At 32.9% G+C, this 57,671-nt stretch carries 47 protein-coding genes and 1 pseudogene (1 of these 48 running past the window's edge); 42 read left to right on the top strand and 6 right to left on the bottom strand.

Going from position 1 to position 57,671, the window contains the following annotated elements:
- The 4 genes and pseudogenes from GKF99_RS00240 to fdhF all read left to right on the top strand — a co-directional run.
- Positions 1-1,798 carry the 3' portion of an NADH-quinone oxidoreductase subunit NuoF gene (locus tag GKF99_RS00240; protein WP_154272239.1) on the top strand. It extends 83 nt beyond the left edge of the window, so only the last 1,798 of its 1,881 coding nucleotides appear in the window; its start codon lies beyond the left edge, outside the window; it ends in the stop codon at positions 1,796-1,798.
- A gap of 5 nt (positions 1,799-1,803) precedes the next feature.
- A complete protein-coding gene (locus tag GKF99_RS00235; RefSeq protein WP_094207399.1) occupies positions 1,804-2,727 on the top strand; it encodes a 2Fe-2S iron-sulfur cluster-binding protein in 924 nt (307 codons plus the stop codon).
- A 32-nt stretch (positions 2,728-2,759) separates the two neighbouring features.
- On the top strand, positions 2,760-3,215 hold the full coding sequence (locus GKF99_RS00230) for a ferritin family protein (protein WP_094203933.1): 456 nt from the start codon (positions 2,760-2,762) through the stop codon (positions 3,213-3,215).
- 7 nt (positions 3,216-3,222) lie between these two features.
- Positions 3,223-5,913, top strand: a pseudogene (gene fdhF, locus GKF99_RS00225) (formate dehydrogenase subunit alpha); the annotation flags it as partial.
- A 147-nt stretch (positions 5,914-6,060) separates the two neighbouring features.
- Here the strand turns inward: fdhF and GKF99_RS00220 are convergent.
- Entirely contained in the window at positions 6,061-7,137 is a 1,077-nt protein-coding gene (locus GKF99_RS00220) for a histidinol-phosphate transaminase (RefSeq protein WP_154272237.1), read from the bottom strand.
- A gap of 10 nt (positions 7,138-7,147) precedes the next feature.
- A complete protein-coding gene (locus tag GKF99_RS00215; protein ID WP_094203930.1) occupies positions 7,148-8,254 on the bottom strand; it encodes a ribose-phosphate pyrophosphokinase in 1,107 nt (368 codons plus the stop codon).
- Between the two features lie 116 nt (positions 8,255-8,370).
- Between GKF99_RS00215 and tadA the strand changes: the two genes are divergently transcribed.
- From tadA to fni, 5 genes are all read left to right on the top strand, one after another.
- Positions 8,371-8,838 carry a tRNA adenosine(34) deaminase TadA gene (gene tadA, locus GKF99_RS00210; RefSeq protein ID WP_154272236.1) on the top strand — a complete coding sequence of 156 codons (468 nt, stop codon included), beginning with the start codon at positions 8,371-8,373 and terminating at the stop codon, positions 8,836-8,838.
- Entirely contained in the window at positions 8,816-9,697 is an 882-nt protein-coding gene (locus tag GKF99_RS00205) for a TIGR01212 family radical SAM protein (protein WP_172976404.1), read from the top strand. Before tadA ends, GKF99_RS00205 begins: the two co-directional genes overlap by 23 nt.
- 72 nt (positions 9,698-9,769) lie before the next feature.
- Positions 9,770-13,975, top strand: a complete 4,206-nt coding sequence (locus GKF99_RS00200; protein ID WP_154272235.1) for an acyl-CoA dehydratase activase-related protein — start codon at positions 9,770-9,772, stop codon at positions 13,973-13,975.
- A 123-nt stretch (positions 13,976-14,098) separates the two neighbouring features.
- Positions 14,099-15,055 carry an LCP family protein gene (locus GKF99_RS00195; protein WP_154272234.1) on the top strand — a complete coding sequence of 319 codons (957 nt, stop codon included), beginning with the start codon at positions 14,099-14,101 and terminating at the stop codon, positions 15,053-15,055.
- Positions 15,056-15,081: 26 nt separating this feature from the next.
- Positions 15,082-16,092 carry a type 2 isopentenyl-diphosphate Delta-isomerase gene (gene fni / locus GKF99_RS00190; RefSeq protein WP_156849731.1) on the top strand — a complete coding sequence of 337 codons (1,011 nt, stop codon included), beginning with the start codon at positions 15,082-15,084 and terminating at the stop codon, positions 16,090-16,092.
- A gap of 47 nt (positions 16,093-16,139) precedes the next feature.
- On the opposite strand, the gene GKF99_RS00185 is transcribed toward fni, so the two are convergent.
- Positions 16,140-16,673: a biotin transporter BioY gene (locus GKF99_RS00185; protein WP_154272232.1), complete on the bottom strand. Its 534-nt coding sequence runs from the start codon at positions 16,671-16,673 to the stop codon at positions 16,140-16,142.
- Positions 16,666-17,355: a hydrolase gene (locus GKF99_RS00180; protein WP_094207389.1), complete on the bottom strand. Its 690-nt coding sequence runs from the start codon at positions 17,353-17,355 to the stop codon at positions 16,666-16,668. The genes GKF99_RS00185 and GKF99_RS00180 overlap by 8 nt, the downstream gene beginning before the upstream one ends.
- Positions 17,356-17,534: 179 nt before the next feature.
- Here GKF99_RS00180 and rpsF point away from each other — a divergent pair, with 179 nt between their 5' ends.
- From rpsF to GKF99_RS00135, 9 genes are all read left to right on the top strand, one after another.
- Entirely contained in the window at positions 17,535-17,822 is a 288-nt protein-coding gene (gene rpsF / locus GKF99_RS00175; RefSeq protein ID WP_002835043.1) for a 30S ribosomal protein S6, read from the top strand.
- A 20-nt stretch (positions 17,823-17,842) separates the two neighbouring features.
- Positions 17,843-18,355: a single-stranded DNA-binding protein gene (locus GKF99_RS00170; protein ID WP_002835042.1), complete on the top strand. Its 513-nt coding sequence runs from the start codon at positions 17,843-17,845 to the stop codon at positions 18,353-18,355.
- Positions 18,356-18,375: 20 nt separating this feature from the next.
- Positions 18,376-18,600 (top strand): 30S ribosomal protein S18, encoded by a 225-nt coding sequence (gene rpsR / locus GKF99_RS00165; protein ID WP_002835041.1) that lies wholly within the window; start codon positions 18,376-18,378, stop codon positions 18,598-18,600.
- Positions 18,601-18,653: 53 nt separating this feature from the next.
- On the top strand, positions 18,654-19,715 hold the full coding sequence (locus tag GKF99_RS00160) for a branched-chain amino acid aminotransferase (RefSeq protein ID WP_154272231.1): 1,062 nt from the start codon (positions 18,654-18,656) through the stop codon (positions 19,713-19,715).
- 84 nt (positions 19,716-19,799) lie between these two features.
- Positions 19,800-21,635 (top strand): nucleoside-diphosphate sugar epimerase/dehydratase, encoded by a 1,836-nt coding sequence (locus GKF99_RS00155; RefSeq protein ID WP_154272230.1) that lies wholly within the window; start codon positions 19,800-19,802, stop codon positions 21,633-21,635.
- Between the two features lie 12 nt (positions 21,636-21,647).
- Complete coding sequence (locus GKF99_RS00150) at positions 21,648-23,018, top strand: D-alanyl-D-alanine carboxypeptidase family protein (RefSeq protein WP_154272229.1); 1,371 nt, start codon at positions 21,648-21,650, stop codon at positions 23,016-23,018.
- A gap of 9 nt (positions 23,019-23,027) precedes the next feature.
- Complete coding sequence (gene trxA / locus GKF99_RS00145) at positions 23,028-23,336, top strand: thioredoxin (protein WP_154272228.1); 309 nt, start codon at positions 23,028-23,030, stop codon at positions 23,334-23,336.
- Positions 23,337-23,532: 196 nt separating this feature from the next.
- The gene (locus GKF99_RS00140) at positions 23,533-23,859 is read left to right on the top strand and encodes a DUF6110 family protein (RefSeq protein WP_102163629.1); all 327 of its coding nucleotides are present in this window, start codon (positions 23,533-23,535) and stop codon (positions 23,857-23,859) included.
- A complete protein-coding gene (locus GKF99_RS00135; RefSeq protein WP_154271604.1) occupies positions 23,859-25,934 on the top strand; it encodes a heavy metal translocating P-type ATPase in 2,076 nt (691 codons plus the stop codon). Before GKF99_RS00140 ends, GKF99_RS00135 begins: the two co-directional genes overlap by 1 nt.
- 164 nt (positions 25,935-26,098) lie before the next feature.
- On the opposite strand, the gene tpx is transcribed toward GKF99_RS00135, so the two are convergent.
- Complete coding sequence (gene tpx, locus GKF99_RS00130; RefSeq protein ID WP_094224926.1) at positions 26,099-26,605, bottom strand: thiol peroxidase; 507 nt, start codon at positions 26,603-26,605, stop codon at positions 26,099-26,101.
- An 87-nt stretch (positions 26,606-26,692) separates the two neighbouring features.
- Here tpx and GKF99_RS00125 point away from each other — a divergent pair, with 87 nt between their 5' ends.
- The 21 genes from GKF99_RS00125 to GKF99_RS00025 all read left to right on the top strand — a co-directional run bounded on the left by GKF99_RS00125 (position 26,693) and on the right by GKF99_RS00025 (position 48,855).
- Positions 26,693-26,932 (top strand): pro-sigmaK processing inhibitor BofA family protein, encoded by a 240-nt coding sequence (locus GKF99_RS00125; RefSeq protein WP_154272227.1) that lies wholly within the window; start codon positions 26,693-26,695, stop codon positions 26,930-26,932.
- 95 nt (positions 26,933-27,027) lie between these two features.
- Complete coding sequence (locus GKF99_RS00120) at positions 27,028-27,666, top strand: 50S ribosomal protein L25 (protein WP_154272226.1); 639 nt, start codon at positions 27,028-27,030, stop codon at positions 27,664-27,666.
- A 50-nt stretch (positions 27,667-27,716) separates the two neighbouring features.
- Complete coding sequence (tmk, locus tag GKF99_RS00115; protein ID WP_102163621.1) at positions 27,717-28,328, top strand: dTMP kinase; 612 nt, start codon at positions 27,717-27,719, stop codon at positions 28,326-28,328.
- The gene (locus tag GKF99_RS00110; RefSeq protein ID WP_002837271.1) at positions 28,325-28,651 is read left to right on the top strand and encodes a cyclic-di-AMP receptor; all 327 of its coding nucleotides are present in this window, start codon (positions 28,325-28,327) and stop codon (positions 28,649-28,651) included. The genes tmk and GKF99_RS00110 overlap by 4 nt, the downstream gene beginning before the upstream one ends.
- Positions 28,652-28,659: 8 nt before the next feature.
- Positions 28,660-28,932, top strand: coding sequence for a cyclic-di-AMP receptor (locus GKF99_RS00105; protein WP_002835026.1), 273 nt, complete (start codon positions 28,660-28,662; stop codon positions 28,930-28,932).
- Entirely contained in the window at positions 28,932-29,750 is an 819-nt protein-coding gene (locus GKF99_RS00100) for a DNA polymerase III subunit delta (RefSeq protein ID WP_154272225.1), read from the top strand. Before GKF99_RS00105 ends, GKF99_RS00100 begins: the two co-directional genes overlap by 1 nt.
- Positions 29,743-30,585, top strand: a complete 843-nt coding sequence (locus tag GKF99_RS00095) for a stage 0 sporulation family protein (RefSeq protein WP_154272224.1) — start codon at positions 29,743-29,745, stop codon at positions 30,583-30,585. The genes GKF99_RS00100 and GKF99_RS00095 overlap by 8 nt, the downstream gene beginning before the upstream one ends.
- 88 nt (positions 30,586-30,673) lie before the next feature.
- Positions 30,674-30,844 (top strand): 4Fe-4S binding protein, encoded by a 171-nt coding sequence (locus GKF99_RS00090; protein ID WP_002835022.1) that lies wholly within the window; start codon positions 30,674-30,676, stop codon positions 30,842-30,844.
- Between the two features lie 50 nt (positions 30,845-30,894).
- Positions 30,895-31,608 carry a methyltransferase gene (locus GKF99_RS00085; RefSeq protein WP_094206016.1) on the top strand — a complete coding sequence of 238 codons (714 nt, stop codon included), beginning with the start codon at positions 30,895-30,897 and terminating at the stop codon, positions 31,606-31,608.
- Positions 31,589-32,416 (top strand): 16S rRNA (cytidine(1402)-2'-O)-methyltransferase, encoded by an 828-nt coding sequence (rsmI, locus tag GKF99_RS00080; RefSeq protein ID WP_094205994.1) that lies wholly within the window; start codon positions 31,589-31,591, stop codon positions 32,414-32,416. The genes GKF99_RS00085 and rsmI overlap by 20 nt, the downstream gene beginning before the upstream one ends.
- On the top strand, positions 32,413-33,366 hold the full coding sequence (locus GKF99_RS00075) for a DNA double-strand break repair nuclease NurA (RefSeq protein ID WP_154272223.1): 954 nt from the start codon (positions 32,413-32,415) through the stop codon (positions 33,364-33,366). Before rsmI ends, GKF99_RS00075 begins: the two co-directional genes overlap by 4 nt.
- On the top strand, positions 33,366-35,186 hold the full coding sequence (locus GKF99_RS00070; RefSeq protein ID WP_154272222.1) for an ATP-binding protein: 1,821 nt from the start codon (positions 33,366-33,368) through the stop codon (positions 35,184-35,186). The genes GKF99_RS00075 and GKF99_RS00070 overlap by 1 nt, the downstream gene beginning before the upstream one ends.
- A gap of 1 nt (position 35,187) precedes the next feature.
- Entirely contained in the window at positions 35,188-35,874 is a 687-nt protein-coding gene (locus GKF99_RS00065) for an acyl-ACP thioesterase domain-containing protein (RefSeq protein ID WP_094205991.1), read from the top strand.
- A 198-nt stretch (positions 35,875-36,072) separates the two neighbouring features.
- Positions 36,073-39,627: a DNA-directed RNA polymerase subunit beta gene (locus tag GKF99_RS00060; protein ID WP_154272221.1), complete on the top strand. Its 3,555-nt coding sequence runs from the start codon at positions 36,073-36,075 to the stop codon at positions 39,625-39,627.
- Positions 39,614-43,252 carry a DNA-directed RNA polymerase subunit beta' gene (gene rpoC / locus GKF99_RS00055; RefSeq protein ID WP_194164448.1) on the top strand — a complete coding sequence of 1,213 codons (3,639 nt, stop codon included), beginning with the start codon at positions 39,614-39,616 and terminating at the stop codon, positions 43,250-43,252. The genes GKF99_RS00060 and rpoC overlap by 14 nt, the downstream gene beginning before the upstream one ends.
- 60 nt (positions 43,253-43,312) lie before the next feature.
- The gene (locus GKF99_RS00050; RefSeq protein ID WP_154272220.1) at positions 43,313-44,146 is read left to right on the top strand and encodes an energy-coupling factor transporter ATPase; all 834 of its coding nucleotides are present in this window, start codon (positions 43,313-43,315) and stop codon (positions 44,144-44,146) included.
- Between the two features lie 9 nt (positions 44,147-44,155).
- The gene (locus GKF99_RS00045; protein ID WP_154272219.1) at positions 44,156-45,007 is read left to right on the top strand and encodes an energy-coupling factor transporter ATPase; all 852 of its coding nucleotides are present in this window, start codon (positions 44,156-44,158) and stop codon (positions 45,005-45,007) included.
- Positions 45,004-45,801 carry an energy-coupling factor transporter transmembrane component T gene (locus GKF99_RS00040; protein WP_154272218.1) on the top strand — a complete coding sequence of 266 codons (798 nt, stop codon included), beginning with the start codon at positions 45,004-45,006 and terminating at the stop codon, positions 45,799-45,801. Before GKF99_RS00045 ends, GKF99_RS00040 begins: the two co-directional genes overlap by 4 nt.
- Positions 45,798-46,532 carry a tRNA pseudouridine(38-40) synthase TruA gene (gene truA, locus GKF99_RS00035; RefSeq protein ID WP_094224914.1) on the top strand — a complete coding sequence of 245 codons (735 nt, stop codon included), beginning with the start codon at positions 45,798-45,800 and terminating at the stop codon, positions 46,530-46,532. Before GKF99_RS00040 ends, truA begins: the two co-directional genes overlap by 4 nt.
- Before the next feature lie 12 nt (positions 46,533-46,544).
- Positions 46,545-48,125, top strand: coding sequence for an ABC transporter permease subunit (locus GKF99_RS00030; RefSeq protein ID WP_154272217.1), 1,581 nt, complete (start codon positions 46,545-46,547; stop codon positions 48,123-48,125).
- Positions 48,115-48,855, top strand: coding sequence for an amino acid ABC transporter ATP-binding protein (locus GKF99_RS00025; RefSeq protein WP_154271615.1), 741 nt, complete (start codon positions 48,115-48,117; stop codon positions 48,853-48,855). Before GKF99_RS00030 ends, GKF99_RS00025 begins: the two co-directional genes overlap by 11 nt.
- Before the next feature lie 40 nt (positions 48,856-48,895).
- On the opposite strand, the gene GKF99_RS00020 is transcribed toward GKF99_RS00025, so the two are convergent.
- Positions 48,896-52,027, bottom strand: coding sequence for a lectin like domain-containing protein (locus tag GKF99_RS00020; protein ID WP_154272216.1), 3,132 nt, complete (start codon positions 52,025-52,027; stop codon positions 48,896-48,898).
- 381 nt (positions 52,028-52,408) lie between these two features.
- Here GKF99_RS00020 and GKF99_RS00015 point away from each other — a divergent pair, with 381 nt between their 5' ends.
- Genes GKF99_RS00015 through GKF99_RS00005 form a run of 3 tightly spaced genes read left to right on the top strand, consistent with a single transcriptional unit; the run spans position 52,409 to position 57,537 of the window.
- Positions 52,409-54,775, top strand: a complete 2,367-nt coding sequence (locus GKF99_RS00015; RefSeq protein ID WP_154272215.1) for a lectin like domain-containing protein — start codon at positions 52,409-52,411, stop codon at positions 54,773-54,775.
- A gap of 56 nt (positions 54,776-54,831) precedes the next feature.
- Positions 54,832-56,547, top strand: a complete 1,716-nt coding sequence (locus GKF99_RS00010; RefSeq protein WP_094207364.1) for a CAMP factor family pore-forming toxin — start codon at positions 54,832-54,834, stop codon at positions 56,545-56,547.
- A 12-nt stretch (positions 56,548-56,559) separates the two neighbouring features.
- The gene (locus GKF99_RS00005) at positions 56,560-57,537 is read left to right on the top strand and encodes a CAMP factor family pore-forming toxin (protein ID WP_094207363.1); all 978 of its coding nucleotides are present in this window, start codon (positions 56,560-56,562) and stop codon (positions 57,535-57,537) included.
- The last annotated feature ends 134 nt before the right edge of the window (positions 57,538-57,671 follow it).

Here is a 57,671-nt window from a genome sequence, read left to right as displayed (position 1 = left end):
TGTTGAACATACTAATCCAAAAGAAAAACAAATAGTTGTGTGTGGTGGAGCTGGTTGTGAAGCTACAGGCGCTAAATCTTTGATTGATGAGTTTAACAAATATATAGAAGAAGAAAAAATTGAAAACGTAGTGGTTGTTCCAGTAGGATGTATCGGGCTTTGCGAAACTGGTCCTAACGTTGTTGTATACCCTGAAGGAATTTTCTACACAAGAGTTAAATTATCAGATGTTAAGAGCATTGTCGACAAATCAATAGTAAATGATGAAGTTGATGAAGATGTCGTTTACGAAAATGCAAAACAAGACGATAAGATTTTGAAATACAATTCAGTTGATTTCTACGATAAACAATTTAAGATAGCTTTAAGAAATGTAGAAAAAATTCAATTAGAATCTTTGAACGAATATATTGGTGCAGATGGTTATCAAGCTTTACATAAAGCCATTTTTGATTTAGACCAAAAAGAAATAATTGAAGAAATGAAGAAATCAGGATTGAGAGGTCGTGGAGGAGCAGGTTTCCCTACAGGAAGAAAATGGGAATCAGCTTATAAAGTAGAAAATAATCAAAAATATGTTATCTGCAACGCGGATGAAGGAGACCCTGGTGCTTTCATGGACAGAGCGATTCTTGAAGGGGACCCTCATTCAGTATTAGAAGGTATGGCTATTTGCGGTAGAGCGATTGGTGCTAATCAAGGTTTTATCTATGTAAGAGCAGAATATCCAATTGCTGTTAAAAGATTGAGAATTGCGATACAACAAGCAAAAGAAATGAATCTTTTAGGAAACAACATTTTTGGATCTGATTTTTCATTTGATATCGAATTGAGATTGGGTTCAGGAGCCTTTGTATGTGGTGAAGGTACTGCGTTGATGGAATCTATTGAAGGTAGACGCGGTATGCCTCGTACTAAAATATTTAGAACAGCTGAAAGAGGATTATGGGACAAGCCAACTATTATCAATAACGTTGAAACATTTGCTAATGTTCCAGCAATTATGTATAAAGGTGCAGATTGGTTTACAAATTTTGGTACAGAAGGTTCTCCAGGAACTAAAGTATTCGCTTTAGGTGGTAAAGTTGTAAACACTGGTTTGGTAGAAGTTCCAATGGGATCTACTTTGAGAGAAATAATATTTGATATCGGCGGCGGAATTAAAGATGGAAAGAAGTTCAAAGCTGTTCAAACAGGTGGACCATCTGGTGGATGTATTCCAGAAGAATTCCTAGACACTCCAGTTGATTTCGAATCATTGGCTAAAATCGGTTCAATCATGGGATCAGGTGGAATGATTGTAATGGATGAAGACGACTGTATGGTAGATATTGCTAGATTCTTCCTTGAATTTACTGTAGATGAATCTTGCGGTAAGTGTGTTCCATGTCGTGAAGGTACTAAGAGAATGCTTGAAATTCTAGAAAAAATTACTTCCGGAAAAGGTGAAGATGGAGATATCGAAGCATTAGAAGAATTGTGTGATACTATCACATCTGCTTCACTTTGTGGTCTTGGACAAACAGCTCCAAATCCAGTTATCTCAACATTAAAATACTTCAGAAATGAGTATGAAGCTCACATTTACGATAAGAAATGTCCTGCTCATGCATGTAAGGCACTTTTATCATATGAAATCACAGACAAATGTATAGGTTGTACTAAGTGTGCTAAAAATTGCCCTGTAAGTTGTATAGAAGGAGAAGTTAAGAAACAACACGTTATCGACAAATCTCAATGTATAAAATGTGGTAATTGCGAAACTGTATGTCCTGTTCACGCAGTAGTTAGGAGATAGATAGTATGATTACTGTAACTATTGATGGAAAAGTAATTCAAACTGATAAGCCTAAATTCATTATCGATTTAGCAAGAGAAAATGGGATTGATATTCCAAATTTATGTTACGATAAAAATTTGGCTGTAGTGAGCGCTTGTAGACTTTGTTTAGTTGAAGTTGAAGGAAGCAAAAAATTAATGACTGCTTGTTCTACTTTGGCAAAAGACAACATGGTTGTTCATACTAAAACTGATAGATTAATAAAACACAGACAAAGAATTCTTCAAATGTTGTTGGATTCTCATCCAAATGATTGCTTAACTTGTCAAAAATCCGGTGAATGTCAACTACAAAAATATTCTTATGAATACGGAGTAAAATTCAGAGAACATGACGGAGCAAGAAGAGAAAAATTAGTTGATGATTCTTCTCCATACATCATTAGAGATGATAGCAAGTGTATACTTTGTGGAAAGTGCGTAAGAACTTGTAATGTTATGGATGATAGAAAAATTCTTAATTTCTCAAATAGAGGATATGAAACAAGAATTAACTTAGATATCAACGATACATTTGAATCTTCTTATTGTATATCTTGCAATAGATGCGTAGTAGCTTGTCCAGTAGGTGCATTGATGGATAAGAGAGCTATGAATTTAGGAAGAAAATGGGAGTTAGAAACTAAGAAAGTTCAATGCAAAGTTTGCGAATACGGTTGTGAATTTGAAGTCTTGAGAAAAAATGGAAAGAATCTTGCATTAAGAGCATTAAGTCCAGAAAATGGCAGACCACTTTGCTTAAAGGGTAGATTGACTACAGAATTATTGAATGTGGACAACCCAAAACAACCTTACAAAAAGATAGGTGGAGAATTTGTCGAAGCTAGCTGGAATAATGTATTAGGTTTGGATAAAATCCTAGATAAAATCGAAAAAATAGATAATTAATGTATAAATAAAAAGAATGAATAGGTGAGATAATGAATAGAGAACAATTAATATCAATTATTGATGATGCTGTAAATAGAGAAGATGATTCGTATACATTTTACAAAGATGCAGCTGAAAAAGCTGAAGATCCACAAACTAAAAGTCTTTTTGAAAGACTTAGCAAAGAAGAATTAAAGCACAAAGATTACTTACAAAAATTCTTAGAAACTAAAGCTGAAACTATCAAAATTGATGATAGTGAAGATTATAATTTATCACAAGACATTGATAGACCAAGAATGACTACAGAAATGGACTTCAGAGATGCTATCAAATTAGCTATCAAAAGAGAAGAAGAAGCTATGCAATTGTACGCTGATATTGCAAATTCTTGCTTAGATAAAGCTGAACAAGATATTTTTGCTGGATTATCAAAAATGGAAAAATTGCATAAAACTGAACTAGAAGAAATATTTTTGAATGTAGGATTTAACGAAGTTTGGTAGGTGTAATATGTTAAATATAAATATTGATGGTATTGATGTTCAAGTTGAAGAAAATACCACTGTATTAGAAGCGGCGCATAAAATAGGGATTGATATTCCGACATTGTGCCACGATAAATACCTGAGCGAATTTGGTGGTTGTAGAATGTGCCTAGTTGAAATAGAAGGATCCAGAAAACTTCAAACGTCATGTTCTACAATGGTCAAAGACGGAATGGTTGTTAAGACAGAAACTGATCGTTTAGTAAAAACTAGACAAAATATACTTAAACTTTTGATGATGAATCACCCTAAAGATTGCCTAACTTGTTCAAAAGTTGGTAGTTGTAGATTACAAGATTTGTGCTACAGATATGGTGTTAAAAATCCAGAAGTATTAGGCAAATACGGTAATTATGACATAGAAGTTCAAAATCACGAAGTTGATGATACGAATCCATTGATTTTTAGGGATCAAAACAAATGTATTTTGTGTGGAAAATGCGTCAGAGTTTGTGAAGAAGTTCAATGTACACATACAGTAGATTTTAAAAATAGAGGATTTGATTCTTATATTTCTACAGCTTTTGATCTTCCTTTATCCAAGGAAAACTGTCGTATGTGTGGTCAATGCATAAGCGTCTGTCCAACAGGTGCATTAATCAATAAACAATTAAAAGATACAAGACCTTGGGAAGTTGAAAAAGTTAAGACAACTTGTCCATTCTGTGGAACAGGATGTCAATTCAATTTAATTGTAAAAAATGGAAAAGTTCAAGGTGTTGAACCCTGTGATGGTTATGTAAACCAAAACGCACTTTGTATCAAAGGTCGTTTCCATACAGATATGATTCACTCGGACGAAAGATTGACTACTCCATTGATTAGAAAAAATGGAGAACTGGTTGAATGTAGTTGGGATGAAGCTATAGGTTATGTTGGAAATAAACTAAGAGATATTAAGATGGAATTTGGCCCAGATTCGATTGCTGGTTTAAGTTCTGCTAGATGTACAAACGAAGATAACTTTGTATTCCAAAAAATGATGAGAGCAGCGATTGGAACAAACAACGTCGATCACTGCGCCAGAACCTGACACGCTCCAACAGTTGCAGGTCTTGCAGCTACATTAGGAAGTGGAGCTATGACAAACTCTATCGAAGAAATTCTGGGTGCAGAATTGTTGTTTGTTATAGGTTCTAATGCTACTGAAGCACATCCTATTATTGGTAATAAGATGAAACAAGCAGTTAAAAAGGGAACTAAACTTATAGTTGTAGATCCAAGAAAAACTGGCTTAGCGGAAGAAGCGGATATTTGGTTAAGATTAAATCCAGGTACGGATGTATTCTTATTAAATGCTATGATGAAAGTTATCATAGAAGAAGGATTAGAAGCCAAAGAGTATATTGAATCTCGTGTTGAAAACTTTGAAGGCTTGAAGAAAACAGTAATGAAATACGATTTGGATGAAGCTGAAAAAGTTACAGGTGTGGACAAGGAATTAATCAGACAAGCAGCTTTGTTGTACGCAAAGACTGAAAAAGCTGGTATATTTTACACGCTTGGTATCACAGAACACACTCATGGAACAGAAAACGTAATGAGCTTGGCAAATCTAGGAATGCTAACTGGACACGTTGGAATTGAATCTGGCGGTATAAACCCTATCAGAGGACAAAACAACGTACAAGGAGCATGTGATTTAGGAGCATTACCTAACACTTATCCTGCTTATGCAAAAGTTACTGATCCAAAAGCTCGTGAATTTTTCGAAAGCGTATGGAAGACTCCATTGAGTCCAAATCTTGGATACCAAATCCCTGAAATGTTTAATCAAGCAGTTAAGGGAAATGTTAAAGCAATGTATATAATGGGAGAAGATCCTGTTTTATCAGATCCAGATGCAAATCACGTTAAGAGAGCTTTGAACAATTTAGAATTGTTAGTAGTTCAAGATATATTTATGTCTGACACAGCAAAGCTTGCAGATGTTGTATTCCCTGCAACTTGCTACGCAGAAAAAGATGGAACTTTTACAAATACTGAAAGAAGAGTTCAAAGAGTTAGAAAAGCTGTTGCTCCTCCGGGACAAGCTAGAAATGACTGGTCAATTTTATGCGATGTAAGTAAAATCATCAATCCAAATGTATTCTTTGATTATGAAACAAGTGAAGATGTATTTGAAGAAATGAGAGTAACTATGCCAAGTTACAGAGGTATGACTTACGAAAGAATTGACAAAGTTGGATTACAATGGCCATGTCCTACAACATCTCATCCCGGTACAAAATACTTGCACAAAGGAATATTTGCAAGAGGTCAAGGTCAAATGATGGAAATAGAATACAGACCATCAGAAGAATTGCCTGATGATGATTATCCAATGATTTTAAGTACAGGAAGAATGTTGTATCATTACAATATAACTACGAGATACTCAAAAGATTTGGATGGAGTAAGTCCTTACGAACTTGCAGAAATCAATCCAGTGGATGCAGAAAGATTGGGAGTAAAAGATTTGGATACTATCAGAGTTACATCTAGAAGAGGAAGTATCGTAACTCGTGTTGTAGTAACTGACAGAGTATTACCTAATATGATATTCATGACATTCCACTACAGAGAATCTCCAGTAAACGAAGTGACATCAAATCACTACGATCCAATTACAGGAACTGGTGAGTATAAAGTGTGTGCAATTCATGTTGAAAAAGTTGATTTGCATCCAGATCATGAGGATACAATTCAAAGATTTGTTAACATGGCAACTTTATTATCAGACGAACACAAAAAAGATAAAAAAGTAATATAAACAAACAAAAAAGATCTCAGATTTTAAAATCTGGGATCTTTTAAATTGAAATTATTTTAAGATATCTTCAATCAATTTAAGCAATTTATCGTTTGATTGTTCATCCAAAATACAAAATCTAAAAAAGTATTCATTCAAATTATTAAACGATGCACAGTCTCTTATGATAAGAGCGTGAGGAATTAATCTTTCTCTTAATTCATGTGCAGTTAATTTTTTGTTCAATATTTCGCATAGTACGAAATTCGATTTTGAAGGATAAACTTTCAAGCAATCAATTTTTTCTAAAGTAGATATCATTTTTTCTTTTTCACGATTGATAAATGCGAACACGTTTTTGTGGTAGTCAGTATCCGTGAACATCTCGCCACCAAGAATGTCGGCAAAAATATTTATGTTCCACAAATTGGTGTGTTTATTTATATCATCGTAAAGTTTTTTGTTTCCAGTTATTCCGTAACCCAATCTTATTCCGGCAGCTGCGAAAAACTTTGATGTAGAACGTATAACAAGTAGGTTATCACATGTTTCAGTTAAACTAACTGCTGAATATTTGTCCACATCTGAAAACTCAACATAAGTTTCATCTATCATAAAATAGCAATTGCTTGATTTGATGAGTTCTTCGAGTTTTCCGTTTTTGATAGCATATCCTGTTGGATTATTAGGATTGGTTAATATTACAAGACTTACGTCATTTTCTTTTATCATTCTCGATAATTTCTTACTATCTATCGCAAAATCATTTGATTTGTCCAAATCGTAAGAAATTATATTGGAGTTGATTTTGTTGAGTTCTCTTTCATACTCCGAATAACTAGGGTTGAATATTATTGCATTTTTTGGATTGATTAGAGATATAAATGATGAAATCAAATTAGTGCTACCAGATGTAAGCAAGATTTTGTCTCTTGATACATTGGCGTATTTTTCAATAGATGATAGTAATTGATCGTAATTTGGGTCAGGGTACACTCCGACTTTATTAAGATTATTTTCAAGCTTAGTCATCGCTTTAGGACTTGGACCTAAAGGATTGACGTTTGAACTGAAATCCTTGATTTCATCTATATTAAATCCGTATTCTTTTTGAATTTCAAAAAGATTTGCTCCATGAGATGATTTCATTATTTTCTCCTTATAAAATATTAATACCTCTTGTTTTATCTAATAAAATTGAGATGGATTCTTCTCTGTTGATGTGGTGAATAAATTCGCTCATCAATTCGCTCATATCTACAGCGTGGAACCATTCTTTGTTTTTGATTGATTCTGGTACGTATGTTAAGTTTGTAGAATAAACTCCGTCGATGTAGCCTTCTTTATTCATTTGGTCAAATTTGTCAGGACCTTCAGTAAACAAAGCGAAACTTACTGCGCAGAATATTCTGTTTGCATTTTGTTTTTTCAATTGTTTTGCAATATCAATAACAGATCCGCCTGAAGCAATCATATCGTCTACGATTAATATGTCTTTGCCTTCTACTTCACGTCCGATGTATTTGTGTTCAATAATAGGATTCTTACCGTCGACTACTTTAGTGTAATCACGTCTTTTGTAGAATAATCCTATGTCTTGTTTTAAAATATTTGAATAGTAAATTGCTCTATCCATTGCACCAGTATCTGGTGAAATAATGATCATATTTTTCTTGTCTAATTCATCAGTAGTTATATTTTCTTTTTCTAAGAAGTGAGTAACTATTTCTGCTGTAGGATAGATGTTTTCAAATGTCATCAATGGGATTGCGTTTTGTACGTTTGGATCGTGCACATCAAATGTGTAAATTCCATCTACTCCCATGTCTTCTAATTCTTGAAGTGCCATTGCACAGTCAAGTGATTCTCTGGATTTACGTCTGTGTTGACGTGATGAATATAAAAGAGGCATCATTACATTGATACGTGAAGCCTTTCCATTAATTGCGGAGATAACTCTTTTGATATCTTGGAAGTGTTCATCTGGACCAATTATAGTTTGTTCGCCAAACATATTGTACTTTAATCCATAATTTCCAACGTCTGAGATGATTAAAATATCACGACCTCTAACTGATTCATCGATTGTAACTTTTCCTTCACCGTTACTAAATCTGGATTCTGTTATCTTTAATAAATAACTTTCTGTTGCACCGTTTTTTTTCATTAAAAGTTCGTCAACTTCTTTTGCCAAACCTTCAATGTTCTTCATTGCTATGATTCCAAGTTCTCCGTATGGAAACTCTTCAAATTTTGATTCTGACATAAGTCCTCCTTAAATACTACATTATATATAAAGAATATCACAAACAATTTACGTATTCAAATTTAAATAACACAAACTATTTGATATAATCGGATAGGAAAGGTGTTTAATAATTTATGGAAAATAATGATGAAAAATTCATGATGAAAGCTATAGAACAAGCTAAGATTGCTTATGATATGGATGAAGTTCCTGTAGGATGTGTTATTGTAAAAAATGGTGAAATAATTGCTCAAGCTTATAACAGTGTGGAAACAGACAACAATGCGACAATGCATGCAGAATTAAAAGCTATTAATCAAGCAACTAAGGTTATTGGAAATTTTAGGCTTGATGATTGTACAATGTATGTGACATTGGAGCCTTGTGTGATGTGCACAGGTGCTTTGGTGTATTCAAGAATACCAAAAGTTGTGTTCGGAGCTTTTGATAAAAAAAGAGGAGCTTGTGGGTCTTTGATTTCATTAAATGATTACGAAGGACTCAATCATAAAATAGAAGTAAAAAGTATTATGGAAAAAGAGTGTGTCGATTTGATGCAGAGTTTTTTCAGGAGGATTCGTGAAAAAAATAGAAATAAATAGATTAAGTGATTATTTGAAAAAAACATACGGCACGAAAGTTTACAAATTACCGTTAGATGGTGGATTCAGTTGTCCTAATAGAAAAAATTCTAAAGGTTGTATTTTTTGTTCTGAAAGTGGTTCTGGTGAATTTACTTTTAATGAGTATTCAATCAAAGATCAGGTCGAATTGCAAATTAAAAGATTATCCGAAAAGAAAAAAGCAGATAAATTCATTACGTATTTTCAATCGTTCACCAATACTTACAAGCCAGTAAATGAACTTAGGGAAATTTACTCAGATGCTATTGATAACGAAAATGTGCTGGTGCTTGATATAGCCACCAGAGGAGACTGCTTAGATGATGAGAAGATAAAACTTTTGAGTGATATAAACAAACAGGTGGATGTGTGGGTTGAAATGGGCCTTCAATCCACTAAAAAGTCTACGATAGAATTAATCAATCGTGCTTATAGCAATGATGTTTATTTTGATATGGCAAAAAAACTTATGGATAATGACATTAAAGTAATCTCGCATGTAATTGCAGGCCTTCCCTATGAAAGTGAGGATGATTTTTTGGAAAGTGTGTATCAAACGCAAATGCATGATATTTGGGGAATCAAAATTCATTCATTATATATACAAACAGATTCAAGGTTGTACGATTATTATCTAAAAAATAAATTTAAAATTTTGACGATGGATGAATACACTGATTGGGTTGTAGATAGTTTCAAAATTTTAAATGAGGATACAGTTGTGCACCGATTGACAGGAGATGCTTACAAGCCAAAACTTTATCTTCCTAAATGGTCTTGTGATAAATTGAAAGTAATTTCTGAGATAAATAGTAAAATTAAAACATACAATACATAAAAAAATTTATTGAAGTTTTTGTGCGTTTGAAATATACTAACTTAGTATAGGAATATGGAGGGAATAACAAAAATGAAAATCCACATGGGATTAGATGTAGGTTCAACTACTGTCAAGCTTGTCATTATAAATGAAAACTACGAAATTTTATTTCAAGAATACACTAGACATCGTTCTGACATAGAAGAAACTACCAAAAATGTTCTTAAACAAGCATACGATTCACATCCAGAGTTCAAAAACAGCGATTGTACAATTATGGTCACTGGAAGTGGCGGAATGTATGTTGAAGATAATTTGAATATCGAATTTATACAAGAAGTTGTGGCTGGAACTACAGCTATTAAAAAATATATCCCTAATGCCGATGTGTGTATTGAGCTTGGGGGAGAAGACAGTAAGATAACTTATCTAAAAGGAAACGTAGAACAAAGAATGAACTCCATCTGCGCAGGTGGAACTGGAGCATTCATAGACCAAATGGCAGCTTTGTTAAAGACAGATGCATCTGGTCTTAACGAATTAGCCAAAGATTACAAGAAAATATTTTCGATTGCAAGTAGATGCGGAGTATATGCAAAAACTGACATTCAAGCTTTGATCAACCAAGGCGCAACAAAAGAAGACATGGCAGTTAGTGTTTTCCAATCTGTTGTCAATCAAACAATATCAAATCTTGCTTGTGGTAGACCTATTGAAGGAAATATCGTATTTTTGGGTGGACCACTTTATTTCTTATCAGAATTAAGAAATAGATTCATCACGACACTAGATGATGGTGTGAACACGTTCTACAGTCCTGAAAATGCTCAAGTATTTGTGGCATTGGGAGCAGCTATTGCATCAATGGATGAAAAAGTTGTGAAGTATGAGGATTTGTTGAACAGATCTTATGACAAAAAACAAGAAATTAGCGATGAGTTAATACTTGAGCCGTTATTTAAAAATGAGAAAGAAAAAGAAGAATTTTACGAAAATCACAAGAAATCAAACGTCAAATTCAAAAATCTTGACGAAGTACAAGGAAACTTGTATTTGGGGATTGATGCAGGTTCAACTACTAGTAAAATTGTAGTAATTGATGAAGATTGCAACATTGTTTACGATTTTTATGCAAATAACCAAGGAAATCCACTTGATTTAGTTAAGGAACAATTATCTGTAATTTATTCTAAACTAAATGATAACCAAAAAATTGCAAGTAGTGGTATAACAGGTTATGGAGAAGATTTTATAAAACAAGCTTTATCGGTCGATTTTGGTGAAGTAGAGACAATAGCGCATTTGACTGCTGCAAGATATTTTGATCCAGATGTTGATTTTGTTTTGGATATTGGCGGTCAAGACATGAAAGCTATGCATGTAAATGATGGAATAATTGATTCTATTCAATTAAATGAAGCGTGTTCTTCTGGTTGCGGATCATTTATTGAAACATTTGCTCATAGTTTGAATTTATCCGTACAAGAATTTCAACAAAAAGCACTTGAATCAGAGAATCCTGTAGATTTAGGTTCAAGATGTACAGTATTTATGAATTCGAAAGTAAAACAAGCGCAAAAAGAAGGCGCTAGTGTCAGTGATATTGCAGCGGGTTTATGTTATTCAGTAATCAAAAATGCAATCCAAAAAGTTATCAAACTTAGAGATCCATCAAAATTAGGTGAACATATCGTAGTTCAAGGTGGTACATTCTACGGGGATGCTATACTAAGAGCTTTCGAAAAAATTACAGGTAAAGTTCCTACAAGACCAAATATTTCTGGACTTATGGGAGCTATGGGAATGGCTTTGATTGCAAAAGAAAAATCAACAGGATATTCTACGATTTTATCTGAGGATGAACTTCAAAAATTTGAATATACTCAAGAACAAGCAGAATGTAAATATTGTTCTAACCATTGCAAATTAACTATCAACAAATTTGCAAATGGCAAAAAGTTTGTTACTGGAAATAGATGTGAAAGAGGAGCTGGAATTAGTCTGGATAAAAAAGACAAGCTTCCAAATATGTACGATTATAAAAACAAGAGATTATTTGGATATAAGAGCATTCCAAAAGATAAAGCAAGAGCAACTGTAGGAATTCCTAGAGTGTTGAATATGTACGAAAATTATCCTTTCTGGCATACATTCTTCACGAATTTAGGATACAGAGTTGTATTGTCTTCTAAATCATCAAGAGAAATTTACGAAAAAGGAATTTCTTCTATTACAAGTGAAACATGTTGCTATCCTGCAAAATTAGTTCACGGTCACATTGAAGATTTGTTAGAAAAAAATGTCGATATGATATTCTATCCTTCGGTATTTTTTGAAAAACAAGAATACGATAAGGCGAATAACCACATTAACTGTCCAGTAGTTACTGGATATCCGGAAGTTATTAAAAATAATGTCGATGGATTGAAAAACACGAAGTATTTCAACCCATTCATATCATTCCAAGATAAAAATAAATTAAAGACAAGACTTATCGACGAATTAAAAGAGCTAGGACTTTCTGATAAGGACATATCAAACAGCGTTGATAGAGCGTGGGATGAACTTGAAAAATACAGAAAAGATGTAAAGGTTGAAGGGAAGAAAGCTTTGTCCAAAATTCGTGAAATGGGCAAAAAAGCAATTGTGTTAGCTGGTAGACCATATCATGTCGATTCAGAAATAAATCATGGAATTCCTGAACTGATTACTTCATTAGGCCTTGGAGTTTTATCAGAAGATTCTATAATTGATTATGATGATGACGTTGATAGCGATTTGAGAGTATTGGATCAATGGGTATATCACTCCAGACTTTACAGAGCAGCAGAAATTGTTGGAAACAGTGAAGATTTGGAAATGGTTCAACTTAATTCATTCGGTTGCGGAATAGACGCTGTAACTACAGATCAAGTTAATGAAATATTGTCTGCTAAAGGAAAAATCTACACTGTATTAAAAATCGACGAAATTAGTAACTTAGGTGCTGTTAAAATCAGAATAAGATCATTGATACAAGCACTTGAAAAGAAAAACTTCGTTCCAAATGTTAAAAAATCATATCACGTTGAAAAAGTCGAATTCACTAAGAAAATGAAAGAAGAATACACGATCCTAGCACCACAAATGGCGCCGGATCACTTTGAAATAATGGAATCTTTATTCAAAGATAATGGCTATAAAGTGGAATTTTTGAAAGATGTTAATTCAAAAGTAATCGACGAGGGATTAAAATATGTAAACAACGACGCTTGTTATCCATCTATAACTGTTGTTGGACAAATGATGGAAGCTATAAATTCTGGTAGATATGACACTGACAAACTAGCTTTGTTAATGAGTCAAACTGGTGGAGCATGCAGAGCAAGTAACTATGTTGGTTTCATAAGAAAAGCATTAAAAGAAGCGGGATATGAAAATATTCCTGTAATTGCTATTTCTTGGCAAAATATCGAAACAAACGAAGGCTTTAACCTTTCTCCATTAGTATTACAAAAAATGATTGTTGCAGTATTATATGGGGACTTGATAATGAGATTATCAAACTTCACAAGAGCCTACGAAAAGGAAAAAGAAACTGATACTTTAAAACAAAAATGGATTGAAGAATGTCAAAAGAGAGTTTTGAAATCAAGTTCAAAACTATTTAGACAAACTGTCGATGAAATTATTGAAGATTTTTCAAAAATAGAATTATTGGATATACAAAAACCAAAAGTTGGTATTGTAGGAGAAATCCTCGTAAAATATCTTCCTCAAGCCAATAATAATTTGCAAGATTTATTGGAAAAAGAAGGCTGTGAAGTAGTAATGCCTGATTTGACAGATTTTGTACTTTATTGCTTGAGAAATGAATATCATAAGGGAAACTTCTTATCCAAATCCAAATTCACAGGATTCATGTGCAATATGGGAGTAAATTTGATTGAACATTACAGAAAATACATCAGAAACCAATTAATAAAATCGAAGTTTACTCATCCGCTTAAGATACAAGAACTTGAAGATTACGCACAAGAAGTTGTATCACTAGGAAATCAATACGGTGAAGGATGGTTGTTGACTGCAGAAATGATAGAATTAATTCATATCAATGCTAACAACATTGTATGTATTCAACCATTTGGTTGTCTTCCAAACCATATCACAGGAAAAGGAGTCATTAAGAGAATTAGACAATTGTATCCACAAGCAAACATAATTCCAATTGACTACGATCCTGGCGCAAGTGAAGTAAACCAAATTAATAGAATTAAACTTATGCTTTCACAAGCAAAGGAGAAAATTAATAATTAAAACTTACAAAAAATCAAATTTAATGTAAATTTTCATTGTTTTTGATATAATTAAATAAGTGTTATGGCAAAGCACCGGTGAATCCGAGTGCTTTGTTCATTAAGAAAGTAATTGGAGGAAAGAATGAAAAAAAGAGCTGTTATTGTCTTTTTTATTTCGCTAGCACTATTTTTGGGAGTTTATTTCGGTGCTGGTAAATTTTTGGGAAGCTTAAAAACAACTGGCTCTGATATTAAAGGCGATGAATTAGGAAAAAACAATGTAATTGAACAAAATATACCGGATGAATTTTTATTTGTCCTTCTAGGAATTGACAAAGAAGTAAGCACAACAGATCATCAAAGATCTGATACTATAATGGTTTGCAAAGTTAACTTTAATTCTGGTAATGTGGATATACTGTCTGTACCAAGAGATACTCAGATTAGATTGAATGGAAATATCCACAAAGTAAATGCTGCCCATGCTTATGAAGGAGCGAAGGGATCTTTAAAAGCGTTGAGAGATTTATTGGGAATAGATTTGGATTATTACGTTGAAGTTGATTTTGATAGTGTAGAACACATCGTAGATGCTATGGGTGGAGTTGAAGTTGATTCACCAGCTGAAATAGTTGTTGAATCAAGACATATCCGTATCCCAAAAGGAAAATCAAAACTAAACGGAGATGAAGCGTTACAATATGTGAGGGCACGTCATCCATTAGGTGGATCTGATGAAGCGAGAATTGAAAATCAACACTATTTTATAAAAACATTGATAGATCAATTATTGAGTCCTGCAAATATTACAAAAATGCCAAAGATGGTTGAAATATTCAAAAGAGATGTTAAAACGAATATTCCATTGGGAGATATGACGGCTTATCTTACAAAAATTCCTAACTTTTCATCTAGCAAAATACATAGCTATATACTACCTGGAGATTATAAAGATGATGGAATTAGTTGGTATATGGCGGATGAAGAACAATTACCAGAAATTGTAGACAGATTATTTGCTGAATACAAACTGGATGATCAAACCACTAATCAAGACAATGATAAAAAAGAAGATGAGGAAGAATCTCAAAATAATTAGTGGTTTTGTTTTTGGGAGGTATTTTTGTGGAAAGAAAGCAAGAACACATTGAAAATTATTTAAAATCAGAATACAAGGGCAACAATTTATTTGATTGTGTGTATTTAGAGCATACATCACTACCAGAATTAGATTTGAATGATGTCGATTTGTCGATGGAATTTAACGGCAAGAAAATTGACTATCCTTTTATGATAAACGCAATGACTGGTGGTGGAGATTCCTGTTGCGACATCAATGAAGACTTGGCTAGATTGTGTAAAACATTCAACATTCCAATGGCAGTTGGCAGTCAAAAAATTGCTCTTGTGGAAGATGAAGCGATTGAAAGTTTCGAACTTGTACGAGAAAATTTGATTAAAAACGAAAACATCGTAATAGGAAATCTTTCTGCAAGAGAAAGCTTGGAATCAGTTCAAAAAGCGATTGAGATGATAGATGCTGATATGTTTGGCCTTCACTTGAATCCAATTCAAGAATTGATTATGGAAGAAGGAGACCGAGAATTTTCCGGAATAAAAGATAACATTAAAAATATAGTAGAAAATGTAGATGTGCCTATAATCGTAAAAGAAGTAGGTTACGGAATGAACAAAAAAACAATCTATGATTTATACGATTTGGGTGTTAGATACATTGATATTGCTGGTTTTGGTGGAACAAATTTTTCTGAAATAGAAGATAATAGAAGATTCGATATGGAATTTTCTGAATTTTACTGTTGGGGGATTCCTACGGCGAAGATTTTATTGGACATGCAAGATAAACCTGACGATTTGTTTTTGATTGCAAGTGGTGGGATAAAAACATCAATTGATATTGTAAAAGCGCTAGTCCTTGGTGCAGATATGACAGCGATGAGTGGCGAAGTATTATCTTATTTAATGCATGGTGGTTATGAATTTGCTAAGGAATTTTTGGATAGCTTGATTTATAAATTAAAAATGCTTATGGTAATGCTCGGAGCAAAAAACATCAATGAGCTTAAAAATCTGGACTACAAAATATTTGGAAAATTAAAAGAAATTACAGAATAAATAAAGTCATACAAATTTGATTTTAATATCAAACTTGTATGACTTTTTTAAATGTATTTTTCTACTCTTTTTGTAACAAAACTAAAAACCAAAGCTTTTAACATATCTCCAGGTAAAAACACTATCATACCAGTGAATAATAATTTCCATAAGTCGAATTGTTTATTAGATAATTTGAACAATACTCCCATGTATATCACACCAAAAGCGTAAATTATAAGTGATGACACCATGAACATAATAAAAAGGTTTAATTGTGACAGGTTGCGGTCTTTGAATTTTACATAAAAAGTTTGTACTAAAAATCCTATTACATAACCAAAGCTAGGTGAAAATATTGCTTGTATACCACCCTTTCCTCCTGCAAAAACAGGAAGACCAATAAGCCCTAATACAATATACAATAAAACTGACATATTCGCGTATTTTTTGCTTAAATAATATCCAGATGATATTGCAAATAAACTTTGTAAGGAAATAGGAACTGGAAATAATGGAATTATTATATAAGATCCAATTACTATGAGTGCGCTAAACAAAGCGATTTTTATGAGTTCTTTTGTATCGATACTTCTACTCATCTTGCTTTTCTCTCATATCTTGTCTGTAATTTGCCATTACTTCGTGGAAAATTTCTGCTGATGTTGGTGGAGTATAACTTAAAGCATTTGCTCCAGCATTTATCGTATCAATAACATTTTGCTCATTATCACCGCCTGTTGCAATTATTGGAAATTCATATCCAACTTTTTTCCTGATTTCTTCAACTAAAAATGCAGTTTTCTTTCCACCAGATACATTTAAAATATCTGCACCAGAATTGATTTTTCCTTCGATATCATCATATGCAGATACTATTGTAGCGACGATAGGTATGTCTAAAACTTTTTTCATCTGAACAATAGTCTCGTTTTTCATAGGGGCATTTACGATTACTCCATATGCTCCTAACATCTCTGCTTGTAATGCCATATTTACACTTCTAATTCCAGATGTAATTCCACCACCTACTCCAGCAAAAACTGGAAGACTTGAAGACATTATTATAGCATTTGTGATTGATAATGTTGGTGTGAAAGGATATACTGCCATTATTGCGTGACCATTTGTATTATTAATTATTGCAATGTCTGTTGTAAAGACAAGAGTTTTTATTCTTTTACCTAAAACTGTTATGCCAGATGCTTTGTACATAGCTTCTGGAATATGTACCATTCTGTGTCTCAAATTAGATTTTACTTCTGGTATAAATTTCTTTTCCATAAGATGCCTCCATAAAATGAATTTCATATTTATATTATAATAGATAAAGCCATTCTAGCAAATCATAAAAACTAAAAAATATTTTGGGAATTTGTTGTAATTCTTAGAAGATTATGGTAATATATATAGGTAAATCCTTGCTCCGGATAGGGGCCAAATAGACCACAAGGAGGTGTCATATGAATAAATATGAATTAGTGCTAATCTTTAAGCCAGAATTATCAGAAGAAGACAGAAATACTGTATTCTCAAGAATTCAACAAGTAATTGACGAAAATGGTAAACTTGAAGAAGTTCACGATTGGGGAAAAAGAAAATTAGCTTATGAAATTAACTACATTAAAGAAGGATACTATTATATTGTAAACTTCGATTTAGATCCACAATTTGTTAAGGAAATCGAAAGAAGATGTAGATTATTCGACCAAATCATTAGATACATGGTTGTTAGAGTAGACGAACAATAATCGTAAGAGGAGGAAATGTTTTGAATAATGTTAGTTTGATGGGTAGATTGACAAGAGACCCTGAAGTGAGATATTCAGCGAATACTCAATTAGCTAACGCTAGATTTAGTGTTGCTGTAGATAGAAGATTATCTAAAGAAAAAAGAATGGAAGCTGAAAACAACAATCAACCAACTGCGGATTTTATCAACTGCGTTGCTTTTGGAAGAACTGCAGAAGTTATTGGACAATATTTCCACAAAGGAAATAGAATTGCGATTACAGGTCACATTCAAACGGGATCTTATGAAAACCAACAAGGACAAAGAATTTATACAACTGATGTAATTGTCGATCAATTTGATTTTGTTGAATCAAGTAATTCACAACCAAATTCAGGTAACTATCAAGGTTACAACAATAACCAATCATTCAACAATAATTCTTTCCAAAACAATAATTTCCAAAATTCAAACGATATTCATAAGAGTAATGACGATTTCGGAATGGGAGACAATGCAGTTCCGACTGATATTGACGAACTTCCATTCTAATAGTAGGAGGTTTTAAAGATATGCAAAGAAGATTTAGACCTAGAAAAAAGATAGATCCATTCCAAAAGGATAAAACAAAAGTTATTGATTATAAAGATGTAAATATGCTTAAAAACTATATCAGCGAAAGAGGTAAGATTTTACCAAGAAGAGTAACTGGATTAAACGCAAAACATCAAAGACAAATAACTGATGCTATCAAAAAAGCTAGACAAGTTGCACTATTACCATACAGTGCTGAATAAGACAAAATTAAGCTACCTTGATGGTAGCTTTTTTTACATATAAGGAGATATAAATGAGTTTAAAAATTGAAAAAACAACAACACCAAAACAAAAATACTCTAATAGTGAAGAATTGGGATTTGGAAAAATATTTACAGATCACATGTTAGTAATAGATTACGACAAAGAAAAAGGTTGGCACGATGAAAGGATAATTCCATATCAAAATATTTGTCTTGATCCTTCTTCTATGGTTTTTCATTACGGACAAACTGTTTTTGAAGGAATGAAAGCTTATAAAAATGACGGCAAAGTATATTTGTTTAGACCATTAGAAAATTTAAAAAGATTAAATAAAAGCAATGATAGATTGTGTATTCCACAAATCGATGAAGAAAAAGTTTTGGAATATTTGTACAAATTTGTCGATTTGGAAAGAGATTGGATACCTGAAGAAGAAGGTTGCTCATTGTATATCAGACCTTTTATCATTGCAACTGATGCACAATTAGGAGTAAAAGTTAGTAATGAATACAAACTTATCATAATAGCTTCTCCAAGCGGATCTTATTACAAAAATGGTTTGAGCCCTGTTAGTATTTATGTAGAAAAAGATTATGTGAGAGCTGTAAGAGGCGGAATGGGAATGGCAAAAACTGGTGGAAATTATGCTGCTAGCATGAAAAGCCAAGATATTGCTCACGACAGGGGTTATTCACAAGTTTTATGGCTAGACGGTGTGGAAAGAAAATACATCGAAGAAGTAGGTGCGATGAATATATTCTTTGTATTAAAAAATAGGGTTATAACTCCAATGATTAATGGAAGTATTTTGGAAGGAATAACTAGAAAATCTGTTATCGAATTACTAAGACACGAAGGTATGGAAGTTTCAGAAGAAAGAATTTCTATTGACGATATCGTAGATTATTACAAAAATGGAGAGCTTCTAGAAATATTTGGAACCGGAACTGCAGCTGTTATCAGTCCAGTTGGAAAGCTATTGTATGATGAATATGAAATGATTATTAACGATGGTCAAATCGGAAAGACTAGCCTTCACGTTTACGAAACATTAACTAATTTACAATTTGGAAAGATTGAAGATAACTTTAATTGGAGAGTTGAGATTTAAACGTTAAAGTCATTTTCCAAATAATTTTATCTTGTATTTATGGTATAATGAATACGATAAGTAATATTTGTCAGAGGAGTTAAAATGAATAAATACAGAAATATAGTATTGGCAATTTTAGATGCTATAATTATTAATATATCGTACGTTGTAGGATTGCTTTTAAGATTTGACGGACAAGTACCTCCAAGATACATGAGTTACTATCTTAAGTATGCAGCCGTAGTTACAATAATACAAATTTTGATACTTTTTATTTTCAAAATGTACAAGGTAATGTGGAGGTATGCAACATTTGAAGACTACCTAAAAGCTGGTGTATACACTGTTATTGCGAGTGTTGGTTCATCATTGTTTTTAATTTTGGTAAAATCAACTCTTCCAAGATCAAGCTTTTTGATTGCACTTGTTTTTGAAGTTATTTTGATTTTAATAGTTCGTATGATTGCAAGAACTCAAACTGATAAAAAATCAGCTGTTGAACAGACTATAGAAGGACAAGTTAATTCAATGGTAATAGGAGCAGGAGCTGCTGGAGTTTTAATTGTACGTGAAATGTTAAATCATCCTGAAATGAAATCCAAACCTGTGTGTATAATCGACGACGATAATACGAAAATAAACAAAAGCATATCTTCAGTTCCGGTTGTTGGAAACACAAGTGATATTATTAAAAAGGCACATGAGTACAACGTTGAAGAAATTGTTCTAGCGATACCAACTATAGATTCAGAACGAAAGAAACAAATTCTTAATGAATGCGAAAAGCTTAATGCAAAAGTTAAAATAATGCCTGGTTATTATGAATTTATAGATTCCAAGGTTGATTTGAAAGATTTAAGAGATGTTCAAATCGAAGACTTGCTTGGACGTGACCAAGTAGTATTGGACAAAGAAATCCTTAATGAATTTTTGAACAATAAAGTCGTAATGGTAACTGGCGCAGGTGGATCAATAGGTAGTGAGCTTTGTAGACAAATATTAAAATATAAACCAAAAAAATTGGTGATGATTGATATCTATGAAAACACTACTTATGATATACAAAATGAAATTTTGAGAAATGATCATGATGCACCTATTGATGTTATTATAGAATCAATTAGAAACTTTGACAGAATGAACGCTATATTTGGAATTCACAAACCAGATGTAGTATTTCATGCAGCAGCTCATAAACATGTTCCTTTAATGGAACATTCACCACAAGCAGCAGTCCTTAACAATGTATTTGGTACAAAAAACATTATAGATTGTTGCGATATTCATAACGTTAAGAAATTTGTTTTGATATCCACAGATAAGGCGGTTAATCCGACATCTGTAATGGGTTGCACAAAGAGAATTTGTGAGCTATTAGTACAATCTAAAAATCAAATTTCTAAAACAGAGTATGTGGCAGTTAGATTTGGAAACGTGCTTGGATCAAATGGATCAGTAATTCCGTTATTCAAAAAGCAAATACAAGAAGGTGGACCAGTTACTGTTACTCATAAGGATATTATCAGATATTTCATGACAATACCTGAAGCTTGCCAATTGGTTATGCAAGCAGGTGCTATGGCTGAAGGTGGGGAAATATTTGTATTAGATATGGGAGATCCTGTAAAAATAGTAGATTTGGCGAAAAAACTTATCAAATTATCTGGTTTAGAATTAGACAAAGACATCAAGATAAAATTTACAGGACTTAGACCAGGGGAAAAACTTTACGAAGAAACTTTAATAGAAGCGAACAATATAAGCAAGACAAAATATGATATGATATTTGTAGAAGAACCGGTGGTTCACGATATTGATAAATTATCTAACGATTTAGTAGATTTGAAGAAAACTACTGAACAAAACTCTAAGTTAGTAATTGTAAATCAGTTACAAAAAATCGTACCAAATTATACTCCGGATGTAGAACATCAATAAGAGAGGTGGAATATGGCTGATAATAGAAAAAAATCAAGTTATAGTGATATTAATAAAAAATACGATTTTTCAAGCGGAAGAGTTTCGGAAAGCGAAATGAGACGCAGAAAGAAAAATGCCGAAAAAAATCGTAGAGAAATAAGAAGACAAAGAAATAGCTACAACCACGAACAGGATATGGGCAAAACAATAGTTTTGACTCCAGAAATGGTTGAAATGGAAAGAAAAAGAATAGCTAGACAAAAAAGACTAGCTAGAAAGAAAAAGCTGATGCGTAGAAGAATTATATCGGCTATTGTGGCAATAGTTTTGATACTTTTAATAGTTTTCGCGGTTAAGAAGGTTGCAAATAAAAATAACGCAAAACCAAAACAACAAACAACAATAACTAACCAAACACCAGTAAAACCACAACCGATTGTTCAATCATTAGTTAAGTTCTCAAAGACAAATAAAATGACTAATTTGTATGAAAAGAGCGAAAAAGTATCCACTGTCCTTGAACAAATCCCTAACAATGCATATGTAAAGTATTACTCAGATCAAGGAGATTTCTCATACGTAGTGTATAATGGGAAAAAAGGATATATTTTAAAATCTGATTTGTCAGATATAGAAAACAAAAATCAATTCAAAGTAATAAAAGGCGTTTTGATTGTAAACAGTGACTACACATTGCCATCAGATTACGATCCAGGAATTGATGAAGATGCTCGTAAATCATTTACTTTAATGGTTAATGATGCAAACAATGACGGTGTAATACTAAGAAGTGTTAGCGATTATAGATCATTCGAACAACAATCTAAGTTAGAAGATGTAGAAGATGTAAAATTTGTAAAAGCTGGTACTTCTGAACATCAAACAGGGCTTGCTTATGATTTGATAGGTGAAGATTACACACTTAAATACAAATTAGATTTCTCAAAATCAAAAGAATACAAGTGGTTGATGGACAATGCTTATAAATACGGTTTTGTGTTGAGATATCCTGAAGGAAAGAAAGATACTACAGGATTAAGCTTTGCTCCATGGCATTTTAGATATGTAGGAATTGATTTGGCGAAAATCATTCACGATCAAAATTTGACATTGGAAGAATACCTTAAAGTTGCAGATGAAAATGTAACAAACACAGACAACAACAAAGAAGATAGCGACAAACAAAACAACGAAGAAAAAGAACCATCAAATTCTGAAGAAAACTCTGAGAGAAAAACAGACAATGATAACTCAAATAATAACAGAGATAATTCTGATAATGAAAACTCAGAGAACTCCGATAGGAAGAGAAACAATCAAAATTCTGAAGATAATGGACAAAATAATAATCAAAATGACAGAGATAACGACAACAACGACAACAATGATAACAATGATTAGAGGTGAAATATGATTTATTTAAACAATGAAAACTTTGATGAAGAAGTAATTCAAGCAAAAGGCAAAATTTTGGTGGATTTCTATGCGGATTGGTGTGGACCATGCCAAGGACTTGCTCCAATAATTGAAGAAATTGATGAAGAAAACAATGACGAAAACATCAAAATCTGTAAACTAAATGTCGATGGAGCACAAGAAATTTCCAGAAAATACAAAGTAATGAGTATTCCTACAATATTAGTATTTGAAGATGGAGAAATCATAAAATCTACTGTAGGTATGGTTGAAAAAGAATATATCTTGGATATGCTAAAATAACAAATCAAATATAAACAAATGAGAACTAATCTAGGACAAATAGATTAGTTCTTTTTAAAAAGTAAAAAATCGAAGAAAACACTTATATTTTTAAGAAAAAAATTGTATAATAATGGTGAGATAGAATATAAAGAAATTGTAAATTTTATGTAAAAACTTACAAATATTTTAAGTTATAAAATTATGGAGGTATATTATGATAAACAAAAAAATAATTAGCATAGGTGCAGGAATAATAGCTGGAGCTATTGGTGGAAAAGTTTTGAATTCAAAGCTAGCTAAAAAAGCTGCTGTTAGTACAGTTGTTGGAGGATTAAAAGTTAAAGAATCTATCGATAAAACTGTTGAAAATATTAGAGTTTCTGCAGAGGATGTTATTGCAGAAGCAAAAGATGTAAAAGAAAGAGAAGAAAAAGAAGAAGCTAAGAAAAACGATGAAATGGACATCGAAAAAGTAGCTGAAGAACAAGAAGAAAAAACTGAAGAAAAAGTTGAAGATAAAAAAGAGGAAGAAAATAAATAATGAGAGCGTCAATAGCCCACAGAATAAAGGGCAGATGCCGTTTTGTTTATGAAGATAATTTAAAAAAAGAAAATCTTAATAAACTTAAATATTGTATAGAAGAAGTTAGTGGAGTGAGATCATGTAAGATTTCACTTCTTACTAATTCTATTACTGTTAGTTATGATGAAAACTGTGTTTCGAAATTGGCGAAGTTTATTCTTGATTTAGATATGGATACAATTGAGAATACATCAATAGATAATGTAGATTTTCAAGCACAATCAGAAAATGATTTGTTTAATATTCTGAGAAATGCGATGTATCGAAGAATCTTTTTCAAATATATGCTTCCTGCTCCAATAGGAACAGTTGCATTGTTCTTTAGAGCTTATCCGTTTATAAAAAATGGAATTAAATCTTTACTCAATAGAAAACTAAATGTTGAATTGTTGGATGCAACAGCTATTTCTGTATCTCTTGCAACAAGACAGTTTGCAGATGCTGCAAATATTATGTTCTTGTTAGGATTAGGTGAAGAAATAGAAGATTATACAATGAAAAAATCTCAGGAAAATTTGGCACATTCTTTGGCATTGAATATAGATAATGTATTTGTCATTGAAAATGACGAAAAAATCATTAAAAATATTAAAGATGTTGAAATTGGAGATATTGTCGAAGTTGAAATGGGTAATAGTATTCCTGTTGATGGAAAAGTCATTAAGGGTGTTGCCATGGTTAACGAATCTTCATTCACTGGAGAATCAAATCCTGTCAAGAAAACGTCGGGTAGTGTTGTATTTGCTGGAACTGCAATTGAAGAAGGTTCTATTCTAATCGAAACGGCGAAAAAACACGATGATTCAAGATTATCTCATATTATCAGTTTGATTTCAGAAAGTGAAAAGAACAAGTCACTCGCTCAAAAGAAAGCTGAGAACACGGCTGATAGTCTTGTGAAGTATTCATTTATAGGCACAGCATTGACTTATTTATTCACAAGAAATCTTCAAAAAGCTAAGTCCTTCTTAATGGTGGATTTCTCATGTGCATTAAAATTAACTATTCCAATTGCCGTAATGAAGGCGATTAGTCAAGCATCTGAAGAAAAAATCCTTGTAAAGGGCGGAAAATATTTGGAAAACTTGTCTGAAGCAAATACAATCGTGTTTGACAAAACTGGTACGTTGACAAAATCTGAGCCAAGAGTAGCAAAAGTAATAGCTCTCGATAAAATTTCGGAAAATGAGTGCTTAAGAATAGCGGCTTGTCTGGAAGAACATTTCCCACATTCGATTGCTAAAGCTGTGGTTGAACACGCAAAGCATAAAAATTTGAAGCACGAAGAAATGCACTCTAAACCAGAGTACATTGTTGCTCACGGAATCAGAACTAAGATTGTTGACAAGGATGCCTTGATTGGATCTGAACATTTTATTCTTGATGATGAGGGAATAAAAATTAATGATGAAACAAAACAAATTATAGATAAATTAAAAGAAGATTATTCGCTATTGTACTTGGCATTTGCCGGTAGATTAATCGCTGTAATTTGTATTGAAGATCCTCTAAGAGATGAGGCTTGTGATGTTGTAAAATCATTGAGAGATTTGTCGTTTAAAAACATCACGATGTTAACTGGCGATGCAGAAAATTCTGCTCACAGTGTTGCTTCACTATTGGATTTGGATTATTATCAATCACAAGTTTTACCTGAAGATAAGCAAAACTATATCTTGCAAGAAAAAGAAAAGGGAAATAAGGTTGTAATGATTGGCGATGGTATTAACGATTCTGTTGCATTATCTAGCGCAGATGTGGGAATTTCAATGCATCAAGGAGCAGATATTGCGAAGGAAATCTCGGATATTTCGATTGGATCAGACAGCTTAGAAGGGCTTGTTGATGTTGTAAAATTATCAAAAGCTATGAAAAATAGAATTGATTCTGATTATAGACAAATCGTAGGATTCAATTCAACTTTGATAATATTAGGAGTTATGGGAATATTGACCAATACTTCATCGGCACTCCTTCACAATTTATCAACGGTTATGATTGCCGGTAGAAATATGAATAAATACAAAATATAATTTAAATAAAAAAATCTCGTAATCGACAAATGTAATGCCTCTTTAAATCCGGACACGGAAATAAGGGGGCAGTACAAAATCGGTTACGAGATTTTTGTTTATTAATCTTTAATATTTTGTATACTTTTCGAAAGTATTATCAATTTTTTGTATGATATAATTTATTAAAGTGATTTTAAGGCTTCTATAGCTTTGTCGTAATCAGGGTGATTTGTATTTTCTTTCACGTATTCAACGTATTTAACTTCGTTGTTTTCATCTAAAATTACAATACCTCTGTTAAGAAGACGGAATTCTTCCATAACGAAACCATACTTCAAACCAAAATCTAAATCTTTGTGATCGCTTAGGACTAATAGGTTGTCGATTCCTTCAGCTGCACAGAATCTTGATTGTGCAAATGGTAAATCACAGCTAATTGTAAATAGAATTGTGTTGTCAAATTCACTAGCTTTTTTGTTGAATTCTTTTGTTTGGAATTCGCAAACACCAGTATCAATTGATGGTACTACAGAAATTAATTTTTTCTTTCCATCGTAATCAGATAATTTTACTGGTTTTAATTCTGCGTTTAAGCAAGTGAAATCTTGCGCTTTATCTCCTACGTTTACTTTAGTTCCTAATAATGTTACAGGGTTGTTTCCAAATGTTGTTTCTTGTCTTTTGTCCATGTTATAGACCTCCTTATAATTACATTTCTAATTCACAATGTTTTATACCCAAAAATTTATTTAAATAAACAAGAGGAGTTGATTTTAATGAGCACAGCTACAATTATTATTGTATTAATTAGCGTTGCGATTTTGGCGTTATTCTTTAAGATTTCTTTTAAATTGGGGATGCATGCCCTTTCTGGTTTTGTAGGAATTTTTGTTTTAAATATTTTCTTAAGTTTTTTTAATATGCATATTCCGTATAATTTAGTTGATATGTTAATTGTCGGTATTTTTGGAGTTCCGGGATTGATTGTTTTATTTTTATATTCCTTTGTTATCTAGCAAGAAATTATCAACTAAAATATTAAATTTGTTGCGAAGAAATCACTTATTTGGTATAATTAATAGAGATTTTAGATTACTTAGGAGGAAAATTAATGACTAACTATAAATTAGATATGCAAAAAAGAGACAAAGTTGGCTCTAATGCAGTTAGAAAATTAAGAGTAAAAGAAATGGTTCCAGGAGTTATTTATGGAAAAGACTTAGAACCAATTAATGTATGTGTTGATGAAAAAGAGTTAAGAAAAGTTCACTTAATGGCAGGAACTTCAAGCTTAATCGATGTTAAAGTTGATGGTGAAGATCACACTGTAATCATAAGAGAAGTTCAAAAGCATCCATTTAAAAATCAATATGTTCACGTTGATTTCAAAGCAATCAAAATGGGAGAAGTTGCAAACTTTACTATTCCAGTTGTATTAGAAGGAAGAGATGAAATCAGAGTTCAACCATCTGTATTGATGCAATTCTTGGACGAAATCGAAATCGAATGTTTACCAAAGAACTTACCAAACGAAGCTGTTGTATCAGTTATTGATATGCAAATTGGCGATACTTTCGAAGTAAAGGATTTGGATGTATTCAAAAATGCTGACATAACAGTTCTTGAAGACGAAACTGAAGCAGTATGTTCATTATCTGAACCAAAAGAAGAAGTAATTGATGATGAAGATGAAGAAGTATCTGCAGATGTTCCAACAGTTGGTGAAACTGAAGAAGAAGACGAAGAATAATAAATAGAAAAAATAAAGCGAGTTAACTCGCTTTTTTTATAGGATAAATTATGTTTATTACTTTTGAAGGTCCTGACGGCAGTGGGAAATCAACCATAATTCAAAAAGTTTACGATTATTTAATCGAGAATAATTACGATGTAATTAAAACTAGAGAGCCTGGTGGAAGTCCCATTGCTGAAAAGATCAGGAATTTGATACTTGATACTGAAAACACCGAAATGGGTTATAGAACGGAAGCTTTGTTATATGCGGCTTCTAGGGCACAACATGTTGAAGAAACAATTTTACCTGCATTAAACGAAAATAAAATTGTTTTGTGTGACAGATTTCTTATATCTTCCCTTGCATACCAAGGTGTAGGAAGAGATTTAGGAATTGAAAATGTTAGAAAGATAAACGAATTTGCTATAAATGGAGTGTTTCCTGATTTTGTTTTGTTTTTTGATGTTGATCCTATTACTACTTTGAAGAGAAAATCTTCTTTGGATACGGCAGATAGACTTGAAAAAGAGGGTAATAATTTCCATGAAAGGGTATATAATGGATATAAAGAGATTCTAAATTCTGAAAAGAATATAGAAATTATTGATGCAACTCAATCTGTAGAAGACGTATTTAGTCAATGTATAAAAGTTTTAAAAAGGAGAAATGTTTTATGAAACTAGTTGTTGCAATTGTTCAAGATCAAGATGTATATAATTTAAATGCAGATCTTACTGAAGCTGGTTTTAGAATTACAAAGTTGGCTTCAACTGGCGGATTTTTGAAGACAGGAAACAGCACTTTGTTAATAGGTACTGAAGATGAAAATGTAGATAAATGTTTGGAAATCATTGAAAATGATTGCAAATCAAGAGAAACTACAACTTCAATGCTTTCTGTTAGTATGCCAGGAACTAACTACATATCATATCCTGTAGAGGTTATGGTAGGTGGAGCTACTGTATTTTTACTAGAAGTAGATAAGTATTTGAGATTTTAGGTGATTTTATGAAACTTATAGTTGTAATTATGGAAGATGACTTGAGCCATATTCTTTCAAAAGAATTGTTGGAGAACAAAATTTCTTCTACTAAATTATCATCAACAGGTGGTTTTTTGAAAAAAGGAAATACTACAATGTTGATAGGTACTGATGTGGAAAAAGAACAATCTATTTTAGATTTGATTAAAAAAGTATGTGACGAAAATGATATTGAGTCTGATAATGAATCAAAGGCTAATATTTTCGTTATGGATTTAGAGGATTTTAAAAAGTTTTAATGTTACCGAAAAACAAAACTTTGATAAATCAAGTCAAGAATAATAAAATTTCTAACCAATATTTACTATATGGTGAGAATTTAAGCGAAATAAATTATGATGCTGAGGCTTTGATATACAATTTACTTGTTAGTAATTCAAATTTGAAGTTGAAGTTTGACAGAGATAAGTTATCCGATCTGTTGGTTATAGAACCTGAGAAAAATTCTATAACCATAGACAAAATCAGAGATATTTCAAAATTTGTATCCACAAAGCCTTTTGAATCTAATAACAAGGTCGTGTTGATAAAACAGGCTGATTTGATGAGGACAGAGGCTTCTAACGCTCTTTTAAAAAATTTGGAAGAGCCAAAGCCTTTTGTGTATTTTATATTACTTACAGACAATAAGAATAAACTTCTCAAAACTATTATTTCCAGATGCCAAGTAATTAATTATCTAAGTGAAAAAGAAAATGAAGAATTTGATTATACGATAGCTTTGGACATTTTGGATAAATCTATGGGGCAAAATCTTCTTACAATGTTAGATTCTAAGGAATATTTGTCAGATTTTCAAAAAGACACAGATGTATTGTTTGATTTTTTGATGGAGTTTTATTCGTCGTTTTTGAAATTTGTGAAGACTAAGGACGAGTCTTCTTTGAATAAAGATTTTGTGAAATTGTACAAGAAATATCCAAAGGCTAATGAGAGAATTATCGTGGATACTTTGGACAAGATTGAGTCTGTAAGAGGATATTTTAAAGTTAATGCGAATTTTGAGCTTTCTATGGAAGAGCTTTTATTGTATATAATGGAGGAAAACTATGCTTGATGCAACTGGTGTTAGTTTTAGACAAGCTGGTAAAGTGTATTACTTCGACTCCAATAATCTTCAATATAAACTAGGAGATCATGTAATTGTAGAGACTGCTCGTGGTATTGAGTATGGGGTTGTTGTAAAAGAAAATTTTGAAATTAATGAAAAAGAATTATCGTCTGATCTTAAACCAATTATAAGATTGGCCGATAGTGCAGATGATTATATTTATATGGAAAATAAGAAGAAAGCTAAGGAATCTATCGAAGTCTGCAAAGAAAAGGTAAAAGAATTCGGCTTGGATATGAAATTAGTGGACTGTGAATATACATTTGATAACAATAAGGTTATTTTTTATTTTACTTCAGATGAAAGAGTTGATTTTAGGGAATTAGTAAAAGAATTAGCGAGAATTTTCAGAATCAGAATAGAATTGAGACAAATTGGAGTGAGAGATCAAGCAAAGATTGCAGGAGGAATTGGTCCTTGTGGTCAAAGATGCTGCTGCAACAGATATATGAGAAATTTCAATCCAGTTAGTATCAAAATGGCAAAAGACCAATCATTATCTCTCAATCCTTCAAAAATCAGTGGACTTTGTGGAAGACTTATGTGTTGTTTGAATTATGAGCAAGAAGGCTATGAGTGCAAATTAAAGAAAATGCCACACGTTGGTCAAAAAGTTACTACTGAGATGGGCGAAGGAGTTGTGACTGAAACTAATACTCTTTTGGAATCTGTGAAAGTAAAAGTGATGACAGAGGATGAAACAGAAGAATTAATTCAAGTAAATGTAGACGAACTAATCGATTTTAATAAGTGCGGTGGATGTAATCATAAATGTCATTAAACACTTGCATTTATTCTAATAGTGTGTAATAATGATTGTAGAGCATAAATACATAATACGCTCTAAAATTACAAGGGGGTAAAGCAATATGGCTTATAAAATTTCTGACGATTGTATCGCTTGCGGACAATGTAAACCTGAATGTCCAGTAGATTGTATTTCTGAAGGGGACATTTATACAATTGATCAAGACGCATGTATCGATTGTGGTTCTTGTGCTGACGTATGTCCAGTAGATGCTCCACATCAAGACTGCTAATTTTAGGGGAGAATTAGACTACTCATTTTTGAGTGGTCTATTTTTTTAATATGAAAAGAGAACATTTTATACCAAAAACAGATTTAAAAATAATTGCTGATGATGAGAAATTTTCTTTTACGATTGATTCCATTTTACTCACAGATTTTGCAAAAATGAAAAAAGGCACCAATCTAATTGATATTGGCTGTGGGACGGGAATATTGATGTTGAGATGTAATGCAATGTATAATTTGTCAAAATGCATCGGAATTGAAATTCAAAAAGATGTTGCAGATATGTTGGTTGAAACAATCACGATTAATAATTTGGAAAATGTCGATATTATCAATGATGATTTTAAAAATGTCTACATCAAAAACGATTCAATCGACAATATAATAGTTAACCCTCCTTATCAAAAAAATGGTCATGGTATTTCTAATAAAAATACTAATTTTCACACATCGAGATACGATAATGAGATGAAATTGGAAGATTTATTTGAATTTGCTAAGTTAAAGCTCAAATCAAACAGGTCTTTGTTTATGATAAATAGATGTGAGAGATTGGTCGATTTATTAAGTATTGCAAGAAAATATAATATGGAAGCAAAGAGAATTAGGTTTGTGCAATCGAGAATTAATGATAAGCCCAATCTTGTCATGATACAATTTGTGAAAAATCAGAAACCTTTCTTGACTTTTGAGAAAAATCTGATTATTTACGATGGTGAAGACTACACGGAAGAAGTGATGAATATATATGGAATTACAAAAGTCTAAAATTTACGTCGTGCCTACTCCAATTGGAAACTTGGCAGATATGACTTTGAGGTCGTTGGACGTTTTGAAGAATGTGGATGTGATTTATTGCGAAGATACCAGAAATACATCGAAATTACTGAATTATTACGACATCAAAACGCCTCTTGTAAGTTATCACAAACATAACGAACAAAGCAGATCAGAAGAAATTATCGACAAAATTTTATTGGAAAATATAAATTGTGCGGTAGTAAGTGATGCGGGGATGCCTTCTATCAGTGATCCGGGACAAATTTTATTGGAAAAAGCTATTGATCGTGATGTCGATATTGAAGTGCTGCCAGGTGCAAGTGCTGCAATTACTGCTTTGGTGAGAAGTGGATTCGATAGTTTGCAATTTGCATTCTTAGGATTCGTACCTAGGAAAAACGCTGACAAAAATAAGTTTTACGAACAAATCAAAAACGCGACTATGACCACAATAATATACGAATCAGTTCATAGAATTGAGGCGACAGTGCAAGAACTCAGTGAGTTTTTGGAAGATAGAAAGATTTGTGTTTTAAGAGAACTAACGAAAATTCACGAGTCCGTTATGAAAGGGACTTGTGCTGAAGTTATCGAAATGTTAAAAAACGAAACTGTAAAAGGTGAATTTGTAATTGTAATCGACAAACTCATTGAAGAAGATGAAGATATAGATGTAAAAGAAAAACTTACAGAACTCATCAATGATGGAATGTCAAAAAAACAAGCAGTGAAAATCGTCAGCGATGTGTACGGTTTGAAGAAAAATGATGTCTACAAAGAGAGCTTAGAATTATGATTTCAAAAGATTTGATGGATGAAGTCTCTCATTTAAATGAGAGACTTAAAAATAGAAAAAATGTCTCTCGATTAAACAGAAAAGATGTAAGAAATTTAGTTACAAATGAGATTGGGAACATCAAAGTTTATGATAGATTTGATGTTAATAAGTTAAAAGAAATTAAAGAATCAGGTAGTATTTGCGTCGTAGATGGCTCAGTTAATAGAATCGGGGCAAATTATCCAAACTATGTGGAGTTTTTTCAGTCTATGGCTCTTCTAAGTTCTGATCAAGAACCTTTGGTTAAGGCGGATATTTTGTGTCCGTTGGTGGATGAATATTCGGAACGTGATCAATTCCAAATCTCAAAAGAAAAATTGTGTGCGACAGAACTTGCTGTAGCGATTGAAGCAGTTTCACATCACGACATCAAAATACTTATGATGGATGGAACTTTAATGAGATATAGCCTTGAAGCGGAAGATTTATATGAAGATTTGGTGAAACTTTGTGATATGAAAGGTGTTTTGTTAGTTGGAGTTGTCGAGGAAATCAGCACGAAGATTATCATGAACACTTTTAACGAAAATGATAATTATGTGGGGATGCTTTTCGACAGGGAAGCTTTGTTCAATGCATTGGATATGGATGAAGGGTTTGTCGTAAAAAACCATAAATCCAGAAAAGAAGAGTACAATATAGAACAAGCTTTCATCAGAACTTCCAAGGATCCTTGTGTAATAGCTATCGACATTCCTTCACAAAACATGGATGATTTTGATGAAATAATTTCTTTTGTGCTTACGATGTCCGATGAAAATACAAGAGGAGTGCCATTTTTGTTAGATTTGGTAGACAAGAAAACTAGGATTGACAACAAACAAGCTGAAATATTGGCGAAGAAATACTTGGATACAGAAATGTACCAATCGATATTTAGATCTCAAAGGAGTAAAAGAGTTATATAATGAATGATTTAGACTTTAGAGTAGTCGGAATGACCGACCAAATCGAATGTTTTGTAGCTAGTAAATACGATAGACTTAGAATCAATGAGTATATGATTGTGGAAGATATCAAACAAGGGGATATTTTGTGTCAAGTCACAGAAACTCACAGTGTTAATGAATTTATGGAGTCAAACACCGCCGATTCTTATATAACCAAAGAACAAATTCTAAAACTTCAAGCAGTAGGATACAACATTTCTGAAGGAATCAAATACATTTACAAATTCAGAGTGATGGACGATCCAGCATTTGCGATTGAAGCAGGATCTACAGTTAGAAAACCAAAGTTCGATGAGATTAAACACTTGTTTTATTCTGGTACAATTGACAAATCACTTGAAATAGGAATTATAAAAAATACTGAAGAGATTTATAAAACATGTCCCGTTGAATACAAAAATTTGCTTAAAATCATGGATTCTAACCAAAAAATCCACGACCAAGAAGAATTGGTGTATTTATTTAATTATTACAATATGATTGAATATCCGCATATTGGTATTTTTGGAGGATCAGGATCTGGTAAATCATACGGGCTGAGAGTAGTAATTGAAGAATTAATGAAAAAATATGTTCCTACGATAGTGTTTGATCCACATAATCAAATGGTATTTAAGGATAGAACGCTTGAAAATTATGGGGTTGATTTTTCTGACAAATTTGAAGTTTTAAAAGTTGGGGAAGATTTGGGGATTAATTTTCCTGATTTGAACAGATATGAGCTTATCAGTTTGATAGAAACACAAGGAGAACTCACGGAATCCATGAAATCTGCTTATGAAGCTATCCTTGATAAAGACGCAATAACACAATCGAGTGCTAATGCATTTTTGGATTATTTGACAACCATATCCAGAACCTTGTCAGATAAGGAAGATGACACGACGGGATACTATGAAAGATTTTCACAACTTGTAAACGTGGATTCACTTCAAGCTGTTATCAGGAGATTTAATAGATTACTGAACACAGATATATTTTTGAACACTTCACAAAAACTTTTCGAAGCATTAAAAGACGGTAAAACAGTTATCATACAGGGTACGCAAAAGATGCTAAATTTGTATGCATCGTACGCAGTAAATTCTTGTTACAGAAAAAGAAGAAGATATGTAGATGCTATGACAAACGAATATTTTCCGATTATTTGTATGGTTTTTGATGAAGCCCACAATTTCTGTGGCAGCGATCAAATATCTGTTACAAGAAGAATAATTAAAGAGATTGCCCAAGAAGGTAGAAAATACGGAGTGTTCCTAATATTAGCATCGCAAAGAATGGCCGCAATCGAGCAGACTACAATTGCACAGTTGTCTACAAAATTTATTTTTAGAATTTCAACCGAAAAGGACCTTGAAGTTATCAGAAAAGAAACTGATTTGTCATCTGAAGAAATACGAAGACTTCCATATCTATCAAATGGTGATGTATTCATTTCCCAAGCTCAAATCGGAAAAACATTATTTGCAAGAATTAGACTTGCATACACTACACAACCGAAATTTAAAAATCCTTTTGATGAAATGTATCGAATGCTGGAAATAAATGTTCAAAAGAAAAATGAATCGGATATGGAATTATTTAAAATGTTGAAAGAAGATAACGTATTTCCAATAACTCTTGATTTATTTAGGATTTGTAAGATTGTTGAAGAAAGACACAATATAAAACTGAGTGTTAGTGAATTGGAAGACAAATTAAATAAACTTAGCAATGATGGATATATTACCAAGAAAAAATCTATAATGGGAGAAAGTTACTATTTAAAAGAGGAGTAATATGAAAGTTAGTTTAAATACGAAAGTTATGAACGTTTTTTGTGGGACAAATTCAAAAATAAGATTGAACAAGTTATTCGATTATATGCTTGAATGTTCCATTAAACAGGAAGAAATTCTTAAAGAAGAGCTTAAAGATTTGAATGGGAGTTGGATTATATATCAATGGGATGTTGATATACATGACATGCCTGAAAGATTTGACGATTTGACAATACAAACTTACCACACTTATACTAGAAAATTCTACGCTTTTCGTAACTACGATGTTTTTAAAAACGGAGAACTAATTGTAAGAGCTAAAACAAAATGGCTACTTGTAAATCCTGAAAAGAAGCTTCCAATTAGGATAAGCGATACACTTGGAGAGATTTACGGAAGAGAAGATGGTTATGAAATAATAGAAAAAGATGTGGAAATGTTAGACGGCGATTATAAAAAGTGTGGCGAATATATTGTAAGAAAAACGGATATAGATTACAATTATCACGCAAACAATGCTAGATATATCGAATGGATTGAAAATTATCTGGACGATGACACAATTAAAAAGGTGGAAGTTGTATATAAGAAAGAACTTAAACTAGGTGAAAGTGTGGAGATTTATAGATTAGTAGAAGATTCCGTCATTTGTTTCAAATTAATTACAGATGGAGTTTTGAAAACAATTATAAAAATTACGAAATAAATTTTAACTCACAAAATGAATTTTTTGTTTTGTGAGTTTTTTTCTTTTAAATTTTAGAAAATAGCCAAAATTTCGTAAAAAAAATAATTGACAAAATAAAACTGTTGTTATATAATTCTAAGATACAGTATAAAAATGGATAATTATGCTATAAAGTAGATTATTTAGGAGTTTAAGATAGTATAAGGGGTGAAGTATATGCATACTGAAAAGTATGGAGTAACGGACAGAGTTAGCTTTTCTAGGAACAAAAATGTTTTGGGACTTCCAAATCTTATTGGTATTCAAACTGACAGTTTCGATTGGTTTGTAAAAAAAGGTATTAAGGAAGTTTTTGAAGATATTAGTCCTATAAAAGATTATGCGGGAAGTCTTGTTTTGGAATTTGTGGATTATTATTTTGAGGAAAATCCAAAATATACAATCCAAGAGGCAAAAGACAGAGATACTAACTATTCTTGCCCGTTAAAAGTGAAAGTAAGATTAATTAACACCGACACAGAAGAAGTAAAAGAACAAGAAGTTTTTATGGGTGATTTCCCTTTGATGACAGACAGCGGTACATTTATCATCAATGGTGCTGAAAGGGTAATTGTAAGCCAACTTGTAAGAAGTCCTGGTGTTTACTTCGCCGAAGAAATTGATAAATCAGGTAACAGCAACTTCGCATCTACAGTTATTCCAAACAGAGGTGCTTGGCTTGAAATGGATACTGATGCAAGTGGTGTAGTGAATATTAGAATCGACAGAACTAGAAAACTACCTGTTACTACATTACTTAGAGCTTTATTATTTGACACTGATGAAGAAATAATTGAAGCTATGGGAGATTCTGAAATTTTAAGAAAAACTCTCGAAAAAGAAATTTCAAAAGACAGAGAAAGTGCTTTAATTGAAATTTATAAGAAATTAAAACCGGGAGATCCTGCATCTTTAGAAAGTGCAGAACCTTTGATAAATAATATGTTCTTCGACAGTAGAAGATACGATTTAGCAAAGGTAGGACGTTACAAATTCAATAAAAAATTATCTTTGAGAGACAGAATTACTAATCAAAAAGCAAAAGAAGATGTTGTAGATACATCAACAGGAGAAATATTAGCTACTGCAGGAGATTTGATTACTGAAGAAATGGCAATCGAAATCGAAAACGCAGGCATAAATGTTGTTGATGTTATCGGACACGAAGGTCAAAGTGTTCGTGTTATTGGTAACCACTTTGTCGATTTGGATAGTTTTGGTTTGGATATGGATTTATCTGATTTGAATTTGTCAGAAAAAGTTTATTATCCTATTATGGAAAAAATCTTGGAAGAAAATGATGACGAAAAATCAATCAGAAGAGCAATTGAAGAAAATGTTCACCAATTATCTCCAATTCATATAATCCATTCAGATATTTTGGCATCCATTAATTACGAATTCAACTTATTCTTTGGAATTGGTTCAACTGATGATATCGACCATTTAGGTAACAGACGTGTAAGAACTATTGGTGAATTGTTGCAAAATCAATTTAGAATTGGTTTATCAAGAATGGAAAGAGTTGTAAGAGAAAGAATGAGTACACAAGACCCAGACTTGGCAACTCCACAATCATTAATAAACGTTCGTCCAGTTACTGCAGCAATCAAAGAGTTCTTTGGTTCAAGTCAGTTGTCACAATTCATGGAACAAACAAACCCATTGGCAGAACTTACTCACAAGAGAAGATTGTCAGCTTTAGGACCAGGTGGTTTGTCAAGAGACAGAGCAGGCGTTGAAGTTCGTGACGTTCACGACTCTCACTATGGTAGAATCTGTCCAATAGAAACACCAGAAGGACCAAACATCGGTCTTATAACTTCCATGACAACTTATTCTACTACTAATGAATATGGATTCTTAGAAACTCCATACAGACGTGTTGACAAAGAAACTGGAGAAGTTACTGAAGATATTGTTTATTTGACAGCTGATGAAGAAGATAAATATATAATTGCACAAGCGAACGAACCATTGGATGAAAACTCTAGATTTGTAAATGAAAGAGTTTCTGGTCGTGGTATCAACGGCGAAAATGATATTTATCCAAGAGAACTTATCGACTACATGGACGTTAGTCCGCAACAAATCGTATCTGTAGGTACAGCTATGATTCCTTTCTTGGAAAACGACGATGCTACTCGTGCATTGATGGGCTCAAACATGCAAAGACAAGCAGTTCCATTGTTGGCAACTCAAGCACCAATTATCGGTACTGGAATTGAACACAAAGCTGCTAAGGACTCTGGTGTAGTAGTTAAAGCAAAACACAAAGGTACAGTTACAAAAGTTTCTTCTGATATGATTGAAATAACTCGTGATGAAGATAGAAAAGTTGACAAGTACACTATTCGTAAATTTAAAAAGGCAAACCAAGGTACAACTTTCAACCAAAGACCTATCGTAAATAAAGGGGACAAGGTTGATGTTGATGATATAATCGCAGACGGTCCAAGTACAAACATGGGAGAAATGGCTTTAGGTAAGAACATTCTTATTGCATTCATGACTTGGGAAGGATACAACTACGAAGATGCGATGTTATTAAACGAAAAATTAGTTGTTGATGATGTATTGACATCAGTTCATATAGAAGAACACGAATCAGAAGCTCGTGAAACAAAATTAGGCGCTGAAGAAATCACTAAAGATATTCCAAATGTCGGAGAAGATATGAGAAAGAATCTTGATGATGAAGGAATTATTAGAATTGGTGCTGAAGTAAAATCAGGAGATATTTTGGTTGGTAAAGTTACTCCAAAAGGAGAAACAGAATTATCTGCTGAAGAAAGATTATTGAGAGCTATATTTGGCGAAAAAGCTAGAGAAGTAAGAGATACTTCATTGAGAGTTCCTCATGGTGAATCAGGTGTTGTTGTTGATGTTAAAACTTATTCAAGAGCAAACGGCGATGAATTATCTCCTGGTGTTAACAAGGTAGTTAGAGTATACGTGGCTACTAAGAGAAAAATCATGGTTGGGGATAAAATGTGTGGTCGTCACGGTAACAAAGGTGTCGTTTCAAGAATTATGCCAGAAGAAGACATGCCATATTTACCAGATGGTACACCAGTTCAAGTAGTTCTTAACCCATTAGGGGTACCAAGTCGTATGAACATCGGACAAGTACTTGAAGTTCATTTGGGACTTGCAGCTAGTAAATTGGGTTGGAAAGTTGCTACACCAGTATTTGATGGTGCAAGTGACATTGAAATAGAAGATGCTTTGGAAGAAGCAGGATATCCAAAGACAGGAAAGATTTGGTTAAGAGATGGTAGAAGTGGAGAATACTTCGACAACCCAGTAACTGTAGGATACATGTATATGTTGAAACTACACCACATGGTTGCAGAAAAAATCCACGCTAGATCAACTGGACCATACTCTCTTGTAACTCAACAACCATTGGGTGGTAAAGCTCAATTTGGTGGTCAAAGATTTGGAGAAATGGAAGTTTGGGCATTAGAAGCATATGGTGCAGCTCATACTCTTCAAGAAATTTTAACTGTAAAATCAGATGATGTTGTAGGTCGTGTTAAAACTTACGAAGCTATTATTAAGGGCGAAAACATTCCTGAACCAGGAATTCCAGAATCATTCAAAGTTTTAATTAAAGAACTTCAATCATTATCTTTGGATGTTAAATTACTTGATGAAAATAATGAAGAAGTCGAATTGATAGAAGAAGACGATGATTCTACAGAATTCGGCAGCGATGATAGACTATAAGAAAGGAGAGGGCTCCTTGGTACAAAAAAATACTTTTGAAGCTATGAAAATTGGTTTGGCTTCACCAGACAAAATCAGACAATGGTCTTGGGGAGAAGTTAAAAAACCAGAAACTATAAATTATAGAACACTAAAACCTGAAAAAGAAGGTTTATTCTGTGAAAAAATATTTGGACCTACAAAAGATTACGAATGTAATTGTGGTAAATACAAAAGAATAAGATACAAGGGTATTGTATGCGAGAAATGTGGTGTAGAAGTTACTAAATCAAAAGTTAGACGTGAAAGAATGGGACACATTGAACTTGCAACTCCTGTAAGTCATATCTGGTATTTCAAAGGAATTCCATCACGTATGGGATTGTTATTGGATATGAGTCCTAGAGCACTTGAAAAAGTTCTTTATTTTGCATCATTTGTAGTAATAGATCCAGGTAAAACTGATTTATACGAAAAACAATTATTAACTGAACAAGAATACGAAGAATACTGTGATAAGTACGAAGAAGATGTTGATTTCAGAGCCAAAATGGGAGCTGAAGCAATCAAAGAACTTCTTCAAAAAATAGACTTACAAGAAGAATACAAAAATTTAACTGAAACTTTCGAAGGGGCAACTGGACAAAAGAAAGTTAGGATTTTAAGAAGACTTGAAGTTGTAGAAGCATTCATTGAATCAAAGAATGATCCTTCATGGATGATTATGGATGTAATCCCAGTTATTCCACCGGATATCAGACCAATGGTACAACTTGAAGGTGGAAGATTTGCTACTAGTGATTTGAATGATTTATACAGAAGGGTTATTAACAGAAATAATCGTCTAAAAAGATTATTGGACATTGGATCTCCTGAAATCATTGTAAGAAACGAAAAAAGAATGCTTCAAGAAGCAGTAGATGCACTTATAGATAATGGTAGACGTGGTAAACCTGTAACAGGACCTGGTAACAGACCGTTAAAGAGTTTGTCAGATATGCTTAAAGGTAAATCTGGTCGTTTCAGACAAAACTTGTTAGGTAAGAGAGTTGACTATTCTGGTCGTTCAGTAATAGTTATCGGACCAAACTTGAAATTCTATCAATGCGGTCTTCCTAAGAAAATGGCTCTTGAATTGTTCAAACCATTTGTAATTAGAGAATTAGTTAAAAGAGAAATTTCACATAACGTTAAGAATGCTAAGAAATTAGTTGAAAGAGAAAACGACAAAGTGTGGGATGTTTTGGAAGATATTATAGTCGATCATCCAGTATTGTTAAACCGTGCACCGACATTGCACAGACTTGGTATTCAAGCATTTGAACCAATATTAGTTGAAGGAAAAGCTATCAAACTTCACCCATTAGTATGTACTGCATACAATGCGGACTTTGACGGTGACCAAATGGCAGTCCATTTGCCACTATCTCCAGAGGCACAAGCAGAAGCTAGACTTTTGATGTTAAGTACGAACAACATTCTTGCACCAAAAGATGGTAAGCCAATCACGACTCCTTCACAAGATATGGTATTGGGCTCATTCTATATGACTACAAGAAAAGAAGGTCAAAAAGGACAAGGCCTAATCTTCAAAGATATAGATGAAATGATGTTAGCTTATGCAATGCATTATGTAACATTGCAAACAATAGTAAAAGTTAAACGTGACAGTGTGAATAACGATGGTACAAGTAAAATTGTAGAAAGCACTGTTGGTAGATTTATCTTCAACGAAGGAATCCCTCAAGATTTGGGTATGGTGAACAGAGAAGAAGATCCATATTCACTTGAAGTTGATTTGCAAGTTGACAAGAAGATGCTATCTAAAATCATCGATTTAACTTTCAGAAAATATGGAAATATCAGAACTGCTGAATTGTTAGACTACATCAAATCTATGGGATACAAGTATTCTACAATTGGTGCTTTGACAATATCAATGGGAGATATTACAATTCCAGATTCAAAGAAAGTTATCATTGAGCAAGCTGAACAAAGAATAGATATGGTTCAAGACATATACCTTCAAGGGGATATTACAAACGAAGAAAGATACAAGAAAGTTATCGAAATTTGGGAACAATGTATTAAAGATGTAACTAAAGCTTTGATGACAAACCTTCCTGCTGATAACAACTTGAATATAATGGCCGTTTCTGGAGCCCGTGGTAGTGAAAACCAAATCAGACAATTAGGTGGTATGCGTGGTCTTATGTCCGATACTGCTGGTAACACTATCGAAATTCCTATCACATCAAACTTCCGTGAAGGTCTTTCAGTACAAGAATTCTTTATTTCTACTCACGGTTCAAGAAAAGGTCTATCAGATACCGCCCTTAGAACTGCGGACTCAGGATATTTGACAAGAAGACTTGTAGATGTATCGCAAGATGTAATCATAACTGAAGATGATTGTGGTACAGATGAATATATAGTTGCAAAAGAAATCAAAGACGGTAACAGACAAGTTGAAGATTTGAAATCTAGAATTATTGGTAGATACGCATTCGAAGATATTCTCGATTTGGATACTGGAGAAATCATAGTTCATAAAAATGATATGATCAATGAAGCTATTGCGGAAAGAATAGAATCAAAAGGTATCAAAGAAGTTAAGGTAAGAAGTGTTCTTGGATGTAAGATGAAACACGGTGTTTGTGCTAAATGTTACGGTAGAAACTTAGCTACTGGTAAGCCTGTAAACATTGGTGAAGCAGTTGGTATAATTGCCGCACAATCAATAGGTGAACCAGGTACACAATTGACAATGAGAACTTTCCACTCAGGTGGTATCGCCGGAGTAGGAATCACATCAGGTCTTCCTAGAGTTGAAGAATTATTTGAAGCTCGTAAACCAAAAGGACTTGCTTACATTACTGAAATAGAAGGTACTGTAAAAATCCAAGAAAACAAAAAGAGAAATGATGTTATCGTAACTGCTGAAGACGGCGAAGAAAAAGTTTATCAAATTCCATACGGCGCTCACATTAGAGTTAACGACGGAGATCATGTTGAAAAGGGAGAACCATTAACAGAAGGTTCAATCAATCCACAAGATATTCTTAGAGTTAACGGGGCTGAAGGCGTTCGTGATTATATAATTAGAGAAGTTCAAAAAGTTTACAGATTACAAGGTGTAGACATTGACGATAAGCACATTGAAATAATAATCAGACAAATGATGAGCAAAATTAAAATCGAAGAAAGCGGAGATTCAGGGTTCTTATCAGGTAGTGTAGTAGATGCGAGAGATTTCAAGATGACTAATGAACAACTTGTAAAAGAAGGAAAAACTCCTGCAACAGGAACTCATTCGTTAATGGGTATCACAAAAGCATCACTTGCAACTGAAAGTTTCTTATCTGCAGCATCATTCCAAGAAACTACAAGAGTATTAACAGAAACATCTATTAAAGGAAAAGTTGATCACTTAATAGGCTTAAAAGAAAATGTAATAATTGGTAAACTTATACCTGCCGGTACAGGAATAGCAAAATATGACAGAATTGAAGTAGATTATGACGGTAAAGCTGAAGAAGATATGATTGAAGCTGAAAAAGCACAAGAAATAAATGATTCTGAAGTAGAGGAAGAATCTACAGTAAAATCTGGAAATTACGAATCATTACAAGATGAAGATAAATAATATTTAAGAATTAAGGGATGTGAATTAGCATCCCTTTTTTTATAAAATTGAGGAGTTTTGATGAAAAAGGATACAAACATCATAGAAATAAAAAACTTAAGTTTTCAATATGAAGGTTCATCAAAAAAAGTATTAAAAAACTTAAACATAGATATTAAAGAGAGAGAATTCATCTGCGTATTAGGCCACAACGGATCTGGGAAGTCTACATTAGCAAAACTCATTAATGCTCAATATATTCCAACAGAAGGGGATATTTTAGTTGGGAATATGAATACAAAAGATGACGATAATTTGTGGAATATTCGTGAAATGTGCGGGATGGTGTTCCAAAATCCTGACAATCAATTGGTAGCGACAATCGTCGAAGAGGACGTTGCATTTGGGCCTGAAAATTTGGGAGTTCCAAAAGAAGAACTTCGCAAGAGAGTAGATGAATGTCTTGAACTTGTGGGAATGAGTGAGTACAAGCGACATTCACCAGCACTATTATCTGGAGGTCAAAAACAAAGAATTGCGATTGCAGGTATATTAGCAATGAATCCAAAGTGTTTGCTAATGGATGAGCCGACAGCAATGCTCGATCCACAAGGACGAAAAGACATCTTAAATACTGTTTTGAAACTAAGAGAAATGGGCAAAACTATAATCCACATTACCCATTACATGGAAGAATGTGTAAATGCCGACAGAATAATTGTGATTAATGAGGGTGATGTAGTGCTTGAAGGAACTCCAAGGGAAGTTTTCTCAAATGTCGAACAAATGAAAGAAATTGGTCTTGATGTTCCAGAGCCTACTGAAATCAGCTACCTTTTAAATAAATCAAATATAAATGTGAGAGCTGATGTCCTTACTGTAGACGAACTAGTTGAAGCTTTAGGTGAGTGTTAGGTGATAGATATGAAGATAGAATGCAAAAATTTAGAACATATTTATAACAAATCAAATCCATTTGAAAAAGTAGCCCTCAAAGATATCAATTTAGAGATAAATCTTGGAGAATTTATTGGAATTATAGGACACACTGGAAGCGGTAAATCAACACTCGCACAACATTTGAATGGATTATTGGAACCAACAGGTGGCGATGTTTTAGTTGACGGAATATCAACAAAGACAAAAGTAAAAACAGATATAAGAAAAAATGTTGGATTAGTATTTCAATATCCAGAGTATCAACTATTTGAAGAAACTTGCTACAAAGACATTGAATTTGGACCGAAGAATTTGGGGCTTACAGATGAAGAAATTAAAGAACGTGTAGAGTGGGCTTGCGATGCTGTTGGATTAGATGTCGAACACATGAAAGAAAAATCACCATTTGAATTATCTGGTGGACAAAAAAGAAGAGTAGCAATCGCCGGTGTTTTGGCGATGAAACCAAAATTTTTAGTACTAGATGAACCAACTGCAGGGCTCGATCCATTGGGACGCGATATGATTTTAAATCAAATAAAACAACTTTTTGAAAGAGAAGACATGACAGTTATTTTGGTAAGCCATAGCATGGAAGATATCGCAAAACTTTGCAACAGAGTAATTGTTATCGACAAAAGTCAGATCTTTATGGACGATAAGCCGGAAGTTGTGTTTAGCAAAGAAAAAGAGCTAAAAGAAATTGGACTTAGCATCCCACAATCGACACAAGTTGTGAGAAGATTGAAAGAAAAAGGACTAGATGTCAAAACGGATTGCTTGAATGTTGAACAAGCTTTTGAAAGCATAAAAAAAGCTATGGAGGCAAAATCATGATAAAAGATATAACAATTGGTCAATATTTTGCATCTGATAGTATTATTCACAAGCTTGATCCAAGAGTAAAGGTAACATTTGTATTTTTATATATTATTGCGATATTTCTTATAAGTAAACTTTGGGTATACGCACCTGTATTGGTGTTCCTAATAGCTATAATCAAAATTTCAAAAATAAAACCAAATTTTGTATTCAAAGGAGTTAAACCACTTCTTCCAATTATTTTGTTGACTTTTATACTTAACGTATTGATGACACCAGGTGAAGTTGTGTGGAAATGGAAAATATTTACTGTTACAAAATCAGGATTGAACTTGGGATTTTTTATGGCATTTAGATTGATATTCTTGGTTTTAGGTACGAGTTTATTGACCTTGACAACATCACCAATCGAATTGACAGATGCTATGGAAAAAATGCTTCATCCCTTTGCTAAAATAGGCTTTCCTGCTCATCAATTTGCAATGATGATGACAATAGCACTTAGGTTTATCCCCACACTATTTGAAGAAACAGATAAAATAATGAAAGCTCAAATGGCTAGAGGCGCAGATTTTGAATCGGGAAATATAATCAAGAGAGCTAAAAACCTCGTACCACTTCTAGTTCCACTGTTTATAAATGCTTTAAAAATAGCAGGAGAACTTGCAATAGCCATGGAAGCTAGATGTTATCGTGGTGGTGAAGGAAGAACAAGACTTAACGAATTATCGTATCAAAAAAGAGATTTCATAGCTTATGCTGTTATTATTTTATTATTCATTTTAATTATTGTGAGTAGAATAATATGAAAAACATAAAATTGACAGTTCAATATGACGGTTCAAAATTTTACGGATGGCAGAAGTTGAATGATTTGCCATCCGTACAATTAGAAATAGAAAAAGCAGTTACAAAAATGGTTAATCAACCAGTCAAAATAAATGGCGCTGGAAGAACTGACAAAGGAGTTCATGCAAAAGGCCAAGTGTGTAACTTCATTGTTGACACAGATATTTCAGCAAACCAATTTCTAATGGGAGTCAACCACTTCACGAGTGATTCAATTGTCATAGTAAAATCAGAAGAAGTGGATTTGGATTTTCATGCGAGATTTAGTGCAAAATCAAAGACATATAAATACATTTTATGCAACAAATACTATATGGAGCCTTGGTTTAATGATTATAAGGGTCACAGAAAATACTACTTAGATTTTGATTTGTTGCTAAAATGCAGAGATATGCTCATTGGAAAACATGATTTTACATCATTCGTTAATGATTTGGAAGAAGATACCAATCCAATTAGAACTATTGATGAAATTACAATCGAAAGAATAGACGACGATATTGTATTTACATTTAAGGCTGAAAGTTTTCTTAGGAATATGGTTAGAATTTTGGTTGGAAGCATGGTTGATGTAGCCAGAGGGAGAAAAAGCATAGAATGGCTTAAAAATGCTTTGGAAAATAAAGACAGACAGTCTGCAGGAATTACGATTGAACCTTGTGGATTGTATTTAATGGATATCGAATATTAAAAGGGGGAGTAAATGAAAAACTTTACCAGAAAACTCATCAGCGTACTTATGTTACTAATGATGATGTTTGTTTTCATTGACACCGAATCTTTTGCAAAAAAAGATACATTTGTAATAGGAATGGAGGCGAACTACGCACCATTTAACTGGTCACAATCGACAGATGAAAATGGAGCTTATCCTATTGAAAACAGCAAAGGTGAATATGCAAACGGATACGACGTGCAAATAGCTAAAAAAATTGCCGACAGTTTGGGCAAGAAATTAGTTGTAGTAAAAATGGAGTGGGACGGACTTGCACCGGCAGTTATGAGCGGAAAAGTTGATGCGATAATTGCAGGAATGAGTCCAACAAAAGAAAGAAAAGAACAAATTGATTTTTCGGATACTTATTACAGTTCTGATTTGGTAATTGTAACAAAAAAAGACAGTAAATATATCAAAGCAAAATCATTAAATGATTTAAAAGATTTTAAAATTACTGGTCAATTGAACACATTCCACTATACAGTAATTGATCAAATCAAAGATTGTGACAAACTACCTGCAATGGAAAGTTTTCCATCAATGCTGTCTGCAGTTTTGGCAGAGAAGATAGATGGATATGTCGCTGAAAAACCACAAGCATTAAGTGCAGAAGCATCTAATGCTGAGCTTTCATACATTGAATTTGAAAAAGGTTCGGGATTTGAAACATCAGCTGAAGATACATCAATTGCAATCGGTGTGAAGAAAAATTCTGATTTGACAGAAAAAATCAACGAAGCTTTGAAGAAAATAAGTCCAGAAGAAAGAGATAAGTTGATGCAGGAAATGGTAAGATTGAACGTGGAAAAAGACCAACCACAAGGATTTTTATCAAAAGTAAAAAGCATTTTTAATGAATACGGATCACTTTTCTTAAATGGAGCTTTGATGACATTGTTTATAGCCAGTGTATCGACAATTATTGGATTTCTAATCGGAATACTGGTTGCAGTTATTAGAAATATGAAACTAGATAAAGATAAAAATAAATTCACTTATTATCTTCACAAAGTTATCAATTTTATTCTAGCTTGCTATGTTGAAATATTCAGAGGAACACCAATGATGGTACAATCAATGCTGATTTATTTTGGAGCCAAATTATATCTTGGAATTGATATGGCGCCAATTAGTGCAGCTTTGTTCATTGTTAGTGTTAACACTGGAGCTTATTTGTCTGAAGTTGTACGTGGTGGAATTAACTCTGTGGATGTCGGACAAATGGAGGCTTGTAAGGCTTTGGGAATGACACACGGTCAATCCATGATTAATGTAATATTGCCACAAGCAATCAAAAACATTTTGCCTTCTATAGGAAATGAGTTTGTAATCAACATTAAGGATACATCCGTATTGAACGTAATCAGTGTTACAGAATTATTCTTCGTATCTAAATCAATTGCAGGCTCAACTTATAATATATTTGAAACTTATGCAGTTACTTGCATTATATATTTCGTGTTGACATTCTCTTTGACTAGACTTTTATTATTTATTGAAAAGAAATCAAATAACAGAGAATACGTAATGGAAGCTACTACTGGAGGAATGTTCAATGGAAAATAAAATAATAGAATTACAGCATTTGAAAAAAAGTTACGACGGAGTAGAAGTTCTAAAAGATATCAACTTTACGATATCAAAAGGAGAAGTTCTATCTATAATCGGATCATCTGGTTCTGGTAAGTCTACTATGCTAAGATGCATCAATTTACTTGAAAAACCAACAGGTGGAGATATTTTATATCATGGAGAATCCATACTTTCTTCCAAATTTAATCAAAATAAATTCAGATCCAAAGTAGGTATGGTATTTCAACAATTTTATTTGTTTGAAAATATGAGTGTAATGGATAATTGCACTGTCGCACAAATCAAAGTTTTGAATAGAGACAAGGAATCTGCAGTTAAAGAAGCTAAAAAATATTTGGAACTTGTAGGAATGATTGACCATGCACATAAGAAACCAAGCATGTTATCAGGTGGACAAAAACAAAGAGTTGCTATTGCAAGAGCATTGTGTATGAATCCAGAAGTTTTATTGTTCGACGAACCAACATCTGCACTAGATCCTGAAATGGTTAACGACGTATTGCAAGTAATGTCAAAACTTGCAGAATCTGGAATGACAATGGTAGTAGTAACACATGAAATGCAATTCGCAAGAGATGTGTCTACAAGAGTTTGTTTCATGAATGAAGGCTACATCATTGAAGATACAGATCCAAAAACAATGTTCACAAATCCAAAACACGAAAGAGTTAAAGAATTTTTGAAGAATTATTTGAATAACTAAAATAGACGCCCTTTATCACATACGATAAAGGGCGTTAATTTTATCTAATATTTCTAATGTAATTGTGAATTACATAATTGTTGTTATATTTGCTATACAAATTATACGGACTGTAGATTGAATTGAATTGAAGTTTATCTGAACTACCAAATGAAACCTTCAAATCAAACGAAGTGTTTGGATTTGATTCACACCAAGCTTTTACTGTGAAATCTGTTGGTGATGTTGCAGTTTGTTGTTTTATAAACATGGTTGCGACACCATTCGAATCAGTTGTTTTAGTAATTGTTTGGTCGAATCCTTTTTGATTTCTAATTCTAATATTTAATTTTAAATTAGCAATTTTCCTGTCGTTTTCATCTGTAGCAAATATTTTAATGTTCGCTATATCAGTAAGATTATAAGATTTTTTATCTGTTTCGAACTTCAACTTTACAGTTTGTTTTGTTTCAGGTTTGTTTTCGGTATCTTTTACAATAAGTGTTGTGTTTGCTGAAGAATTTTTGTAGCCTGTTTTTGAAACTGTGGCTTCAATATAATATCTTCCTGGTTTTTCTGGTCTGAATGTGTAGTAACAATTACCGTAGCTATCAGTTCTAAATCTTTTTTCTTGTTTATTATCATTTTCATCAGTTATGCTTAATACTACATCTGCACCTGAAATTCTTCTTGTATGAGTCTTAGAAGTTACAGTTATCATAGAATTTTGGTTCAATTTGATTTCTGTATTGTCCAAATCAACTTTAGTTTCAAAAGCTATTCTGTTATCTTTTACTTCAAAACTTACATTATCTTCGTTAGTATTGCCTTTTGAATCTGTCGCAGTGATATTTACATCGTAAGTTCCAGCTTCATCTAATTCGTCGGCTTTTAAATATAGTATAGATTGTCCACGGTAGTTTGTAGTCAATTCTTTTTCTATTAATTTCTTAGATGGTTTGGTAATTGTGAATTTGACTTTTGCACCTTTTATATTTCGTTTGTTTGAATCTGTTACTACAGCGGAAATATTATTAGTATTACCTATAGATATTGAATTTCTGTAGACATTGGACTTAATATTTACTGCCATATTGCTTTCAGGGCTGTCACCCTCTACATAAATTATAGCAAAGTTTGAAACATTTGAACCATCTTTTGCTTTTGCAAATACTTTAATTTTACCTGGATTGTTACATACAACCATAGCGTTATCTACTGATGCGATATTTTCGTCCGAACTTTCCCAAGTTATATCGCGGTTTTTGGCATTTGCAGGTAATATTCTAGTATCTATTCTGAATTTGTCACCAACTTTTGCTTTTTTATAGGAAGGATACATAATAATACTTTGGACTTTAACATCTTTGTCAACACTATCATCAATATTTGGCTTTTCATTTTCTAGTACATTGACCCTAACGTATTGCAAAATTCTAGGATTGTCTGCAGATTTAACAGTTACATAACATTGTCCGGGACTTAAAGCTCTTATTAATCCAGAATTATCTACAGCACATACATTTGTGTTAGAGGATGACCACATCAAGTCCTTGTTTGTCGCATTTTCTGGATAAACTTTTGCATTGATTTGTGTGTCTTCTCCTTCTCTTAAAGAAATATTATCTTCTGACACTGTGATTTTATTTACTCTAATTTCTTGATCAGGTTCAGGAACATCTGGTTGTGGAGTAGGATCCACTGGATCAGGGTCTGGTGTTGGATTGACATTGGTTCCTGAATAAGGTTTTGTGAAAGCTTTCAAGCATACATTTGCGTTTGCTCTGTTTCTCGCCAAATCAGACCAATTATATCCATCGTTAGAAATAAATGATTGATTGTATCCAGCTCTTGCTCTTGAAGAATATCCGTAAATCATAGATTCAATTGGAATAGGGTAGCTGTAACCAGGAGTTGTAAGTTTTACAATTGGTGCAAAATAAGCTCCTGCATTTATTTTTTGTGGATTGAATTTGACAGTTGTATATCCTGCGTTTTCCACAGTTCCACGTGCAACCAAAACTTTATCATTGAAACCACTATTTCCACCGATATTTGTATTTACATAAATTTCGTATTGGGCACCGTTTGATGGAACGAAGAAACCAACCTCGTCGATTTGGCTAGTTCTACTAACAGGACCAAAAATATTTGAAAACCAACCAGTTTGATTGTAGCCGATGCTATCTGTCATTCCCAAATCATCATAATACCAGATGGATTTATTTCTATCTTTTTCTTTTAAAACAAAAATACAGTTTCCCTTAGAAATGTGAGCATCATAATACGATACATGATAATATCCACCTTGATTTCCCCAACGATCGCCCCAACTATTTTTTACAAGCCAAGCACCATCTCCAGGAGGAGTTATACCGAAATTGTATCTTGAATAATCATCGTCCCATCCTATAATAGTTACAGCGTGATTTTGCCAACCATAACCAGGATTGTAATGACTCATAGTATAGAAATTAGTATAATTTGTGTCACCATTTACAGTTGTGTAAGATGCACCGTATCTCATTATCGCTCTTTTTAATCTGTCACGATCTTGATTATTGTTTACATCTGGAATGTACAAAGCTTCCTTCAATTCCTTTGCTGGAAGTAAATTATAGGGAGAGCTAAAATCGTAAGCAGAATAAGGATCATCTTTTTCCCAAATTGGTCCAGACCATCTTGATAGATAAGCTGCAGCGACTGCTCTTGTACCACCTTGATCAGGACCCCAGTCAAAACCATGAGTGTTTCTCAAATGTTTTTCAGAAAAATCTGTGAATTGACCATTCGTGAGCATATTCGATTCTGCAGAACCATAAGTAGCAAACGCCCAACATGATCCGTTTGGTCCCTGAGCTTTTACTGGAGTAACTCTGTTGTGCTGACGCAAATCGTAGTTTGCAGGAATTCCATAAGCCTTTTGTCTTGGAATGTCTTCTTTTTGATTAAACAAATCGTAGTTTGTATTAACCAAGAAAGGATCTTCGTTTGAACCGTAGTTTTTAGTAGTCTTAGGACTACTCATTTGTCTGCTAAATGCGGGATTACGAGGCGCTTCAGAAAAATCGATTTCTTTTACAGTTAAATCATCGTTTAATTTGAATTTGTTTTGACTTTCTGCAAAACTTGTAGAAAACAGTGATTGCAACGTAAAAACCGCAATAAAAAGCAATAAATTTTTTCTTTTCATATTCAACTCCTTGCAATGATTTTAAATATTAATTCAGGGTTAAAATAGTATACTTAACACTATTAAGAATTAACAACTATATTATACTACTTTTGGAAGAATAAATATATATCTTCGAAAATTCAAAAAAATGATGAATATTGTGATTTTCAGTCATTTAACACTGTAGTATGTTAAAATCCATTTTAAAAAATGTAAATTTTTAAATAATTAATGTAAAATTTCCTTAATAATATAGATTTTTTGAAATTATGTGATATAATAAAATCAACAAATACCAAAAACTAAATTAATAAATATCTAGATTCAAAATAATTTTAAGAATTAGAGCATATTTATTAAGGCTATTAATTTAGTAGCATATTTCAATAGGAGGGCGTTATGAAAATTAAAAAGTTTTTGAGTCTACTACTAGGAACAGTTCTAGTTTCATCGATGTTAGTTACTGGTCCAACGTTTGCAGATGAAAACAAAAATTCTAAACTAGAATTAAGTCCCGTTGAAAATAGTTTTAAAGAAAATTCCAAGGATGACGAATTGTTAATCTCTCCATTGAAGACATCTTACGATTCAGTTCGTTCAGCTTCTAGAGCAGCATTGCCAGCAAAATATGATTTGAGAAAAACTAACAGAGTTTCCTCAGTCAAAAATCAAGGACAAAATGGTTCTTGCTGGACATTTGCTACATATGGTTCCATGGAATCTTATTTAAAATTATTTGGAAAAGAATTTGATTTTAGTGAAAAACACATGAGAAACATGCATGGGTTCGATTGGGGTCCAAATGATGGAGGTAACAGAGATATTGCAACATCATATCTTGCTAGAGGGACAGGTCCGATTTTAGAAAAAGACGATCCTTACGATGCTTACATTAATGTTTCACCTACAAATGTGAAAAGAGCATTTGATTTGGATAAAGTTATTTATCTACCTGATGTTCACAATGCAAATGAAACTAATGTTATCAAACAAGCTATTATGGAATATGGTGGAGTGTATACAACTTTAAGTTCTCAAAAATATTACGAAAAGAAAGAAACTAAAAGTTACTACAATCCTGGAAGCGGAAAAGCAGATCACGCAGGAACAATTGTAGGATGGGATGATAACTTTTCAAAAAATTTATTCCAAGCAAAGGCTCCTGGAGATGGAGCATGGATTGTAAAAAATAGTTGGGGAACAAGCTTCATGGATGGCGGTTACTACTACGTATCGTATTACGATGGTTTCTGTGGAAAATCCAATGCAGTGTTTATTCCTCAAAGGAAAGATCCTAATGCGGTAATTTCACAATACGACGATTTCGGAGCAACAAGAAGTGTTGGATACAATATGCAAGGATACATTGCAAATGTATTTACTTCTAATGAAGATCAAACAATTTACCAAGCGGGTTTATTCACAGTTGCTATGAATACACAATACAAATTGTACATTGTAAGAGATTTACAATCTACAGATGATTTGGCAGCTAAAAGAGAAGAAATCGGCAGCGGTGTGATTGAATACCCAGGATATTACACATTAAATACTACCCAAATCAAAGTAAAAAAAGGCGAAAGATTTGCAATAGTAGCGTACATGGATTCATCAGCTGCTAATTACAAATATCCAATGCCTATTGAAATGCCGATTGCAGATTATGCTTCCAAAGCAAAAGCGCAAGAAGGTCAATCTTATGTTTCATCACAAGGAGACAAATGGACTGATTTGACTAAGGAAGTTAAAAACGCAAATGCTTGTATAAAAGCTATCGGAACTACTGGAGAAGTACTTCCAAGAGATACAGTTCCAGAAGTTGATCCGGATGAAGTAATCGAAGAGCCAACTTCAATCACTGTAAAAGAAGGTAGTCAAGGATTCATTAGCGTTAAGAAAAAAGGAAAACTTCACGCGACAGTTCAACCAGAAAAATTCAACAACGATCCGGTTGTTTTTGAATCATTGGACAAAAATGTTGCAGTTGTTAAAAACGACGGAACAGTTTATCCAGTAAATGTTGGTAATGCAAATATTTTGATAAAAACAGTCGATGGAAAAATTACACAAAGATTTAATCTATTGGTAGCTCCAGAAGGAATTAGAGTTCCTGATAGAAAAATGATTGAGGTAATTGGGGATAATGATTACGATCCAAAAACAGATCCAGATAATACAGAAATCCCAGTTATACCGCCTAAACCACCGATAGATAATCAAGAACTAGATCCTAAAGTTGTTAGAAGTTTGGGAGTATCAGTTCCATCAGTGACTATTAAACAAGGCGATAAGTTTAATTTGGATCCAAAAATTTTAACTTATCCACAAACTGCTACAAGAAATTTTGATTTCAATATAAGTAACCATGACATAATTGACATCGATTCAAAATCAGTGATTACTGCTAAAAAAATCGGAAGAACAAAGTTAGATATCAAAACAAAAGAAGGATTACAAACAAGCATTACAATAATTGTAATACCAAAAGAAAAAGGCGAAATTACTGTAGAAAAATTTGCACCATCTAAAAGACACGCCGGAATATTCACTGTATTTATAGATGCAAAAGAAGGAGACAGAGGATATTCTGGTCCAGCAAAACTAACAGTAAAAAGTGGCAATAGAAAATTAAATAGAACAATATATTTCAACTCAGGTCATGCACAATCTAAATTCCACGGAGGACAATTTGGAGTGTGGAGAAAAGATTTCGAAGCGACTATAACTATTAGAAATCATGAAGAGACAGTAAAATTTGGGTTTTAATCAATAACGGGTAGTGCCGATTGTTAAACAAAATATTTAGTTCATAGGAGGGAAATATGAAACATTTAAAGAAATCATTAGCAATGATTTTAGTGTTTGCTATGACTTTTATAGCTGTTGCACCTTTGAGTGAGGTTTTCGCAGATTCTTTGGAAGTACAACAAGAAGAACCTAAACTTGAAATCTCAGAATTAAAAGAAGGTTTGACACAAGCTGTAAAATCAGTTGAAGACATAGAACCAGCTGATGAAAAGTACAAGGAAGTTATGGATCAGTTTTATGAAGCACATGATTTCTTAGACAAAGAAATCAAAGTAGCCGAAATGAAACAACGCCAAGCAGTAGGAAGTGGTGAAGCTGTAGGAGCATTAGAAAACACAATCTATGATTTATCTACAATTCCAGTAAGAGTACAATTGATGATTAGAATTGGTAGAGCAATTAGATTTGCAACTACTGAATTATCTAACAAAGTCGTAGCAGCTCACACTAAAATCACAGAATATATAATAACTGGTTTATTATATGCTGTTAATCCTTTTGCTAGTGAAGCTCAAATTATGGATTACATCCAAAAATTTGACCAATTAGAACAAGAATTGTTAGCTTATCCTGATTTAGGGCCAAATGATATAGCCACTATCTACAAAAAAGCTGCAGTTTGGAGAGAAATCAGAGAAGCTAAAAAAGTACGTGCTTCAAGAACAAGATTTGGTAATTCATTTATCGTAAGAGAATTAAGTGAAGAAATTTCAAAAACAGTAAGTTTGCAATTTAGAATCACAGTAAAATGTGGTGAATTAGATGAACAAGTTAAGAAACTTCACGAAGCAATGGAAAAAATTACTGGACCAAAAATCAAAGCTGAAAAAATTGAATTTAAAGAAGGCAATATGGGAGCCATCTCAATCAATAAAACAACAACAATCAGCCCAGTAGTAAGACCAAACGAAGTTAAAGACAAAGAAGTGTTCATTTACTCGTCAAATGCATTCATGGCAAGAGTCGTTGGAAAAACAATCATTCCACTTAGAACTGGAACTGTTATGATTACAGTAATTTCAAAAGATGGATGTGCAAAATCAAACTTTGAACTTCACATCGTAGAACCTGGTCACAGCGTAGAAGGAATTCCATTCTTACAAGCTACAGGAGAAAACTCAGAATATCTTAACACTAATACAAATGGTGGTGGAGTAGTTGGAGATAACTCTTCAGTTGGGAAAGATATTTATGAAGTTAAAAACATTGGTTTCTCAGTAAAATCTACTACATTAAAAGTTGGAGATACATTTGATTTAAAATCAAAAACATTTGTATTCCCTGAAAATGCATTAGAAAAAGAAGTTTCTTATAAGTCAGATAACGAAGCTATCGCAACAGTTAATGAAAAAGGAACAATCGAAGCAGTTGCAGAAGGATCAACTACAATAACTGCAACTACAAAAAACGGAGTAACTAATAAATTTAAACTAAACGTAATCAAGAAAGTTGACAAAGACGAATATCAAATAACAGAAATCAACCCTTCAGAAAGAAAAGCTGGAATATTCTCAATCGAATTCAAAGCAACTAAAAATGGTAAAAAGTACAACGGACCAGCAAAAGTAACAGTGTCAAACACTAAAAAAGCAATTGAAAGAGAAGTTTACTTCAACAACGGAGTTGCATCAGTTAAATACAACGGATTTGAATTTGGAACATGGGTTAAAGATTTCAACGTTAAAATCGAATTAAAAGACCAAGTAAAAACATTTGAACTAAATTATTAGGAGATGAAAAATATGTTAAAAAAAGCATTATCAGTAGTATTACTATCTAGTATGTTATTGGGAACAGTAGCACCAGCAGTATCTTATGCACAAGAAGATAAACTTGAAATCGTTCAAGGAGCAGAAGAAACTGAAAAATTAGGAATTGATGAAGCAGAAGTTTACAAAAGACAAATCAAATCAATTCAAAACGAAGTTAACTCAATCCAAGTTAAAAGAGAAGACGAACAAGAAATGGTTGACAAATTCAACGAAACTTCTCTTGAAATCAGCGACAAAATCGACCAAACAGCAGTAGGAATGGGAGTAGCAGATGTTTATGATTTATCATCTATTCCACAAAGATTGCTATTATTAGGTAGAATGGGAAGAGCAATTAGATTTGCTACAACTCAATTAAGATACAAAGTAGATGCAGCTCACGCAGAAATCGCTGAATACATCTTCGGAGGATTCGTAATAGCAGCATCTCCATTCCACACAGTTGAAGATATGAAAGTTTACATGGCACAATTCGAAGCATTATCACAAAAATTATTAAGCTACCCAGATGCAGGATTAAATGATACTGCTAACATCTATGTAAGATCAGACTTAGATCACAAATTAGCAAAAGCTAGATCATTAAAATTCCATGAATTAAAGAATATGTCTGGTGCAGTAATCGATAAATTAACTGCAGAAATTAGAGAAATAACTGCTTTAAGATTAAGACCACAAGCAACTGTAGCTGAAATTTATCAATTAAGTGACAGATTAGATCAAGCAGTATTTGAAGCATTGAACAGCGAAGATTACAGAGCAAGTAAAACTGAAATTGAAGCTTTAAAAGAAGCTATGAACAAAGCTATAAGAGCTAGAAGACATGGCGACAAGAGAGCAGAAGTTGGTAAAGCAATTGATCGTGCAAAACAAGAATTGGCAAAAATTAGACCATCAAGTGTAATCGCAGCTCAATTAGTACAACAATTCCAAACTTACTATGAATAAAATTTATTAAGATTAGAAAAATAGTAGATTAATAATAAAAAGCCACCATATGGTGGCTAAGGTGACCCCAAAAAGTTGGACTTTATACCAGAGACATTTAGAAATATTTGTCTCTGGTTTTTTTGTCCTCATAT

Origin of the sequence: Finegoldia sp. BIOML-A2 (assembly GCF_009678315.1) — a bacterium.
Taxonomy (GTDB): domain Bacteria; phylum Bacillota; class Clostridia; order Tissierellales; family Peptoniphilaceae; genus Finegoldia; species Finegoldia magna.
The sequence above is the reverse complement of the archived record's forward strand: the minus strand, read 5'-3'. Positions and strand labels throughout refer to the sequence as shown.

Bases quoted from the DNA above. Each gene is read 5' to 3' on its own strand.
- GKF99_RS00235 (WP_094207399.1), top strand. From the start codon at position 1,804: ATGATTACTGTAACTATTGATGGAAAAGTAATTCAAACTGATAAGCCT.
- GKF99_RS00230 (WP_094203933.1), top strand. From the start codon at position 2,760: ATGAATAGAGAACAATTAATATCAATTATTGATGATGCTGTAAATAGA.
- GKF99_RS00220 (WP_154272237.1), bottom strand. From the start codon at position 7,137: ATGAAATCATCTCATGGAGCAAATCTTTTTGAAATTCAAAAAGAATAC.
- GKF99_RS00215 (WP_094203930.1), bottom strand. From the start codon at position 8,254: ATGTCAGAATCAAAATTTGAAGAGTTTCCATACGGAGAACTTGGAATC.
- tadA (WP_154272236.1), top strand. From the start codon at position 8,371: ATGGAAAATAATGATGAAAAATTCATGATGAAAGCTATAGAACAAGCT.
- GKF99_RS00200 (WP_154272235.1), top strand. From the start codon at position 9,770: ATGAAAATCCACATGGGATTAGATGTAGGTTCAACTACTGTCAAGCTT.
- GKF99_RS00195 (WP_154272234.1), top strand. From the start codon at position 14,099: ATGAAAAAAAGAGCTGTTATTGTCTTTTTTATTTCGCTAGCACTATTT.
- GKF99_RS00185 (WP_154272232.1), bottom strand. From the start codon at position 16,673: ATGAGTAGAAGTATCGATACAAAAGAACTCATAAAAATCGCTTTGTTT.
- GKF99_RS00180 (WP_094207389.1), bottom strand. From the start codon at position 17,355: ATGGAAAAGAAATTTATACCAGAAGTAAAATCTAATTTGAGACACAGA.
- rpsF (WP_002835043.1), top strand. From the start codon at position 17,535: ATGAATAAATATGAATTAGTGCTAATCTTTAAGCCAGAATTATCAGAA.
- rpsR (WP_002835041.1), top strand. From the start codon at position 18,376: ATGCAAAGAAGATTTAGACCTAGAAAAAAGATAGATCCATTCCAAAAG.
- GKF99_RS00160 (WP_154272231.1), top strand. From the start codon at position 18,654: ATGAGTTTAAAAATTGAAAAAACAACAACACCAAAACAAAAATACTCT.
- GKF99_RS00155 (WP_154272230.1), top strand. From the start codon at position 19,800: ATGAATAAATACAGAAATATAGTATTGGCAATTTTAGATGCTATAATT.
- GKF99_RS00150 (WP_154272229.1), top strand. From the start codon at position 21,648: ATGGCTGATAATAGAAAAAAATCAAGTTATAGTGATATTAATAAAAAA.
- trxA (WP_154272228.1), top strand. From the start codon at position 23,028: ATGATTTATTTAAACAATGAAAACTTTGATGAAGAAGTAATTCAAGCA.
- GKF99_RS00140 (WP_102163629.1), top strand. From the start codon at position 23,533: ATGATAAACAAAAAAATAATTAGCATAGGTGCAGGAATAATAGCTGGA.
- GKF99_RS00135 (WP_154271604.1), top strand. From the start codon at position 23,859: ATGAGAGCGTCAATAGCCCACAGAATAAAGGGCAGATGCCGTTTTGTT.
- tpx (WP_094224926.1), bottom strand. From the start codon at position 26,605: ATGGACAAAAGACAAGAAACAACATTTGGAAACAACCCTGTAACATTA.
- GKF99_RS00125 (WP_154272227.1), top strand. From the start codon at position 26,693: ATGAGCACAGCTACAATTATTATTGTATTAATTAGCGTTGCGATTTTG.
- GKF99_RS00120 (WP_154272226.1), top strand. From the start codon at position 27,028: ATGACTAACTATAAATTAGATATGCAAAAAAGAGACAAAGTTGGCTCT.
- tmk (WP_102163621.1), top strand. From the start codon at position 27,717: ATGTTTATTACTTTTGAAGGTCCTGACGGCAGTGGGAAATCAACCATA.
- GKF99_RS00110 (WP_002837271.1), top strand. From the start codon at position 28,325: ATGAAACTAGTTGTTGCAATTGTTCAAGATCAAGATGTATATAATTTA.
- GKF99_RS00105 (WP_002835026.1), top strand. From the start codon at position 28,660: ATGAAACTTATAGTTGTAATTATGGAAGATGACTTGAGCCATATTCTT.
- GKF99_RS00100 (WP_154272225.1), top strand. From the start codon at position 28,932: ATGTTACCGAAAAACAAAACTTTGATAAATCAAGTCAAGAATAATAAA.
- GKF99_RS00095 (WP_154272224.1), top strand. From the start codon at position 29,743: ATGCTTGATGCAACTGGTGTTAGTTTTAGACAAGCTGGTAAAGTGTAT.
- GKF99_RS00090 (WP_002835022.1), top strand. From the start codon at position 30,674: ATGGCTTATAAAATTTCTGACGATTGTATCGCTTGCGGACAATGTAAA.
- GKF99_RS00085 (WP_094206016.1), top strand. From the start codon at position 30,895: ATGAAAAGAGAACATTTTATACCAAAAACAGATTTAAAAATAATTGCT.
- rsmI (WP_094205994.1), top strand. From the start codon at position 31,589: ATGGAATTACAAAAGTCTAAAATTTACGTCGTGCCTACTCCAATTGGA.
- GKF99_RS00075 (WP_154272223.1), top strand. From the start codon at position 32,413: ATGATTTCAAAAGATTTGATGGATGAAGTCTCTCATTTAAATGAGAGA.
- GKF99_RS00070 (WP_154272222.1), top strand. From the start codon at position 33,366: ATGAATGATTTAGACTTTAGAGTAGTCGGAATGACCGACCAAATCGAA.
- GKF99_RS00065 (WP_094205991.1), top strand. From the start codon at position 35,188: ATGAAAGTTAGTTTAAATACGAAAGTTATGAACGTTTTTTGTGGGACA.
- GKF99_RS00060 (WP_154272221.1), top strand. From the start codon at position 36,073: ATGCATACTGAAAAGTATGGAGTAACGGACAGAGTTAGCTTTTCTAGG.
- rpoC (WP_194164448.1), top strand. From the start codon at position 39,614: ATGATAGACTATAAGAAAGGAGAGGGCTCCTTGGTACAAAAAAATACT.
- GKF99_RS00050 (WP_154272220.1), top strand. From the start codon at position 43,313: ATGAAAAAGGATACAAACATCATAGAAATAAAAAACTTAAGTTTTCAA.
- GKF99_RS00045 (WP_154272219.1), top strand. From the start codon at position 44,156: ATGAAGATAGAATGCAAAAATTTAGAACATATTTATAACAAATCAAAT.
- GKF99_RS00040 (WP_154272218.1), top strand. From the start codon at position 45,004: ATGATAAAAGATATAACAATTGGTCAATATTTTGCATCTGATAGTATT.
- truA (WP_094224914.1), top strand. From the start codon at position 45,798: ATGAAAAACATAAAATTGACAGTTCAATATGACGGTTCAAAATTTTAC.
- GKF99_RS00030 (WP_154272217.1), top strand. From the start codon at position 46,545: ATGAAAAACTTTACCAGAAAACTCATCAGCGTACTTATGTTACTAATG.
- GKF99_RS00025 (WP_154271615.1), top strand. From the start codon at position 48,115: ATGGAAAATAAAATAATAGAATTACAGCATTTGAAAAAAAGTTACGAC.
- GKF99_RS00020 (WP_154272216.1), bottom strand. From the start codon at position 52,027: ATGAAAAGAAAAAATTTATTGCTTTTTATTGCGGTTTTTACGTTGCAA.
- GKF99_RS00015 (WP_154272215.1), top strand. From the start codon at position 52,409: ATGAAAATTAAAAAGTTTTTGAGTCTACTACTAGGAACAGTTCTAGTT.
- GKF99_RS00010 (WP_094207364.1), top strand. From the start codon at position 54,832: ATGAAACATTTAAAGAAATCATTAGCAATGATTTTAGTGTTTGCTATG.
- GKF99_RS00005 (WP_094207363.1), top strand. From the start codon at position 56,560: ATGTTAAAAAAAGCATTATCAGTAGTATTACTATCTAGTATGTTATTG.